Below are 57,671 nucleotides of genomic sequence, written 5' to 3'. Positions count from 1 at the left end.
CTTTCATTTGATGCTGGGCAACTGGATTGAGGACGACTTCGGTTACGTGATCAGCGAGACATTCCGGGTCGCCGGCACCGGCGCTGAGGTAATCACAAACACGCCGCGGAAGATCTTCGAAATCTGAACGGGCAATCGTGTCCGGTCGCCTATCTATTCGATCGTGTTGATGTCAGGCGCTTCTAAGTTGTCCGAATCGCCGGCGTTTTGATGTCCTCCGGAGGGTCTTGCTTCTCTCCGGATTGGCTCTTGGGATTAGAAGAATGGCGGAAAGATCTGTTCGGCGTCTGATTCAATGATGCGATCAGCACGTGGACCGTAGCGAACTCCCTCCGAAGGACTTCTGTCCGCCAGTTGGCGGATTTGAGGTGACACTAGTTGCGATGGCTTCTGGAGCGATTGCGGTCAAGCTTGTTAGTGCTTCATGTCCTATTCGATTGTTCGATCGGTTGGCGACCATCTCCTCGTCCTGACTTGGCTTCGGCTGTGCCGCGGGGGACTGGCCGGTCGTGTTGGCCGGCAGGTCATCGCGTGCGCGACGTGGCTTTGATGGAGCTACGAGCCCGATGGCTGCGATCGCGGCTGGTCTCGCGGCGCACCGCGACGATTTCCAGATCCGTGCCTTCCTCATCGAACAGGCGCATGGCTTGGCCTCGTGCCACGGCAATACAGTACCGGAGGGAAGCCGACTGTCCGCCGCATCTCAAAACCAGGAAGCCGCTTATCTGCGAATTCTGTTAATCCAGGCGGCCAGCTTCGGCGCATGGCTGCAGAATGCCGCGCCGCGGCTTCATCGCAGCAAGCTCGCCACGGCACTGGCTATCGCTGAAGCGCCAAAGTCCCGACAGCGATCGAAGGCTTCGCTGTGCCGATCGCCGCGACCAGGAGATCATCGGCGCGACGCCGGCACGCTCATCAGGCGACGGCAGTTCGCCTCGTTCTGGCTGATCTCCTCGATCTCCTGGCTGACCGTTTCGATGAGCTCGTCGAGCCACAGCCAGTCCTCGTAGAGTCCAACGATCGGATCGCTCATGCGCGGCGATATCTCGTCGGCACGGTTCTCCAGGATTGCGAACTGCGAGTTGCGAAGTGCTCTCGCGCCGGGCAGCACGGCAATACCGTGCTGCGCAATGGCTGGACATTCGGCAGCACCGAAACGAGGTGACGGCCATCTAAACCGCCACCCCCCAGTGCGCGAGAAGCATGGAGCGAATATGAACGCACCCGGAATCTGTTTGACCCAAATGGTTGCCTGGCAACCTATCCGCTAATGAGATTAACGGTGCGTGCGAATTCCCCATCAAGGCCATGACACGCGAGCCGACCAAAAGGGCCGGATACATATGAGCGACTTCCGCTATCCTCCACGCCTCACTTGCGATCAGCAGCCGGTCCATACAATTGGGTCAGGTGGCCGCAAGCATGGTGTCTTGCCGTTTCCAGCGAAGTTCGGTGGCGTCCAGCCACGTGCGAGGCATGATCACCGCCAGTCTTCTGGCAAGCGCGACAATGGCTTTTTGCGTCCCTCGCCGATTGGCGACGTTCTTCGCCCCGGCCTTAAACCACGACCAATTTGCCAACGCGTCAGCGGGACTGGGCGGCCTCGAAGGCAACGACCTCTTCATGCCTAGGCCCGCAGGGGGACATGCATTCAACGCGCTCCCTTTCTCCCTGCTGAAATTACCCGGTCATGGCCGACTTCATTATCTCCGGAGGGACAACCCCGGTCGCCTACGAAACAAGATCGATCACGACCAAACAATTGCCCTAGCCACCTGACGGCGATCATCGATGCTGTGATTTGCGACAATGACGCTGCTTCCCGGACCCTTTTTCGATCGCAGCCTGATTATGCTCGATGTCGGAGGGAAATCCTAGCTTCCGCCGCCCCGTGACTAGTGCCATCGCCGAGGCCGCGGTCCACGCTGTCATGGATGATCTGGTCAGAGAGGGCCTCACGATCTTAATTCGGTGGGCCGGGCCGACGCGCGAGGACGCAGACATCCAAGGGTCAGTTCCGTAACCGACTTGCCCCACGGCGACCTAGCATGTGCTGGCCGGGACCGACCTCTGTGCTGAAAAGCGAGCCTCGGGTCCATCTCGTTACTAGATGTCGATGATACACAAAAGGCATTTGACGAAATCGTGCTGCGGAATGATGCTCGCTTAAATAAGGCACTAGGACAGAAAAAGCTGGGAACTAATAGATGTACAGCGTCGACACTTTCCGACATCTCCAGGAAGAAGCCACGCAATGGCGCCGCTACCTGCACCAGAATCCGGAACTGGGATACGAGGTGCACAATACGGCGAAGTTCGTTGCTGAGAAGCTGGCCTCCTTCGGTATCAATCACATCGAGACGGGCATCGCCGAGACCGGCGTGGTTGCCCTGATCCAGGGTGAGGGCGGGGAGGGGCCGACGATCGGACTGCGCGCCGATATGGATGCCCTGCCGATCCTGGAAGCGTCGAACAAGGCCTGGTCCTCGCGGATACCCGGCAAGATGCACGCGTGCGGCCATGACGGCCACACCGCGATGCTATTGGCGGCTGCAAAACACCTCGCCGCGACGCGCAACTTCAAAGGCTCAGCGGCTTTGATCTTCCAGCCCGCCGAGGAAGATGGACGAGGTGCTTTGAAGATGGTCCAGGAAGGAATCATGGAGCGCTTCAACATCTCCCAGGTCTACGGCCTGCACAACTCACCCGGCACTGACATTGGCCAGTTCGCCATCCGGGAGGGCGGTATGATGGCGGCGCTTGACGAGTTTGACATCATCGTCAAGGGGAGGGGCGGGCATGCAGCTTCGCCCCACAGGACTGTCGACCCTGTGGTCACCGCCGCACAAATCATCGTTGCCCTCCAGACCGTGGTGTCCCGCAACACCGACCCCACTGACGCCCTCGTCGTTTCTGTCACGAAGTTCACGGCGAGCCAAGCCTACAACGTCATCGCGGACCAGGTCGAAATGGGTGGGACTGTCAGGAGTCTGACCTCCGCCGTGCGCGATCTGGCGCAGCGGCAGATCAGGTTATGCGCCGAGGGCGTGGCCCACGGGATGGGCGCGGAAATTGAGTTCAGGCATCGGCGGCTCGAACCCCTTACATTCAATCACACGGCCGGAACACATTTCGCGATCACCGCAGCCCGCGGCCTCGTGGGCCATGACGCCGTAAACGACAACGTCAAGCCTTCGATGGGATCCGAAGACTTTGCCTACATGCTGGAAGCGCGGCCGGGCGCGATCATCCTCTTGGGGAACGGCTCGACGCCGGGCTTGCACAATCCCGCTTACGATTTCGACGACGAGGCGATCCCGTATGGCGTGGGCTATTGGGTAACCCTCGTCGAGAAGATTCTGGCGGCCTGACTTGTCGGGTTACGGCTCGTGAACCGGGCTGAACGGCGAGAGATGCTTCAGTTGACCGTGAAACGCGCAGGACAGGACCGCGTCGGCACCGCCACGTAGATCACTTCGCGAAGTCTCGATTGCGGCCGTCCGCTGGGTCGGCGAAAATTGCATATTCAATTATGCTCAACATTAAAAAAGGGGAATGGCCATGAGCTTCTCTATTATCATTAACCGCAGGCGTTTCCTGCAGGCAGCATCAACCGCCTTGGCTGCCGGCGCACTTCCTTCCATTGCCAGTAACAAGGCATCGGCGCAGACTCCTGGCGAACTGCGCGTCCTTGTCTACGGTGGCGATACCGGAAAGGCGATGATTGAGGCCTATGTAAAACCATTTGAAGCCGAAACAGGCATTAAGATGACCCCGATTACCGATCAGGGCGACCGGGCATCGATCGAGATGATGGTTGCGCAGAATAACGTCACCGTCGATGTTGTCACCGCTAACCAGGGATCTTCGTTCGAGTTGTCCCAAAAGGGTCTTTTTGAGCCGATCGATTATTCTATTTACAGGAATGAAGACCTAGACGGGCTCGCCGACTTCGCAAAGCAGCCGTTTGGCGTAGCTAACGTAGTTTATGCGTTCGTCATGGTCTACAATACCGAAAAATTCCCAGCGGGTAAGCTGCGGCCGACCACATGGGCGGAATTCTGGGACGTGAACAGTTTCCCGGGTGTCCGCAGTCTTGTCAGCGGCCAATATGGTTCAGAAGGCCCTTGGGAGGAAGCCCTTCTCGCCGATGGCGTAAATCCAAAGGATATATATCCTATGGACCTAGATCGTGTTTTCAAAAGTTTGGACAGAATAAAGCCCGATATTCGCAAATGGTGGGGAACAGGGTCCGAAATCCAGCAGATGATGCATGACAAGGCAGTAGATCTTGTAAATGCCTATGATGGTAGGGCCGGCACGTTGATCAAGCAGGGAGCACCGCTTGAAATTAATCGTAACCAGGCGAAAATAACTTGGGACTACTGGCAGATTGTGAAGGGGTCTCCTAACGCGCACGCTGCGCAACAGTTTGTCGCATTTACCGCGCGCGCCGACCGTCAGGCAGCATTTTCACAACTCATGCCGTTCGGCCCGAGCAACCTCAACGCGTTCAAGGTTCTACCGGAAGATATTGGGCGCTCGCTGGCCAGCCACCCCGACTACCTGAGGTCAAGTGTGCTAATCGACTCGAAATGGTACGCCGAGAAGGGATCGGACGGGCTCACGAACACCGAAAAGCTGGTCCAGCGCTGGAACGAGTGGATCCTGCTTTAAGCCCCTGTCGGCCTTTTGCGACGGCATTTACCGATGACGTGCCGCACCGAACCAGCACGTCATCGTTCGGCTTGGAGTGACGAACATGAATGCACCAGTCAGAACGCTGCATCCGCTAGCTAAGGATAGACCATTGGAGAAACTCGCTCTTTCCGAGCAAATCGAATTTCGGAACGTCACCAAATTATACGGTCAGGTCATTGCGGTCAGGAGCCTGTCGTTGACCGTTGGGCGCGGCGAGTTCCTCACGATCCTTGGTCCGAGCGGTTCTGGCAAGACGACGACACTCATGCTGCTGGCGGGGTTCGAGGCGCCTACCGAAGGTGATATCCGCATCGCTGGGAAGTCCGTCGCCTCGGTACCTTCCTATCGGCGCGATCAGGGCGTCGTCTTCCAAAGCTATGCGCTCTTCCCGCACCTCACCGTTCGCCGCAACCTTGAATTTCCGCTCGAGATGCGCGGCATCAGGTCGGCTGAGCGGGCCGCGAGAGCCGAACGCATCCTGTCACGTGTCCATTTGGACGGCTTGGGTGACCGCATGCCATCACAGCTCAGCGGTGGGCAGCAGCAGCGCGTGGCGCTCGCCCGGGCCCTCATAGCCGACCCTCCAATCTTGTTGCTAGACGAGCCGTTGGGAGCACTAGACCGTAACTTGCGTGAGCAAATGCAGGGTGAGATCAAGGGGCTTCACAAAGAGTTCGGAATCACTACGGTGTGTGTCACACACGACCAGGAGGAGGCGCTCACGCTTTCCGATCGGATCGTGGTGATGAACGCTGGACGAATTGAGCAAACTGACACGCCTGAGGCGCTATATGACCGTCCTGTCTCCCGGTTTGTCGCGAATTTCCTTGGGGACGCCAACATCCTCGATGATCCGTCATTCGCTGTTGAGTCGGATACGCCGCAACCGGACGGCACCGTCGCGATGATCCGGCCGGAACGTATACGGATCTCCGCCCCTGGCGCCACGAAGAGTGCCGACGCCGATCAGCGCCAGCATGTCGCCGGCACCGTGACCGATATGATCTATGCCGGCCCGCTGCGAAGATACCATGTGGCTGTCGGCGATAACGACGTGGTCATACGCGAACACGTCGCCGCGGGGCGTCAGATCTTCCAGATCGGGGACACCATTCAGCTCGACTGGTTGAGATCGGACATCCGCTTCGTCACGACGTGATCTCAGGGGACTCGCAGATGTTGACTTTACAAAAGCTTACGCGGGCCTCTGTTGTGCTGACCTTTCCGGCGCTCTGCCTCCTGCTACTCGTCTTTGCCATACCGATCGTCCAGCTCTTCTTAAACAGCATCAACGCCCCCGCGCTCTCCCTCGTCAATTACGTGACGTTCTTCGTGCATCCTGCGAACGTTCGCGTCCTCATCCAGACCATCGAGGTAAGCATCGTAGCCACGGTCATCTGCGCTATCATCGGCTACCCGACGGCCTACCTGATCACGGCTGCTTCGAAGCAGGTCCGGTCTGTCTTGGTCATCCTCGTCCTGATCCCGTATCTCACGAGTTCGCTGGCCCGAACCTACGCCTGGGTCATGATCCTAGGTGACCGCGGCCTTATCAATAACCTGCTGCTCGATCTGCGCGTCATCACCAGTCCTCTGCCTCTGATTTACAACCGTATGGCCATGTATATCGGCATGGTCCACATCATGTTGCCGATCATGATCCTGCCGCTAGTGAGCGTGATGCTCGGCATCGATAAGTCGCAAGTGGCAGCCGCGCGCAGCATGGGCGCGCGTCCGTTCTCGGCCTTCTGGCGCGTGTTCTTACCGCTCAGTCTGCCCGGCTTACGCAGTGGTGCGTTGCTCGTCTTCATCCTGAGCCTCGGATTCTACATCACGCCCGCAGCCCTTGGTGGCCTGCGCGATGCCATGCTCTCGACTTTCATCGCGGCTGAGGTGCAAAGCTCATTCAATCTCGGCCGGATAGGGGCAGCGTCATTTATTCTCCTCGCGATCGCGATGACGGTGCTCGCCGTCCTCAGACTCAATCCGGCCGGCCCCAAAGGCAATGCTGCGTCGGATCGGCGAAACCGTTTTCCCGCAGCGGGGGCCTTGGTGCGACATCTCACTGAGCTCGGCACGCTTCGGCGGGCGCGTCGCTGGAACATGCATCTTTACCGCGCTGGCGACGCCACCCATGTGTGGAGGTTCATAGGGATCACGGTAGTCATATTCACCCTACTCTTTCTCCTCTTCCCGGGCGTGGTGGTGATCATCGTGTCTTTTAGCGCCGGAACGCAGTTGGAATTCCCTCCATCCGGCTTTTCCGTGCAATGGTATCGTTCGTTTTTTGCCGATCCGTCGTGGAACGGGGCCGCGCTGAGCAGTTTCGAAATTGCAATCTCGGTAACCATAATCTCGACCATACTCGGCACGCTGGCCGCCTATGGACTCAGTCGCAGCGCGCCAATGCTGCGCAACGTGCTCACGTTGGTCCTCCTAGCACCGATCACCTTTCCGGTGATCGTGGTCGGCATCGCAGCCTACCTTGGTCTGGTATCCTTCGGCCTAGTCGGATCGAAGACAGGCATCGTCTTGGCGCACAGCATTGGCGCTATGAGCTATGTCGTAGTTGTCGTCGCGGCAACGCTGGCCAACTTTGACATTAGTCTTGAGCAAGCCGCTAAGAGCATGCGGGCCGGGCCGTTCCGGACATTCATGAGGGTGACTCTGCCTTTGATCCGGCCAGGCATCCTCGGCGGGGCGGTTTTTGCGTTCCTCCATTCGTTCGACGAAGTGGTCATATCCTTGCTCGTCAGCGGTCTATCCATACGCACGCTTCCCTTAAAGATGTGGGAAAACATCCGGCATGAAATCGACCCCACCGTCGCCGCGGTGGCGTCGCTGCTGATGCTTCTGCCCGTGCTCTGGCTCGTCGCCATGTACTTCATCTGGTGGCGGTCAAGATCCAGAATGCAAGCTGCCTCAGCCCGCATGCTCGCCGCGGTCTGAATCCGCACTACTCGTTAGGGCTCCCGGGCAGTGCCAGCGTGTCAACCGCACGGCATGTTACGCGCCTTGGGGCCGCGGTCACTCTGCGCCTGACCATTCAGAACTCTATAGGAAGAAACACGATGACAGAAATCGAACCTACCGTTGCCGTAACAATCGCTCGTGCGTTGTCGCGCCACGGCGTGAAGTTCATATTCGGTCAGAGCCTTCCTTCCGCCGTGATCCTCGCTGCGGAGGAAATCGGAATCCGTCAAATCGCCTACCGCCAGGAGAATATGGGTGGTGCGATGGCCGATGGTTTCGCGAGGGCCTCGGGACAGGTCGCGGTGGTCACCGCCCAGAACGGTCCAGCAGCGGCACTGCTCGTTGCACCGCTGGCCGAGGCCCTGAAGGCCAGCATCCCCGTGGTGGCTCTCATTCAGGAGGTAGAGCGACTGCAGGTGGATAAGAATGCCTTTCAGGAACTCGATCACCTGGCGCTTTTCGCATCCTGCGCCAAGTGGACGCGCCGTATTGGCACCGCGGATCGGGTTGACGACTACGTGGACGCCGCGTTCGTGGCTGCGGCGAGTGGCCGGCCGGGGCCTGCCGTCCTTTTACTGCCGGCTGACCTGCTCCGCGAGACAGCCCAGCCCAGCGCCCACAAGCGCGAGGCATGCCTCAGCGCCTGGCCCCTCGACCGGACCCGGCCGTCGGATGCCAGCATTGCCGAAGCGGCTTTCCTAATCGCGAAAGCCCATTGCCCGGTGGTCATGGCGGGTGGGGGCGCCCTTTCCACCGGCGCGCCATCGGCTCTGGCGAACCTTCAGGAATTTGCCTCGCTCCCTGTATTCACGACGAACATGGGGAAGGGTGCCGTCAATGAATTCCACCCCCTTTCATTCGGCGTGCTCGGATCCCTCGTAGGGCCAACATCGCTTGGCCGCTTCACGCGGAGCTTGGTCGAGGATGCCGACCTGATCCTGCAAGTTGGAACACGAAACAACCAGAACGGCACCGACAGCTGGCGCCTCATTCGTCCGGGTACAAGGATCATCCAGATCGACCTTGACCCGCAGGAGATCGGGCGCAACTACGAGGCAGTCCGCCTCGTCGGGGATGCAGCAGAAACCCTCAAAGCACTCACGCAGGCCCTCAAGACCCAAGATCTCAAGGCAAGGTCACAGGCGCGCCCCGGTCTGGCCGAGCGGATTGCCGATGCCTGGCGCCAGTTCGAGACGGTCAGGGCACCCCTTCTAAAGCAGGCAACCGCAGGGATCAGGCCAGAACGCGTGATGGCGGAACTGCAGAATCTGCTCCAGCCAGAGATGATCATCACTGCTGATGCAAGCTACTCATCGATGTGGGTCGTCGGTCATCTGCGAGCGCCACGGGAAGGGACGCGCTTCCTCACACCCCGTGGGCTCGCCGGGCTCGGATGGGGCCTTCCGCTCGCCATTGGAGCAAAAGTCGCGCGGCCTTCGGCACCTGTTGTGGCGCTTGTCGGGGACGGCGGCTTTGCCCATTCCTGGGCCGAATTGGAGACGATGGTCCGCATGGGAATTCCGGTGACGGTCGTCGTCCTGAACAACGGCATCCTCGGCTTCCAGAAGGACGCAGAAACCGTGAAGTTTGGGGCCTATACCACAGCCTGCCATTTTGCAGCGGTTGATCACGCGGCGATTGCGCGCGCCTGTGGCTGCGAAGGGATAAGAGTCGAGGACGCTGCGGCTCTGCCGGAGGTCCTCAAGCGAGCCCTCGTCGCCGAGCGGCCGACACTCATCGAGGTGATGACGGATCCCGATGCGCATCCTCCGATTTCGCTGTTTGCCGGGACCCTGGATCACTGAGCGGAATGGCGTTACGTGGGCAACCGATGGAACAATAAGCCGGAAGGCGCAAACCGGGGCCTGTTCGGCGCCGACGACGAAGTCGGGCGCCTCAACCTGATCACGGATGACATCCGACTGAAAGCGGCCGCCGAGATCAGGACCGGCCGGGCTTTCTGCCTCAGCTTGCCACTGGATCTCCCCGGCGGGACTGCGCTCAATCCGAACCGCAAGCCGCCGCGTCGTCATGTGGCGATACGCAAGCAGGGACTGCCGGCGGTGAACTATCCCCTATATCTGGAGAACACTCATTACATTGACGCGTCCTGCGATGACAGCGTGACACTATTCACACAATATTCGACGCAGTGGGACGCCCTTAGCCACATCGGGCAGCATTTCAACACCGACGATGACGGCACCGCTGAGATCGTCTATTATAATGGCTTCAGGGGCGGCACGGATGTTCTTGGACCCGATGCCGAAGGCGGAGCTCGCGCGCGCCGATTAGGCATCGACAAGTTCGCCGAGACCTGCGTCCAAGGTTGGGGCGTGCTGCTTGACCTAGGCAGGATCTATGGACGGGACCGAACCCTGGTCGGCTACGATGCCCTAGTGCGTGCTATGCAGACTCAGTCCGTTAAAGTCGAGGCGGGCGACATACTGTGCGTTCACACCGGATTCGCCAAACTTGTTGTCGACATGGACGGCAGCCCGGATCCGCGTGTTCTGCACAATGCCTGCGCCGTACTAGAGGGGCGGGACGACAGGCTGCTCCGGTGGATCGACGACTGCGGTATCGCCGCGCTGGTTGCCGACAACTTCGCGGTGGAGGCGTATCCGAATCGCGTACCGGACGGCTGCGACCACTGCGCCGGCCTGCCGCTGCACCAGCATTGTCTATTCAAGCTTGGCCTTGACGAGCTCTGGTATCTATCGGACTTGGCTGCGTGGCTAAGAGATCATAACCTTAGCCGGTTTTTCCTTACCGCTCCGCCTCTGCGCCTGCCCGGCTCGTTCGGCTTGCCGCTGACACCCGTCGCCACAGTGTAGGAGAAGTAGGTCGTGGACCAGGTTTCGCACGCGACCGCATTCGCCGGCAAGGTGGCTCTGGTGACAGGCGCCGCGCGGGGCATCGGACTTTCGATCGCCACCCGGTTTCTCAACGCCGGCGCCAATGTTGTGCTGGCGGACCTCTCCGAGAGTGACCTGAACGCCAGCATTTCGACCCTGTCTTCGGACTGTACTGGGCGGGCCTTGGCGGTGCGCGTTGATGTGTCCACAGACGCTGATGTCACGCGAATGGTCCAGGCTACATCGGCTCGATTCGGGCGGGTCGACATCCTGGTCAACAACGCGGGAATCTCTCCGAAACACGGCGGACGGAAGGCAACGGTTGAGGAGATGCTCGCCGTGGAGTGGCGTCAGGTTCTCGAAGTAAATCTGACAGGCGCCTTCCTCTGCTGCCGGGCTTGTCTTCCCCACATGCGGGCGGCGAAATGGGGCCGGATCATCAACATCGCATCGGTGGCCGGCCGAACGAAAACCGAGATTGCAGGAGCACACTATGCCGCGTCAAAGGCCGGCATGATGGCCCTTGCCCGCACCCTTGCGGTTGAAGTCGGCTCAGCGAACATCACGGTGAATTCCATTGCGCCGGGTCGCATCGAAACTCCGATGGCTGCCGCGGCTGGTGCCGAACTTAACCAGGCCTACGTCGCCAGCATTCCTGTCGGCCGACTGGGCACCGGTGACGACATCGCCGCTGCGGTCGCCTACCTGGCATCTGAAGACGCTGCCTTCCTCACGGGTGTCACGCTCGACGTTAACGGCGGCTCATTCATGATCTGATCCGCCTGGCGGCTGAATACTTACAAGACTTGAAAGTGGAGCTCTGGGTATGGGTGTACTTACCATGATGCCGGAGGGACTGGCCGTTCCTTCTCTTCTGATCGAACGCGCCTATGTCGCCGGCGAATGGATTTCGGGCGGACGTCGCTTTGACATGACCAATCCCCTCGACCGGCGCGGTCGTTTCGTCGGTCCCCGATGTCGGAAGGGATACGGTGGAGCAGGCCATCGACCCCGCGCACCGCGCGTAACGGGAATGGACCCGACGCACAGGCAAGGAGAGAGCTGGGGTCCTGCGCGCCCTCCATGACCTCATGGTCGCGAATGCCAACGATCTCGCGGCCGTCCTCACCGCCGAGATGGGCAAACCGTTCGCCGAAGCGCGCAGCGAGATCCTGTACGGCGCGTCCTACGTCGAGTGGTTCGCCGAGGAAGCAAGCGTCCTACGGCGACGTCATTCCCGGACATCAGGACGACAAGCGCATTATGGTAATACGCCAGCCGGTCGGCGTGGTCGGTGCGATCACCCCGTGGAACTCCCCGGATGAGATGCTAGCGAGGAAGGTGGCGCCAGCGCTTGCTGCGGCTGCGCCATCGTCTCCAAGCCCGCCGCCCAGACACCGCTCTCGGCGCTGGCACTGGCGCTGCTCGCCGAGCGCGCGGGACTGCCGGGCGGACTGTTCTCGGTGATCACTTCGAAGGACGCGGTCATGGTGGGCAAGGCGTTCTGCGAGAACACCAAGGTTCGCAAGATCACGTTCACAGGCTCTATGCAGGTTGGCCGCACGCTGATGCGGCAGGCTTCCGGCCGGATCAAGAACCTTGGCCTCGAACTCGGCGGCAACGCCCCTTTCATCGTCTTCAACGACGCGGACCTGGATGCTGCCGTCGAAGGCGCGATCCTGTCGAAACTCCGCAATGCCGGGCAGACCTGTGTGTGCGCCAACCGCCTCTACGTGCAGTCCGGGATCAATGATGCCGCCGCGGCGGCGTTGACGAAGCGCGTCAGGAGCCTCAAGGTCGGCGACGGCTTCGAGAAAGGCGTGGCGATCGGACCGCTCATCGAGGAGAAGGCCGCCGCCAAGTGAAGGAGCACATTGCCGACGCATGTGCAATGGGTGCTCAAGTCGTCGCCGGCGGCGAACCGCACGAAAGAGGTGGGCTGTTCTTCACGCCGACGATCCTGACCGATGTAACGCAGGAGATGAAGGTCGCGCGCGAAGAGACATTTGGGCCGGTCGCGCCTCTCTTCCGATTTGATACGGAAGAAGAGGTCATCAAGCGCGCAAACGCTACCGAGTTCGGTCTCGCGTCCTACATCTACACCCGCGATGCATCCCGGATCTTCCGTGTCTCCGAGGCGCTGGAATAGGGCATGGTCGTCATCAACACGGGGCTCATCTCCACCGAGGTTGCGCCGTTCGGTGGCATCAAGCAGTCCGGCATCGGCCGCGAAGGTTCGAGTACGGCCTCGAGGACTACACCGAGTTGAAGTATCTATGCCTGTCCCTCCAGGATCCCGGGCAGAGAGTTATCTCCTGCACTAAGCCGGGTAGGGACCGCGTTGCTGCAGGTCATGAGCGGTCTGGATGATCCCAAGCTGTCGACCTCGAGCGCGGGACGCTTGTTGCCGGTCCGGCCGGATTGCGTCTCCTCGAAGATCTACTCGCAGCCGGCGCGCATCAGAGCATCAGAGCATTGCAGGTCCAAGTTCTGGCCGTCGAAACGTGCGCGTAGCCGATCTGCATGTCCGGATTGAATCACAGAATTACAGAATCGATTCCGTAAGAGCTCACGTCCGGACATACAGACGTTATTTCGGCCGGATGCCGCCAACGCGCATGACGCTCCGCAGATGCCGGGAAACGGTCGCTATGCAGATATGCGGCTGGTTTGCTGCGGGGAGACAGCCGCGACGTCGCCGGGAAAGCCATCTGGCCTCACGATGGTGCCGCCTGCATTCGATATTTGACCGGCCGGCACAAGTGCGATCACATGGGCACGTGACCACCCGCAAGGGCGGCGCTGCCTCCGATGATGATGATATAGAATACTGCTCGAGGTTCCCCGCGTGACATCACATAGACCTCCTGCCTCCTTAGGCTTTCTCGAGCTTGAGCGCGGGCTCGCGCCGGGCGAGAAACCTCCGCAAACGTATCCCGGTTCCCTGCTCAATCCAGATACTTACGACTTTCCGATCATCATCGAGACAGTGGAGGGTGCTTGGGCGGATCGCGTCATCCGAGGCGATCCGTCGCTTGAACCGGCCTACGTCACGTCAGCGCAACGCTTGGTCGAACGGGGCGCCGTTGCCGTGATCGCCAACTGTGGGTTCGCCATCCGACATCAGGCAGCGGTGGCCGCGTCGGTGAACGTACCCGTGGCGCTGTCAAGTCTCCTGCTTATACCGACCCTGCTACGTCAGCTTCCACCCGGCGCCAAGCTCGCGGTACTGACTGCCGATTCCACGCATTGCAGCGAAGGCCTATTCGGGATCGACGACCCGGCCGAGCGTGCGCGGATAGTGGTCGGCGGTATCGAAGGTGGAAAGCTCCTGGATAACGAAATGCAGCGCCCGCCGCGGCGCACGCTAGTGTCTGAAATCGAGGACGATGTCACGGCGTGCGTCACGCGACTGAGAAGGAGATATCCGCACATCGCGGCTTTTCTGTGTGAATGTACCGCATTCCCTCTGGTGTCCCCGATCATACGCCGGTTGACTGGGCTGCCTGTTTTCGACACGGTGATGCTGAGCCGAATGTTATTCACCAGCGCGGCGTGGACCGAATCATTCGAAACCAATCAGCGGACCCTCGCAGAAATAGTGAAGGACCGGGATGAAGGCGCTTATCTGGATAGGCGAGTGAAAGTCTTCACGGCGTCGCGATGGGCACCAGCGGCCGGGTCGCCAGCTCCCTCAAGCGACGCCTGTCAGTCGACGTCGACCATGAGCGATGGCAAGACATCGTAGTTATAGCGTCACCTTTAAGCGTTGGCCGTGCAGGAAAATCTGTCGGGCGAGACGCTGCACATTTGGGGGAACGGCATGACATCACCCGCACCCTGATCCTTGTCTGGATTGGCAGAGGCAGGTGGAGTGGTTCGATGAACATACGGCTTCGGCCGCTCTGATCACGGAAATGAGGCGCGAATCGCCGCAGCTGATCGGCAAGCAGGCTCAGGAGCTGGAATTTCTAGGGCGATCACGGCCTGCAACCGAAGGTCAGACGCCGGTTCGTCGCCGCGACCGACAGCATTCATAGCAGTCCGATCTACTCCAATCTGGCAAAAGGACATTGTCCCGACCTGCCAACCAACTCTAGGTCGGCGATATCACCTATGCCGCGCTACCGGCCCGCTTCGTCTACGTCGCCGTCATTCTCGACGTCTGGTCGCGCATGATCGTCGGCTACGCCATCGCCCGCGCGATCGATGCCCCCCGACGGTCGCCGTTGCGCCGCAATCGAGCGCAGAAAGCCGCCGCCAGGCCGCGTCCAGCGGCTCCCGGCCCGCAACGATCGAGGATTAACACATCCGGCAGACGAGCAAAACCGCAGCCCGATCGGTGTAACCCTAGAGCGCACTCCAGATCGCGGTCAGTTTCTGCAGTCGAGCATTGCGACCAACATCTCATGTCGACCGCCGTCATCACCGCCGCCTCGCACTCGGCGCAGCACCGAAATCGGTTGGCGACGTCTCGGCTGCCACGCTGATGGGGCACCGAGTGGGCGCCGACTCGACGCGTGACCGGCTACGGGATGCCGATCCCGAAATACCGCTTGTGGGCCACATCAAGGATGCGATTGATCAAGCTCGAATAGCTGTGCCCAGCGGCGATTGCGGCTAGGACATATTCGGATTGCATACTGAGCCCAGGCATCGTGTTGATCTCCAGCACAAAGGGTTGGCCGGAGCGGTCGATCCGGACGTCGAGGCGTGCATAGTCCCGGCACTCGCAGGCACGGAAGGTTGCAATCGAAATATCCCGCAGCAAAGTCGCAAGACTGCTCCCGACTCGCGCCGGGCAAATCGTCGACGCCTGCTCGGCAGGCAGGTACTTCGCTTCCCAAGTCAAAAGGCCAATTTCGCGTTCGCCGAAGTCGATCTCTGCGAAGGGCAACACCTCGGGTTTTCCGTTTCCCAGCAGCGCGACATGGATTTCCCGCCCATCGATGTATTCTTCCACTAGCGCATCCTGCCCATATTGCCCAATGATCATTTCGACGGCTTGCGCCAGCTGAGAGGGCTCATGCACGAGTTGCAAACCGAAGCTGTTGTCTTCACGGCGCGGCTTCACCACAAGTGGGAATCGCAAATCGCCGGTGCTGTCGGTGCCGCAGCGCATGATGCGAAAGTTCGGCGTCGGCACGCCGCAACTGCGCATGAGCGTCTTGCTGATAACTTTGTCGTCCGTCAGTCCATGCCCGAGTGGGCTCGATCCGGTGTATGGAACGCCGGCCATCTCAAGCATGCCCGGAACGTGCGTGAAACGGTAATCTCCTTGAATCCCCTCCGCCAGGTTGAAAACAAATCCTGAAGGGCGGGCTTGCGGATCGGGTGGCATGAAGCGCTCGAGCGTATTGAGCAGTCCTTTGTCGCCTTCACACAAAAGCGTTTCATGGCCGCCATCTTGCAGTGCCGCCACCGCCCTTTCGACTGTCTCGCCGGGCGGCCAAGGCTGCGGGGGCTGTGGATAAGGCTGACCGAATCGGTTGATCACGCCTGTAAAATCACGATTCCGGACGACGGCTACTCGCATGACGTACTCCTTGATGGTTCGGTTCTGCACTTCATTCGCTCGGATTTGTTTTCTCGAGGGAACAGCCCGCTTTATCCGCGCTCGCCTTCACGGAGTCCTATGCAATCCGCGTGCCACCAAGAGACGGTGCGAATAAAGGGGCAAGCGCTATGTGTCTCGCGGCGCGCCCGCGCGGGACACTTGTGCCTATGCCGCCGCTTGACTTCTGCCGAGGGACCCAGCCCGAGCCAGGCGGCGAAATCGCGACCGCACTTGAAGGGTTCCATCGGTGGCGAAAATGCCAAGGGCAGCAATAGGGCCGACACCGGGCATGGTTTGCAAGCGCCGAGATGTTGCAGCTTGCTTGGACAGCATGTCGATCGTCTTCTTCAATGCCGCGAAACGGCTGCTCAACTGTTTGATTTGGTCAAGAGCGCTGCAGATGTCGCGGACCAGATCCGGCAGGTCTGCACTCTCGTCCTCGACGATCTCTGCCAGACGTGGCAGGTGGCCGATGCCTTGCGGAACAACATAACCGAACTCCTAGAGGTGCGCGCGCAACGCATTCACCCATTCGGTTCTCTGATTCACGAACTGCTCTCTGGTGCGAAACACGATAGCCCGGGACTGCTACTCCTTGGTCTTCGGTTCGACAAAGCGCGTTGTCGGTCGTTGCGCTGCTTCGACGATCGCCTCCGCTTCGGCGACGTCGTTCTTCTGCCGCTTGACGGACGGTTTGGGACATAGGCCGGGACAATCAGTCTTGGCTCATGGCCAAGCCGAGCCATCTGACAGGTCTGTAGTGGGAGCTGCCGCACGCTTCCATTGCCACGACACATGCCGGTTGACTCGCCATGAACTTGCAAAACTGCAGGCGCGACAGCTTCTTGCGGAATACAACCGATCCATCAGCTGCCGCCCCCTGCAGCTGAATGCCGTTCTTTCCCAGATCGACCCCAATGATAGTAACTTTTCCATCGATGCCTGCCTCTCCTTTGCGTGGCGCTAACACCACCAAGTTGGCACATTGCGATGCCGTCGGAGAAGGCTGGCATCCACCCCATCAGTAAAATGGGACAGCCATGGTGCTGGTCGCGCGGCTTGGCGCAGAGCATGTTTCTTGTGCTCACGCAGATCGTCCATGTTGATCTAGCGGTTGGCGCCATCCGTTTTCGTTGGTTTCGACAGCCAATGTCCTGACGGGGGCGGCATCTCTATGTTTTGGAAAGATGAGCACGACACAGGTGCGCCGGCGGATTTCCTCGTTGAGGCCGCCCTCGTCCATCTCGGCCTCGAGCACCTCCTGCATCCGCACGGATCACTTCGTGCGGACCTGCGGGGCTGGAAGCAGAATGTCTTTGGCGGCAGCGCTGGTCGATTACCGGGGAATCAACAGGTGCGATTTTCAGAGCTGCACCGTCGACAGAAAGCGTCCATCTGGGCGGGGAGAGTCGTTAGCCATCTACTTATTAGATGGCGATTATATCGAGTCTCTATTTGCCAATTCAGCAGCTGTCGAAGAAATCTAACTTAAGACTATAAAGGGGAACCGCCACACCAATTACCTTGTGCACGCGCTGGCCATCAGTTCCAAATGGGCGCGACGAGGTGCGGGAATGCGGCGTGGCGAGGCTTAAAGGAGGACCAGAATGAATGATTGGTCTATGAATCGCCGTGCGGTCGTCAAAGCAATGCTGGTGGGATCGGTTGCCCCGTGGGTCATTAACTCAAGGGCGTTCGCTTCGTCTTGTAGCGACCATATTGTGCGTGTCGGCTCGATGGGTGCTCCCGATTCCATGAATCCATTCGCCACCTGGAGTTCGTTCTGGCCGCTTGTCTTGTCCTACGATTCGCTGGTCGGCGTTGACGCCCAGCGACACCCTGACCGGAGGGGGTTTGCGAAGGCGTGGGCCGTTGCTGATGACGGGCTCACTTGGACAATCAAGGTATGGCCCGGCATGAAGTGGTCGGACGGCCAACCCGCCACCGCCAGAGACGCCGCGTTCACCTATAATTATCTGCTTGGCTCCGTGGGCAAGCCAGACGAGCTGAATATTGGCCAAAACAGCACAGACGGCATGGAACAAGTCGCATCCGTTACGGCCATTGATGACGAAACTCTGCGGATCGTGACCAAGGCTCCTACGCGCTGGCCAATTGACAACTTCGTTCTAATGGTCCCTGAGCACGTTTGGAAGGACATCGGCTACGCGGATGCGCGCAGCACTTTTCGCAACGACCCGCCGCTGGTGGGAACTGGGCCTATGATCGTTGCGGAGTTTCAGCAAGGCCAATTTGTGCGCCTTACGCCAAACGCGTATTTTCGCACTGAGCAGCCGAAGACGGCCGGGATGATTATCCACTTCTTCACCACGCAGGATCCAATTGCCCAGGGTCTGAAGAGTGGGAGCTTCGATTGTGGGGGCGTGACAACCGCACAGTGGGCTGCCTTCTCGAAGGAGAGCGATATCGGGGTCTATGAATCTCGCGTGGAGCAGCGGGACTATCTGGCATTTAATACGGCCTCCGGGAAGGGGGCGGGCAGCACCAAGGCCCTGCAGGATCCAGCGTTTCGCGACGCGATCGGCTATGCGATCGATCAGAAAGCGATCGTGGATCGCGCCTACCGCGGGCACGCAGACCCTGGTGTCGGAATTGTGATGCCGGTAGCCGCCGACTATTACTCAGACCTAAGCGACATCAGGCGCCGCTTCGATCTAGCCGAGGCGGGTCGTCGGCTAGACGCGGCCGGATATCGGGACACGAACGGCGATGGTGTCCGGGAGGACAAGGAGGGAAAGAGCTTACAGCTTGAGCTAATCACAGGAAAGGCTTCGGGTGTGAGCGAGATTCCGATTGCAGCCGTGCAGCTTGTTGCGGGCTGGCTGGGACAAATTGGCATTCCCGTGTCGGTGACCCAGCTCGATTCCGGTGCGCTCACAGCCCGCACGACAGCGCCGACGGACGGCGGCGGAAGCTGGGATCTGCTAATCGCCAGCAACTGGCTGTCTTCCTCGCCTCACGACCTGCTCGTCTTGGGCAGTAGCAAGTCCATCGGCCTCACTAACAGATCGTACTGGACAAATGAGAAGTTCGACGCGCTCCTGACTGAGGTCGACCGTACCGTCGACCTGAAGAGGAGCCAGGAGCTGGTCGATCAGGCAGCGCGCCTCATCTATGCTGAGGCGCCGTATATCATTCTGAGTCACCCCTTAACGCTCGGTGCCTATCGTAAGGACTGCTTCCAGGGCTGGGGACCGGAGGACGCGATATCGGATTGGAGCTATTTCCCGTTCGATCGGTTGAGGCCGATCTAACGTGGCTGGCAACGCACAGGAAGGGCGAACAAGCCGCATTGGGAATGTCCTGATCAGGGCGGCCATAACTCTTTCGATGGTGGCCACACTGAACTTCGTCCTGTTCAGGGTCATTCCCGGTGACCCTGCAGCGCTTCTGCTTGGCGGTGCTCGGATGAGCGTGTCCGCTGAACGGATCGAGGCGCAGCGCCAGAACTGGGGACTCGACCGGCCGCTTTTCCCGGACCAGATACTTGACTACCTGTCGGCAACTCTACATGGCGATCTCGGCTACAGCTTCAAGTTCAGGGGTAGACTTGTCTCTGACCTTATTTGGGAGCGCTTGCCGGCCACCATCGCCCTGGTTGGCTTGGCCCAATTAATCGCCATGCTATGCGGTGTCATGCTTGGGCTCTATGCGGGTTGGCGCAGAGGAGGAGCTGTCGACCGTATCGCCATGGGAGCATCTCTAGCGCTCTATTCTACGCCGTCTTTCTGGCTTGCTATGGTACTAGTAGTCATTTTTAGCACGGCATTGGGGTGGTTTCCGGGTTATGGCATCTATTCACCCGGCGCTAGCATAGGTTCAACTGATAAGATCCTAGACTACTTGCGACATCTCGCACTTCCGGTCGCCGCGGTAGCCCTTGGGCTGATCGGGCAATACGTTGTGGTCGCGCGTGCAGCGATGAGTGACGTCGTTACTGAGGACTACATGGTGACCGCACGCGCCAAGGGACTTACCAACGGTCAGATGCTGATGCGCCATGCATTTCGTAACGCAATGCTGCCGCTCGTGACCTTGATTACTCTCAATCTTGGCTACGTGGTCGCTGGTGCGATCACCGTCGAAGCCGTCTTCGCCTGGCCGGGAATTGGTGGTCTCACGGTCGAAGCGCTCAACGCGCGGGACTACCCAGTTCTTCAAGGGATATTCCTGTTGCTTGGTGTATCGATCGTTGTCGCGAACCTCCTAGCCGATCTTGCCTACGGCATTCTTGATCCGCGAATCCGGCAATGAGTGAAAGTATCGTGCGATATTCCTCGCGTAGCCGGGCGAGAGCGATCAAGAGCTTTCTATCCAATCTTCTTGGTCACGCCGGGGCTCAGCTCGGCCTGTTGTGTCTGGTGTTTTTCCTTGTCCTCTCTGCTGTGCCCAATATCCTCGTAGGTCCACTTGAGACCGTAGCCACCGCAACTGGTGATTTCCTCGTTCCACCATCAAGCCAGCATCTGCTGGGGACCGATGAGGTGGGGCGTGACGTGCTCAATCTGGTCGTCCATGGTGCCCGGATATCGCTCACGATCGCGCTGCTGGCGACCGTCATCAGCCTCGTCGTCGGCACTACGGTTGGTATCATTGCTGGCTACTACGGTGGCAGAGTTGACGTCTGGCTGATGCGGCTGACGGATTTCTTTTTCGTCATGCCGTCCTTCGTCCTTGCGCTGGTCATCACACCCGTGGTGCTCGAAGTAATGGGGCGGGGCAGAGAAATCCTCGGCTTCCGTCCTTCCCTCTTCGTGATCCTTGTCGTCATCGGCATAACAAGCTGGGCGTTTGTCGCCCGTATCGTTCGCAGTCAGACACTATCGCTTAAGGAGCGAACATTCATTGATCGCGCACGAGTTGTGGGCAGCAGCAATTTGAGCATCATGGTGCGGCATATCCTCCCCAATCTCGTTCCGCAAATCGCAGCGAATGGTGCGCTGGTCGTCGCTGGCGCAATCTATGTCGAGACGTCGCTCTCGTTCCTCGGGCTTGGCGACCCATTGCAGCCTTCATGGGGCACTTTGCTTTCGCTCGCTCAGCGCGCCGGTGCGGCCAGTACCGGAGCTTGGTGGTACCTCGGCGCCCCCGGGCTGTGCGCCCTCGCGGTTTCCCTTAGCTTCGTCCTGGTCGGCAATGCCCTCGACGACACGTTCAATCCACGGCAGAGGGTGATCCCATGACAAACCTCTCCCAAGACAAGGCATCGCTTTTGGAAGTCGACGGGCTTTCTGTTGAGTATCGGCTCAAGGGCGTTTCATTGCGAGCGATCGACCGCGTGAGCTTCGCGCTCCAGGCTGGAGAGGCCGTTGGCCTCGTCGGTGAATCGGGCAGTGGCAAGACTACCACCGCCATGGCGATCGCTGGTCTACTATCGCCCAATGCACGGGTCAGCGGCGGCCAAGTGCGCTATCGTGGTAACCTGCTGTCGATCGACAATGATGCGGCGATGCGGCCACATCGCTGGACCGAGACGTCCGTCGTTTTCCAGGGCGCGATGAATGCGCTCAATCCCGTTCACCGCATTATCAAGCAAATCGCCGAGCCATGCATCCTGAAGCTCGGCATGTCGCGTGCCGAGGCGACCGCGCGGGCACGGGAGGTTCTAGAACTCGTCGGCATTCCGACGGATCGCGGCACTGCCTATCCCCACGAGTTGTCGGGCGGTATGCGTCAAAGAGTGATGATTGCCATGGCGCTCGCATGTCGCCCCTCGATCATCATCGGTGACGAGCCGACCACGGCGCTCGACGTCATCACACAGGCTCAGATCCTCAAGCTGTTGGGGAAGTTGCGATCGCAGCTTAACCTAGCGCTCATTTTAATCACCCACGACCTGTCTGTCGTCGCTGAGTCGTGTGATCGCGTGATGATCATGTACGCCGGCCGGATAGTCGAGGATGGAACCGTCGCGGAGATCTTCGCTAAGCCCAAACATCCCTACACTCGCCTGCTGATCGAATCGATCCCCAACCCGGCGAGCGGCATACGGATAATTCGCCCTATCCCCGGTGATCCTCCCAACTTAATGAATCGACCGTCAGGCTGCGCCTTCCATCCACGTTGCCCGTCAGCAACGGGGGTCTGCACGACCGAAGTTCCCAGCCTCGAAAAGTTCGGGTGGGGACGCGTCGCCTGTCACCTTCACCGTTCCTCGCAAGAAGGCAGGGTTGCAGTTCATGCCTGACACCTCCGACATCCTGAGTCTCGAGAGCCTGAAGGTCCATTTTCCTATCCAGGGCGGACTGTTCGACCGGGTCCTGGGGCGATCTGCCGGGGCGGTGCGTGCGGCGGATGGAGTCGACCTCAACATTGGACGAGGTGAAATCGTCGCCCTGGTTGGAGAATCCGGAAGCGGCAAGACGACAGTGGGCCGCGTCATCACCAAGCTAGCCCAGCCCACAGGAGGCAGGTTGCTGTTTGAGGGCCGCGATATGACGTCTGCAAAGGGCTTCTCGGCTCTGCGTCCCTACCGGCGACGCGTGCAAATGATCTTTCAGGATGCTTATCAGGCGCTCAACCCGCGACACACCGTGTTCGACAGTGTGGCAGAGCCGTTGCGCTCCCTGCGGCTGGTCAAGAACCATGCTCAACTCACAGAAAGGGTCAGCGAAGCGCTTTCGGCGGCCGGGCTCAATCCTCCCGGTGATTTCTTCGCCCGCTTCCCACACGAACTCTCCGGCGGCCAGCGCCAGCGCGTCGTGATTGCCGGAGCGCTTGCCGTGAAGCCGGAGCTCATCGTTGCCGACGAGCCCGTGTCGATGCTCGATGTATCGATACGCGCACAAATTCTTCAGGTCCTGGTTGACCTGCGCGCCAAGCACAACATGGCGCTACTGTTCATCACCCACGACCTGCCGCTCGCCTGGCTGATCGCCGACCGGATTGCAGTCTTATATCTTGGGAGATTGGTCGAGATCGGCAGCGCCGATGACATCACATTCAACCCCCGGCATCCCTATACGGTCGCGTTGCGCAACGCCACGCCGCAGATTCGCAGCGACGCAAGTCGCTTCGAGCTGCCGGCGTTGCAAGGAGAGGTTCCAAGCGCCGCACGCGTGCCGAAGGGCTGTCGTTTCCATCCTCGCTGCCCGCTTGCTTTCGACCGGTGCAAGGAGGAGGAGCCGCCGGCCATCGAAGTCGGGCCGCAGCATATGTCCGCATGCTGGCTGCCGACGTCAGGTGCGAAAGCAGAATTGTCGACACCCAACCTGAAAAGTGCCGACCATGGTTCCGTCTGACAGTAAGTAATAATAGGGCACTCGAAGCGCTATTCTGCCAGAACGGAATTAACGGATGTTGGTAATAACGCACCGTGGCTCGTTAAACGGTTTACACTATATCGCCTAGGAGCAACATTGATGCACAAACTGTCTGCTCGCGGACTGCCGCGCCAATTCCTTGCTCTTTTTTCCTGAGGGCCTTGTGATGGTAGACAAGCACCTGCAGCCACCGCTTCCTCGTTCCGAGGCACGGATCCGGGTCCTTCATGGCGACGTCACGATAGACTCGTATGGCTGGCTCAGGGACTGGGAGAATCCCGACGTCCGCGCGTATCTTGAAGCCGAGAACAGCTACGCGGAGCAAGCGACAGCCCACCTGGAAGGGCTCAAGGCGGAACTTATCGCCGAGATCGAAGGGCGTCACACCTGCGAGGGCGCCCCACCAACCTTCCAGGTTGGGCCTTTCGAGTACTTCGAAAGACACGGGCGGGGCCTGTCTCATCCTGCGTGGTGGCGCCGGCCGGTGACCGGAGGCTCGGCCGAGCTTGTTCTCGACCCGAACGCGATCCCGGGGGCCGAGATCTTCTATTCGCTCGGTGTCTTCGAGCCGAGTGACGACGGGCGTTACGTGGCGTTCAGCTTCGATGTCATCGGGGACGAGAACTTCGAGCTTAGGGTGCGGGACATAGAGACCGGCCATGACGTCTGGACGGGCTCGAGGCGGGCTGGGATGGTTACTTGGACCGCGGACGGCAACACGCTCTTTTTCACGCGGGAGCGGGCGGACCGGCGGCGGCAACGCCATGAGCTTATACGCCTGGACGTCAACGATTCGCACTCTGAGGTAGTGTTCGAGGAGGCGGACGAGCGACTGAACTTGCGGATTTGGCGCTCTGATAGCGGCGCCTGGCTGCTTTTGGACGTTATGGACAACGCCGGGGCGGTGGAGGTGTGGTGCCTTCCTGCCGACCAGCCGGGCGTTGGGTGGCGCCGGATTGTGGCGCGTGATCTTGGCCACCATGTCTTTGCCGAGCACTGGGGCGACAGGTTCTTGTTTCGGGTAAACGACGCTGGACCCTACTGGCGGCTCGTGTGTGCGCCGATAGGTGACCCGTCACCATCGTGCTGGGAGGAGGTCATCCCGCATCGAGCGGGCGTGACGCTTGAGGAGGTCCACGTGCTCGACCAGCACCTGGTTGTCCTGGAACGAGAGGGCCTTCGTCCTCGCCTCGTCTCGCATAACCGAAGCGGGGGGGTCGCCGCCACGATCGTTCCCGACGAGCCGAGCTGCACTCTTAAGGTCGGCTTGTCTGCAGGGGGTAGCTATTCGGTCGCACGGCATCCGTTCCGAAGCTCGAAGTTGGTCTACTCGGTTAGCTCATTCGTGACGCCCGACACGTTTGTAGAGCATGATCTCGCCGACGACCGATCGGCAGTCCTGTACCAGGCCCGCGTTCCCGGATATGACCCGGCTCAATACGTGGCGACGGTCGTCATGGCGCAGGCGGAAGACGGGGTGGATATACCAATTTCGCTCGTCGCGCGGCGCGATCGAACCACCCCAGGGCCGGTGTTATTGAATGTCTACGGCTGTTATGGAAAACCGAGATGGCCCTCGTTTTTCACTTGGCCCTCATCCATGACCAAACGTTTGAGCCTGCTCGATCGCGGAGTTGCTTTCGGCATCGTGCACGTACGGGGAGGCGGGGAGCTTGGACGTCCGTGGCACGAGGCGGCTACCCGCGATCGAAAACGTATCACCCACACAGATCTGATCGTCGCTGTCGAGGCGCTTGTTAGGCAGGGGGTCGCCACCGGCGACGGCATCGTCATTGAGGGAGCGAGCGCTGGCGGGGGTACCGTGCTTGCCACGGCCGACTTGCGGCCCGACTTGTTCCGCGCCGTACTCGCCGAGGTTCCGCTCGCCGACATCATAGATACCGAGCTGGACTTCACGATGCCGTACGCGCTGCCGGAAATAGCGGAGTACGGCGATCCCCACATAGCCGACGAATATCGGCACCTGCGCAGCTACGATCCTTACTACAACCTCAGTGCCGATCGCCCGCGCCCGCCAACTTACGTCGACGCCGCGCTCGACGACAGCCAGGTGCTCTACTACCAGCCTGCTCGGTACGTTGCCCAGCGACGTTCCTTTACGGCCGGTCGAGACCCAGGTCTTGTTTTCCACATGCGTATGGTCGGTGGCCACGGCGGCGCTTCACATGGGCCTAGTGTAGCCGAAGAAGCAGCACTTCGTATGGCTTGGATTCTAGACCAGGTCCGATGCTCGGGCAATTAGGCATTTCTATGTTACAATCGGAATCAAAGCTAGGGTCAGGACCCATAATCTATTGAGTTGATATCTGTTTGGTGATTCAGGGTGGCAGGAGGTGCTGCCTTGAGTGATTTGCTGATGTTGACGCCGGAGCAGATGCGCCGGATCGAGTCCTATTTTCCTTTGTCGCATGGTGTTCCGCGTGTGGATGACCGCCGGGTGCTGAGCGGCATCCTGTTCGTGATCCGAAATGGCCTTCGCTGGCGAGATGTCCCTTCCGACTACGGTCCGTACAAGACCATCTACAACCGCTTCATCCGCTGGAGTCGGCTGGGTGTGTTCAACCGCATCCTAGCGGAACTGGCCGCGCAGGGCGGCGAAACGGACAATCTGATGATCGATGCCACCCATCTCAAAGCGCACCGCACTGCCGCCAGCCTCCTTAAAAAACTCTATCCCGATGTATCGGACGCAGCCGAGGCGGACTGACCACCAAGGGACGTCCGCGGCTGCTGCATCTGAGCGAAGGGCAGACCAATGATCACAAGACTGCTGCGGCCGTGATCGAGGATTTGCCCGCCGCCAACGCCCTGCTGGCCGATCGGGCCTACAGTTCAGCGGCCTTCCGCCAGGCGCTCGTCGAGCGCGGTATCAGGCCATGCATCCCACCCCATGCCAAGCATCGTGTTCAGCACAGCTATGATCCTGTCCGATACCGGCAACGTCACAGGATCGAGAACATGTTCGCACGCCTCAAAGACTGGCGACGCATCCACACCAGATACGACCGATGTGCTCACACCTTCCTGTCGGCTATCGCCTTCGCTGCAGCCTTCATCTTCTGGATCAATGAGTCCTGACCTAGCTACATGTTTGATCCGGGGCTTTGATGGGGCATCCTTATCTTTCGAATCAAAGGATGCCCTATGGACCAAGTTCTCCATGGGAGCGCCATAACGAAATCAAAGGCGTGCCTTGCCATCATTCATCTCGCTGCTGCCATCAAAGTCTAACGCCTTATTCCTAGGGGTCGTAGGTAACAAGGAAGAATTCAGATACCGTCTTGTGCAACCAGCACCTAGGCGGGTTAAGACTTCGTGTGGGCTGAGGCCCACAGCTTCTGCAAGGTCATCTAAGGTAAAATCATTTCCCAGTAATTCCACAAAGTTACCTGGCCCACAAAGCGCTTCTGGAACATCTGTTATATCAATTGTCATGTTCTCCATGCATATTGTTCCGATTAGAGGGGCCGAATAACCTGCGAACCGAGCTGATATCTTGTTCGCGCAGGCCCATGGAAGGCCATGTGTGTAGCCGATCCCGACGGTCGCTACGCGGGTAGCTCGACCCGTACGAAATGTCGCACCGTAGCCAACAGCCTCCCGCCTAGCGACATTGCGCACGTCGAGTATTTTCGCTCGGAGCCTTGCAACCGCTTGCAGCGGATTTGGTCGAATGCCAGCATCGTTGAGCCCGTACAGGGCTGAGCCCACCCGTACCATGTCGAAATGATAGGATTTACCTAGCCAGATACCGGCGGACGCTGCGAGACTGCCGCAGGTGGGCTTAATCAGATCGTAGATCGCCCGGAAGCGGTTCCGTTGCAACACATTAGTTGGGTCCGCAACGGTTTCGCTGCACGCTAGATGGCTGAGTACGACCGAAGGGGGATACATGTCGAACGTACCAGAAAAATACGCGCGACGCACGTCCGCAATGGCGAGCCCAAAGCGGGAAAATCCCGTTTCCACGTTAAGAAAATATGTCTTCGTTCCTGTTGCAATAACGGCTTCCAATTCGGCGCAATTGTTCACAACCGGTATGAGGTTATTGGATTGGTAGAATCTACCAAATTTCGCGAAATCATCGCAAAAAACCGCGATTGCCTCGTCTACATGGGACGATCTTAGAAGCAGCGCTTCCTCAAGATTGCCGACGAAGAGCAGATCGCAGCCGACATGAATAAGCGCCCTTGCAATCTCTACAACACCAAGTCCATAGGCGTCGCTCTTGACGACAGCGGCGACCCTTACGCCTAACCCAACGAGGGCCGTGATGGCCCGGAAGTTCGCCTGAATAGCCCCAAGATTGATTTCAAATATAGCATTTCTGGGGCGAACTAACGGCAACATCTTTTGCTCTCCAACAGTCCCGTTTTTTATAAACCTCGCCGCCCCGCGATGCAGCCTACTATCCTAGGTAGGCGCGCGAGCTGAGATTGCCGTTTAAAAAGGGGCGCCGTCGAAGCACGGATTAGACACTGGTTAAAGCGGACTGAGACGCAAGCAGTCGCTTCGGCAGGGCACTTGCACGCAGATGACAAAGCATAGTCGTTCAACTGACTAGTAAGCTGTGTTCTGGATAGGGCAGTTGCTGCGCAGCTCTTCGTGCCAAAATCCGCCACAAGCTACTGCTGGTTTCACGCAGTCAGGGCGAAAATCTCGGCACCGGCTGCGAATACAAGGTATTGCGTAAGCTTAGATCAATCAATTTTTGTTAAGGGGTTGGCATGAGCGAACAATCTGAGATCCTTTACGTTAGTGAGCCGAACCTTGACCCGGCCGAATTCTGCCGCGTGTTGGCCGAATCCGGCTTCGGGGCGACCCATGGCGAGCTTCGGCTGCATGCGATGCTCCGCCAAGCCGACTTGGTGCTGACGGCCCGGCTCCATCGGCCGGGGCGGAAGCTGGTCGGAGTACTTCGATGCGTTACTGACTTTTCCTGGATCTGCTACGTCTCCGAGCTTGCCGTATCGGCGTCGGCGCAAGGCCTCGGCATCGGCAAGGGCCTCCTGTATGAAGCCCGCCGGCAACTCGGGCCTGCTGTGGCCATAGCTTTGATCTCTACACCCAACTCTGTCGGCTTCTATGAAGGGATTGGATTGACGCGCATTTCAGACGCATTCTGGTTAATGCGCGAATGCTAACCCAAATGAGGTGAGTACGACGTTGCAATGTCCACCTATACAATAATTCGACGTTCGTCGAATGCTTGCCGGAATACGGGGTGCATGTGTCTGACGCCGGCCATCTGAAAACGCGATGGGACCGTCCGGGACATTATGTTGGCGAACTCAAGATCAAGTGGTGCATAGTCGGCGCAGCAAATCCAACTGCCATCAACGATGTCCGAAAATCGAGCGAAGTGAAATGCAGATCAAAGACGTCCTCCTTGCGCCTGGCAATGGCGCTTTTTTCTATGACGATCAGGGTGCCATCAGGGCCGGCGCGCCCCAGGACGGTTTCGTCTATAGCGGCGAGGCGACAGCGATTGGGTTCACGTCCATCCGCGTTCCGGCATCTTCGCTCAGCATCGGGCTTGCTCTCACCGACGGGGCCGTGGTTTGGGGTGACATGATGAGCGTTCAATATTCTGGTGCTGGAGGACGAGATCCTTTGTTTGAGAGTGCTCAAATCTCGGAGTTAACCTCGCGTATAGTCGTGCCCCGGCTTCTCAATGTCGACGTATCTCGTTATCTCGATGCCTGTGCAAAGGTTTTTGAGCCTCTCCAGCACCAGCGGTTACCTCTCGCGATTGAGTATGGCGTTAGCCAGGCGCTCCTTCGCGCCTCGGCCCATCTTCAAAGTACCACGATGGCGGAAGTCGTTTGCAGTGAATTTAACCTGCCGCTGCCAATTCGCAGGGTTCCGATCTACTGCCAAAGCGGCGATGCTCGCGAAATCAACGTCGACAAAATGATCTTGAAAGCGGTAGATATACTTCCCCACGGCCTGATCAACTCACGGCAGAAATTCGGCGTCGAGGGCCAGGCCTTCATGGAGTTCGTGAAGTGGGTTGCGGCGCGGACGCGCGAAATTGGCCGCCCGGGGTATCATCCGGTGCTGCATTTCGATGTGTATGGCTGGATCGGCCAGGAAATCAGCCTGGAGCCGCAACTCATCGCCGACTTTATCTGCAGGGTCGCCGACGCTGTTCCGGGTTTCACCCTCAATGTCGAGTCCCCGGCGGATTTTGGTTCGACGCAAGCTCAAATTGAGAACTACGCCAAGATCGTATCAATTTTGGACAACCGGGGTTCCACCGCTCGCATTGTCGTGGACGAAAGGTGCAACACGCTCGAGGATATTCGGCTCTTTGCCGAAGCGAAGGCCGCGCATCTCATTCAAATCAAGACGCCTGATGTCGGCTCATTGGCTGACACGGCACGTGCAGTGCTCCTGTGTAAGGAGAACAAGGTAGGCGCGTACGTTGGAGGAAGCTGTACCGAGACAGATCTCTCTGCCCAGGCTTCCGTCCACATATCGATGGCGACCCAGGCAGACATGATGCTTGCGAAGCCTGGAATGGGAGTCGACGAGGCATTCTCGATCGTGGGCAATGAACAGAATCGGTTGCTTGCGATGCTGAATCGTCGTCGGGCTCAAAACGAAAATGTTGGATGAAGAGCGCGGTGTTGCATGCAGAACTCTCTTGAGGGGATCACTGTCGTAGCTGTGGAGCAGGCCGTTGCTGCACCGTATGCATCGTCTCGTCTTGCCGATGCAGGCGCCCGGGTGATCAAGGTTGAGAGGCCTGAGGGAGACTTTGCCCGGAAATACGATAAGTTGGTGCGGGGGCAAAGCGCCTATTTCGTTTGGCTCAACCGGGGTAAGGAGTCAGTATGCTTGGATTTGAGGTTGGAGGCGGACCGTGCTGTGCTGGACACGCTTGTTGCTGCTGCTGACGTCTTTATCCAGAATCTGAAGCCAGGCAGCATCGAAAAACTCGGCTTCGGATCTGCGGATCTGCGTCGCCGTTTTCCGCGGCTAATCACCTGCGACATTTCGGGATTTGGGGAGGGGGGGCCATTTTCTCACCTCAAGGCCTATGATCTCATCGTCCAAGCCGAAACCGGTCTGTGTGCGATCACCGGGACGCAACAGGGACCCGCCCGTGTGGGTGTGTCGGTTTGCGACATCTCGGCAGGCATGACGGCACATAGCGCCATACTTCAGGCGCTGTATCATCGCGAGGTCACTGGCGAAGGGGCTAGCATTCAGGTGTCCCTGTTCGATGCCGTCGCCGATTGGATGAACGTGCCGGTCCTGCAACACGACTACAGCAGCTACCACACGGTACGCGCGGGCGTGAAACACCCCTCGCTGGCGCCTTATGGCGCCTATCGCTGCGCCGATGGCAAGGACGTCATCTTTTCCGTGCAGAATGACCGGGAATGGGTGAATTTCTGCGAGAAATTCCTGAAGCGGCCTGAGCTCACGCGTGCACTTGGTTTCGCCGACAACATGGAGCGCCTCGGCCACCGTCCTCAACTTGATGAGATAATTGAGCTGCGGTTTTCCGAGCTGTCCTGCCACGAAGCGATGCAGGAGCTTGAGGCGGCCGGTTTGGCATATGGGCGACTGAACGAAGTGGCGGACATTTCAAAGCATCCACACGTTCGCAGGGTTGAGATTGGCACACCTGAAGGAACAGTAGAGACGATCGCCCCGGCGGCGATCTTCAACTCTGAGCGCCCCTCGCTGCGCCCAGTTCCGGGCCTTGGTGCGCATACGGAGGCTGTCCGCGAGGAGGTTCGAGCAGGTTTGCGCGCAAGAGCCGCGTCAGCATGAGCGTGCCTGTTGTCGGGAAGGAAGCGCGATCGCGATTCACAGAGTGCATGCCTAGTCCTGGCCCCTCTGGGTGCCACGGCCGCCCAGCAAACTCACTGACAGCGCCCACGCTAGAATCGACCGCAGAGGCGACTTCATGAATGACGCCGTTCAGGCCGTTGAAAGCCCGATGTCTGTTCCCCGCTGGAGATCTCTGCTCTTTGTTCCCGCTCATGTTCCGCGCTTTGTGGAGGCGGCTCATGAGCGCGGGGCAGATGGCGTCATACTCGACCTTGAGGACTCCGTTCCCCAGGATCAAAAAGGTGAGTCACGGCGCCAGCTTTCTGCATCCGTGGCAAAGGTGGGCCGCAGGGGCGCTTATGTTTTAGTTCGCGTGAATCGCGGTTTGCGTGCCTTGGCGGCCGATCTCGATGCAGCCGTAGTAGCGGGTGTTGATGCACTTGTCCTTCCGAAGACGGATTCGGCAGCGTGGGTAATAGAGATCGCAAATGCGGTATCGGAACTTGAACGAGAAAGAAATCTTGCGGTGGGTCGAATCCGGTTCCTTGCCTTGATCGAGACCCCGGCAGCATTACAAAGTCTCTCAGCCATTGCGTCGGCCCATCCCAGGATGGTTGCAATGGCGCTGGGTCCTGAAGACTTCAGTGCCTCCGTTGGCGGTGCCCCGGAACTCGACCTTCTTTTGACACCGAACCTTTCTGTTCTGTTTGCCGCTCGCGCCGCTGGCTTGCTACCGCTTGGTTTCATAGGAAGTATCAGCGAGTTCTCAGACAATGATAGACTTCGTGAGGCCGCGGCCCATGCGCGGCGGCTTGGCTTTACCGGGGCTTTGGCGATCCATCCAAATCAGGTTGCCATATTCAATGAGGCTTTCTCACCAAGCCCACAGGAACTCGAGTGGGCCCGTCGTGTCCTCGCGGCGGAAAAAGATGCGACGGCGCAAGGCAGAGGCGCGTTCGCATTGGACGGAAAGATGGTCGATCCACCGGTTATTCGAAGGGCCCGAGAAATCATCGCGACGGATCCGGGCGCCGAGTTGGCCGTTTGAGTCCTCAGCGGGTTGATCAACAAGACTGGGACGACGACAGCAAGCGTCAGCAGCTCGGCACAATTATTGCTGTCGTGCCATCACATTTTAAGATAGATTACGTCAATTGCAGTCCGCCCTCGGAAGAGTACCCGTGGAAATCAGGCAGTTAAGATACTTCGTCGGCGTGGTCGAAGCAGGCAGTTTCACGAAGGCCGCTGGCTTTCTGAATGTCGCCCAGAGTGCGCTGAGTCTGCATGTACGCCAATTGGAGGAAGGCTTCGGCACTCAGCTGCTGATACGCGACAGAACCGGCGTGAGCGTGACGGCGTCAGGAGCCAAACTGCTCGAGCGGGCGCGGGCAATTCTCAAAGAAATTCGACTTACCGAGGTGGAATTGACCAACACAGCCGCTTCCCCTGCCGGGGAGGTGACTATTGGGATTCCGTCTGGAGCTGCTCGCGTCCTGAGCGGTCCGCTGCTTGAGGCGGTGAGACACGAACTGCCCAAGGTGTCCCTCAAGATGGTCGAGGGTATGACGGGACCGCTAGAGGAATGGATGGCGGCTGGACGCTTCAATCTGGCGGTTCTGTACCGCACAGCAGACAGTGTGGGGCGAATGACGGTGCTAGCGCGCGAAGACCTTTGTCTGGTGGTTCCGTCCGGCGAGCCACCGTTTGAAGATGCGATATCGCTGGTCGACCTGCATGAATTCCCCCTGGCGGTTCCCATGCGCAACAACAATGTCAGGCGTTCGGTGGCTGATGTCGTCGCACAACACGGTTGCGCGCTGGACGTCAGGTTTGAAGTGGACTCCCTCTCAACGATCATCAACATGGTCGTAGAGGGAAAAGCGCATTCTATTCTCGCCCCGTCTGCGGTTCAGAAAGAAGCCTCCCAAGGGCTGGTCCGGACTGTCAAGATCGTCGATCCGGTGATTACTCGGTCCGTGGTGCTCGCTGTAAATCCCAAAGATGAGCGTTCTGCGGCCGTTTCTGCGGTCTGCAAGCTCATTCCGAAGGTCGCCAGAAAATTGATTGAAATCCGGGACTGGGCGGCGGTGGCGCCTGAGGCGACCTGACAAACTAACCTGTAAAGCTGGGCATGATCTTTTGCGGCCATAAGGACCAGCCCGATCTGGATTCCAGATGGATTTCGGCAATATTCGATATTTGACCCGCCGCGACCATCGCGATGAAACTGGCTCAAGCGAGTTCAGCAGTTTCGATATCGAAACTGCGCTCGTATGCAAGAATTCAGTCAAGTGGAGCCCGTGATGTCCGACGCCAAGAGCTACGAGCTCTTCATTAATGGCAAATGGCGAGCCGGTGGTAGCCGAGCCACTTTGCCGGTGATCAACCCGGCGACGGAGAAGGTATTTGCCTCAGTGGCCTCGGCTACGGTTTCAGACTTGGATGAAGCTCTTGCCTCGGCAGAACGCAGCCGCAAGGCGTGGTCCTCACGACCCGCCAAAGAGCGTGGCGAGATCCTCGTCTCTGCCGCCAGCATTCTGGCAGAGAAAGCTGGCGCCGCAGCCAGGGACCTGTCGTCCGAACAGGGAAAGACGATTGCCGAAGCGACAGGAGAATACGCGCGCGCAGTCGAAACGCTGGAATGGAATGGCCGGCATGCCGATGAGTTGTCGGCCCCGATTCCGTTGGGCTCGAACAGGATGATAGCCCCCGAGCCGCTCGGTGTCGTCGCTGCATTTACGCCATGGAACTATCCGGCCGTTCTTATCGCCCGCAAGCTCGCCCCCGCGCTGGCGGCAGGCTGCCCGGTGATCCTCAAAGGGGCCGAGGAGACGCCAAGTGTGGCTGTCCATATCGTGGAATCTTTGCGTCAAGCAGGGATACCAGAAGGCGTGGTCAACCTGGTGTTCGGTGTTCCTGTGCATATATCGCGGCATCTGCTCAGTTCGCCAATTGTGAAAGTCTTGACGTTCACGGGGTCGACGGCTGTTGGAAAACAGCTAGCCACGCTGGCCGCGAATAATCTGCAGCGTTGCATCCTTGAGCTCGGTGGACATTCCCCGGTTATTGTGTGCGAAGATGCGGATCTGGCAAGGGCGATACCGGCTATTTCGGAATACAAATTCGAGTGCGCGGGCCAGAGCTGTAATGCGCCCAGCAGGATTCTTGTCGCCCGGTCCCGCTATGAGGAACTCCTGTTCCGGATGACGGAGGCGGTCCGAAGAATCAGGATCGGACCACCGGATGACCCTGCAACGCAAATGGGGCCAATGGCAAACGCGCGGCGAATAGAGGCCATGCAGCGCCTGACCAAGGATGCGGTAGAAGGCGGCGCCCGCATCGAGACCGGTGGCATCCCCCTTGACCGACCGGGGTTTTACTGGCCGCCAACCATCCTGACGGGCGTACCGAAGCAAGCGAGAGTGCTTCATGAAGAGCCGTTCGGACCGATTCTCACCGTGGCGCCTTTCGATACGATCGAAGAGGCGATCGAGGAAGCCAACGCCACCGAGTACGGTCTGGCCGCCTACTTGTTTACTGGCGCGGCCGATACGCAACAGAAGCTTATCAATGGTCTCTCTGCGGGCGCAGTTAGTGTGAATTACCTGAAAGGGGTTTCCGCGGATGCGCCTTATGGGGGCGTCAAGCAAAGCGGCTATGGATATGAAGGCGGCGAGCAGGGGGTGCGAAGCTTCCAGATTTTGAAAATGGTCAATGGCCTCGGTTCGTTTGGATAAAATCCGGTGGGAAACAGAACACGGACCATCGCAGGTCGCGACATCACAAGGAGCGTCGCCGACGCCCTTCAGTACATCTCGTACTATCATCCTCCAGATTATATCCGGTCTCTTTCTCACGCATACACGCGAGAACAGAGCCCGTCGGCGAAGAATGCCATAGGTCAGATTCTGCTGAACTCCCGCATGGCGGCCTTTGGGCGGCGCCCGATCTGTCAGGACACCGGACTTGTGGTTGTCTTCGCAAAGGTCGGCATGGATGCCCGCATTAAGTCAACAGCCAGTTTCGCTGATCTTGTGAATGAGGGCGTACGTCAAGCCTATCTCGATCCGGACAATCCCCTTCGGGCATCGATCGTTGCGGATCCCCTCGCTAGACGGGTCAACACCCGCGACAACACGCCGGCAGTTGTCCATGTCAACTTGGTGCAAGGTGACCAGATTGAGATCACTATCGCCGCAAAAGGCGGCGGGTCCGAGAACAAGGCACGTTTTACCACCCTTAATCCCAGCGCCTCCGTTTCCGACTGGGTGGTCAATACCGTTTCGACCCTGGGCAGCGGATGGTGTCCGCCTGGGCTGATCTCTGTTGGTATCGGTGGTAGCGCTGAAAAGGCGATGCTGCTGGCCAAGGAAGCCATGAACGAGCCCATCGATATGGCGGAACTAATCGCAAGGGGGGCGTCAAGCCCGGAAGAGGGACTGCGGATTGAGCTTTATGAGCGGATCAACGCGCTTGGCATCGGCGCCCAAGGGCTTGGTGGTCTGACGACAGTCGTTGACGTCAAGGTTGCGACCTATCCTACTCATGCGGCGTCCAAGCCTGTGGCGCTCATCCCGCAATGCGCCGCCAACCGGCACCTGAAGTTTACTTTGGACGGCTCTGGACCCATCAGGCTCCAGCCGCCCGATTTGCGCGAATGGCCCGACATCGGAGCCGACGAATTGAACCCAGCCGGCGTCCGGCGGGTCAATTTAGATACGCTGACGAAGGAAGAGACGGCATCGTGGCGCTGCGGTGAAACGCTCCTGCTGTCTGGAAAGATGCTGACGGGCCGTGACGCTGCCCACAAACGAATGGTCGAGCTGATCGATGCCGGCAAGCCGCTTCCGGTCGATCTGACGGGACGCGTGATCTACTATGTCGGTCCCGTCCGGGCAGTGAGGAATGAGGTCGTTGGACCCGCCGGTCCAACAACCTCCAGCCGCTTGGACGATTTTACGGACAAGGTGCTCGCCGAAACCGGCCTTTTTGCGATGATCGGCAAAGCGGAAAGGGGACCGGCGGCCATCGAGTCGATTATAAGACACAAAACGCCCTATCTTGCTGCAGTGGGTGGCGCTGCGTACCTGATTTCAAAATCGATTAAGAAGGCGCGGATCGTTGCCTTTGAAGACCTGGGCATGGAAGCCATCTATGAATTCGATGTGCAGGACATGCCTGTTATCATGGCCGTCGATGTTGAGGGAAACTCCATTCACAATTCCGGGCCTCTCGAGTGGCGTAGGCGTATGGCGGCCGACAGCATCGCACGCAACATCGGCGTTTGAATCTTCCCAGTTAGGCGATTTCGGCCAGACACCAGCGTCAAATTGTTGGGCACGCCGTACGACGAGCGGCATTTGCGGTGCCTTGCGCCTCGGCGAGCCGGACGAGCAAGGCCTTCAATTCACCCCAATAGCTGAATGTGCCACTGAATACTGCATTGAGTATGCCGTCCACGCGATCGAGGCTCGAATGCAGTCGCGCGTCTATCAAGTACGGTAGCGGGGATTCAAGAAAATGGGTTATCTATTTTATTTATCAGAAGGTCTCTGCCGCCGCCGACTTCCTCTCCAGCTGCACCATTGCCCGTTAGGCGCTGGGGCGATAGCCAAATTACTTCTGCAGCTTTTCTCAGCGGATCGCTCTCCTTAGCTGATTTTCATACCCATTCTAGCACATCTCGGGCCTGGAACGGATGCCTTCCACTGCTACATTCGGTCGTTTCAATGATAATAGAATTGATCGGCACACGGCGCGCTGTCGATCGCTGCTTGAGAGCAACAGGTTATGAAGTCGAAACCCGATCCCGTGCAACTCGACAGTTGGGACGTCCGGATTCTCTCCGAGATTCAGGCAGACGGTCGGATTTCAAAAAGTGAGCTTGCAAAACGAGTTCATCTTTCGGCGTCGGCCTGTTCGGAGCGGCTCCGAGCACTCAAGGCCGCAGGAATTATTGAGGGATTTTATGCGCGACTGAGTCCTGCACTCGTCGGCGGCATGATCTTTGTGATGGTAGAAGTCGTGCTGGATCGCCATCGTCTTGAGGACCAACGAGTCTTCGAAACTGCAATCCAAGAGATTCCGGAAATCCTGGACTGCTGGGCAATTGGGGGGCGCGTGGATTATTTGATGCGGGTCGCATCTCGTTCTATGGCCGCCTATCAGGATTTCATGGAGGGACTGCTGCAGGCAGGCTTGGGGATTGATCAATACTATAGCCTTGTCGTCACGAAACCAGTGAAGTCCAATTCACCGATACCTTTGTCCGCCCTGAGGCAACGGTGAAAGCGAAAGTTTAAGTTTCAACGGCGTTTGGCACGGATCCCGTAGATTCGTCGGCAAAAGGCGCCCATTCCGACGAAACTCAAGGGACATTTGCGGTATACTAATTGCTGGAAAAAGGTGGCCGAGCGCTATCCGCCAGTTGATGGCGAGGAAGGACGATGCGCTTGAGCAATCTGGAACCGATCATTCCAGGAGACGGATCGAAGCAGCCATCGGACGCACTTGGCCAGCACGGTTACGGCGAGAAGCCAAACCGGATCGTGCCTGGTTGAGGAGGCGTCCATATCTAAGATGCGAAGTGCCGAAAAAATGCCTCTACCGCTACTTCAAGGGGGGAACTTTCGCCCTGGATTGGCGATCAGTGGCGATTGAGCTTAGTCGCGGTCAGCGCATCCGTGTGGGGGGGCGAAATCTACAGCGAGGGTTTGGCAAGCCGACGGGTAGCGGGAGTGCAAGCTGGCCCGCTCGGCCCTGGCGACCAACCCGGCCCTCGACGCCTGCGGACATTCGGAGATCGCTCCATCGCGTTTTTACGTCGTAAGTTCGTTGCTGATCGAGATTAGGAGATCGTCTGTCCTGTTTGACATCGCTGGTCTCGCAGCCTTCTAAGCGAGGAGCATGGCTGTGCCGGGGTCGCGTAGGTGGGTGACAAGGCCGGTCACTCCTGCCAGCCGACGTGGTCTTTGAGAAGGTGGAGGTTGCGCTACCGGCTGGAGAGCATGGTGCCAGTTTTCACAAGACAAGGGTCGCTTAATCGAATGGGCGTCAAGTTCATAGATTGCGAACAGATCATGGGGGATTTGAATAGTGCTACTGACCGAGGCAGAGCTGAAAAGAGTTGCGAATGCCAGTCGAGGACATAGAGCCGCATCGATCGTTCTAAAGGAAGAGACGGCCGCAGCTACAGCCAGATCTTCATTCGACGTTTTTCTGTCACATTCTTTCAAGGACGCAGAGATCATTCTCGGTGTGAAGCGAATTTTCGAGGAGCTTGGGTTCACTGCTTACGTAGATTGGGTCGAAGATTCACAACTGGACCGCACAAAGGTCTCCTCGGCCACCGCCGAGTTGCTGCGGACCCGTATGAGGCAGTCAAAGACGCTAATCTATGTGCATTCAAACAATTCTCCAGAATCCAGATGGATGCCTTGGGAGCTTGGCTTTTTCGATGGGTTTCGGACCGCGGTAGCGGTTCTGCCCGTGGCAAAAAATTCTTCGGAAACATTCTCCGGGCAAGAATTTTTGGGCCTATACCCTTACATTGATGGGACAGGACCTGCATTCCTGTTTATGAACAGAGGGACCGCGCCTCGCTCAAGAATAGGCTCTGTAAGCTCGACTGCTAACCTCACGTTTGCCAAATCCTGGCTTAAAGAATTTACCGCCACAAAATAGACTGGTGTGCTTCAAAAATGAAATATCCTGGACTCTATAATAGCGCCGACGTGGCATCCAACGAGCAGCAGGCGACGTTTCTCCGCCTGATCCGGGCAGAGTACGTTCTTCTTTTTTTAGCGTCGGTGCTCTCTTTGGACTTGTCGCCATCAAAAGCCTATTTCGGTGTCTATGCTGCGGTATTTCTTTGCTCAATGGGAGTCCTCATTTTCCGGTCGGTCACAAAGCCCGAGCAGGTCTGGTATCAGGCTCGAGCTCTTGCAGAGTCGGTGAAGACATTGACTTGGCGCTTCGCGATGCGAGCACAGCCGTTCGATGACGCGCGCGCCGCTGACGCCAGAGCTGATTTTCGAAAGCTCATGGAAGGTATCCTTGATAGCAATCGTCACCTTGGTAGCGCGTTGAGCGGCACCGATTCAGCATCCCCCCAAACAACCGACCAGATGATGTCGATAAGGGACTCCCCGCTAAAAGAAAGAAAAGACCTATATCTGCAGAGACGAATCTGCGACCAACGGAAGTGGTACGAGAAGAAGGCGCGCTCGAACAAGAGGTCCGCGAAAGTCTGGATGGGCCTTGGTATTTTTGCATACGCTCTGGGATTCTCGTTCATCGTAGTACGCATCGCTGACCCCGCGATGCCTGGCTGGCCGACCGAGCCGCTAATTGTCATCGCCGCCTCGCTTATCGGGTGGACCCAGATCAAGAAATTTAACGAATTGGCATCGGCTTACACGTTGACAGCTCACGAGATCGGCTTGACTGCCGACCTTATTACGGACGCCAACTCGGATGAGGCATTCTCCGCCGCGGTGAACGAAGCCGAACTGGCTTTCTCACGGGAGCACACCCAGTGGGTTGCTCGTCAAAACAACTAAGAGACAACAATGGCATACAGCGATCCGACCTATGTAATATTTGACGGCGATGAAGACGCTTGGGCATACCGCTTTATGAAAGGGTGGAATGCCAGCGAGAATGTGAGTTTTGAATTCGCGAACGCTCACGATCTGGACAATATGACGAGCCGAGCACAGGACGAAGATTATGTTAAACGCAATCTTCGCAACAGAATGAATGGATCGAGCCAGGTACTTGTCCTGATCGGTGAGAAAACGAAAAACCTTTTTCGCTTCGTGCGCTGGGAAATGGAATTGGCCCTTGATCTAGGTCTGCCGATAATCGCAGCAAACCTTAACGGCTCGCGGCAACAAGATGCGAGCTGTCCGCCTATCATCAGGGACAAATGTGTTGTGCACGTGCCGTTCAAGATGAAGGCCATCAAGCACGCGCTAGCCAATTGGCCCAGCGAATTTCATCGGCTTTCAAACGCTCAGCGTGGCGATGGCGCCAGGAGCTATGGCGAAAGCACCTATCGCGATCTCGGCTTATAATCGCCCACCTAAAAGCACTTAGCCGCCAAAACATCCTCGCCATCCGCTGGCGGCGACTAGCCTTAGCAACGTCCCCCAGCGTGTTCCGAGCTTGCCGAGCGATGATAAGAAGAGACGTCCGATTTGCTGAGTTTGGCTGAAAGCTGCAGGTCATGTGCAACCTATTAGAGGAGCCCCGCTCGAAGCGTCGGATCGTCAGACAAGATCATGTCGCGCGAGGGCGCTGGTTTCGCGAGGAAAAGGAGCGGCTGTTCGATGTTTGAGGCTTGATCCAGCGTTTCGAGACTGCACGAGCGGCCAGCATTGATGGAGGCAGCTTTTCAGGCCGCGCAATTCTGTCGGCTCGCCCCCTCCTGCGAGCCGCAGCTCGGCTCGCCCTGCGCAGCAACCACGAATTTGCGATCGCAAGAAAGGCAACACGCTGACGATAGAACTTGGCGGCGCTGGTCGGCTGCGAATCAAGATGTCAATGGCAAGGAGCTCTCGCCGCGCGTCTTTGCCGGGCCGAACCTTCTGGCTATGCTCCTTCGAGAAGTCTGCCGAGCACCAGCCGCCGCACCGCCAAAGCGATCAATATGCGCGAGGGCACGACCTCAGCCTCTCAGCGCTGGCCAACCAGGTTGGAGCCTGTGCCGCGGCACGGAACCCGCTGCCTGCTGATCGAGGCGAATGTGCTTTGCCCCTGATCACCTGCATTACCACCCTTGGGAACGGCAAGACCGATCCGGACCGTCAGAATGTAAGGGATGACCGGCAGTTCGGCGGAACATGGCCGCCGGCGCTCTATCGTGCCTCGCGCGGCCGGCGGGAACAGCGTCCCGAGCGCTATTCATCCGTCAATATCGCCCGCTAATCGGGCACTATGCTGGGCGCATGCGCGTCGTAAGCTGTTCGTGTTTGCATGACGCGCCCCCGACCCTCGGCTAAGGCGAACGTGACGCCTTAGTTTTCACGGCAATTCGGGCCGATCCCGCGAATTTCACGGCGAATAACCTGCATTCCCGAGAAACTCAAGGGACGTTTCCGGTATGCTATTTGCTAAACAGGTGGCTGGCCGAGTGCCCTCCGCCAATTTATCGCGAGGAGAGGGACATGCGCTTGAGCAATCTGGGAACCGAGCAACTCCGGGAGAAGGATAGAAGCTTCGTCTTCCATCCTTCTACGCATTTGGCCAAGCACAGCCGAGGCGAAACGCCAAATAGGATTATGGCCGGTGCGGAAGGCGTCTATATCTGGGACACCGAAGGCCGAAGGAGCCTCGACGGTTTCGGAGGACTCTACTGCGTCAACATGGGATATGGATGCACGGAGATCGCCGAGGCCATTGCCAGGCAAGCACACGAATTGCCGTTCGCACACGTCTATGCCAGCCAAGGTACGGAGCCGGTCGCCCTGTTGGCAGAGGCCGTGGTCGAGTATTTCGGTCAGAACATGCGAAGGGTCTATTTCGGCCTCTCCGGTTCCGATGCCAACGAAACCAACATCAAGCTGGTCTGGTACTATAATAACATTCTTGGCCGGCCCGAAAAGAAAAAGATCATCTCGCGAAATCGCGGCTATCACGGGTCTGGATTGGTCACGGGTAGCCTAACTGGCCTTCCCTTCTTTCACAATTTCTTCGACCTGCCTCTGGATTTGGTGCGCCATACAACCACGCCGCACTATTACCGCCAGGCGCGTGTCGAGGAGAGCGAGGAAGCGTTCTCCCGGCGCTGTGCCGATGAGCTTGAAGCCTTGATCCTGGCCGAAGGACCGGAAACGGTTGCAGCTTTTATCGGAGAGCCGGTACTTGGGACAGGAGGTATTGTGCCGCCCCCCAAAGGGTACTGGACGTCCATTCAAGCGGTGCTCGACAAATACGATATCCTTCTAATCGCGGATGAAGTGGTCTGTGGCTTCGCGCGAACCGGCGAGAAGTTCGGTTCCCACCTGTATAACATGCGTCCGGATTTCGTGACCATCGCAAAGGGTTTGAGTTCCGCCTACCTCCCCATCTCCGGGTCAATCATTGGCGACCGTGTCTGGTCGGTTTTGGAACAAGGAACTGAGAAGCACGGCGCACTCGGCCACGGCTGGACATATTCGGGGCACACGCTTTGTGCCGCAGCCGCGCTCGCCAATATTCGACTGCTTAAAGAAAAAAATATTCTGGAGCATGTCCGCGATGTTGGACCGTATTGGCAAGACCGGATGAAGGCCGAGCTGGCGGGACATCCCATCGTTGGTGAAGTTCGCGGAGTGGGTATCCTGTCGGCCGTGGAGATGATGCGGGACCCAAAACAAAGGATACCATTCGAACCCGACCTTCAGGTCGGGGTGCGCACTGCAGCTGCTCTGTTTGAGAATGGCGTCATCGGACGGGCCATGCCGCATGGCGACATCCTCGGTTATGCCCCCCCCCTGATCATTACCCGAAAAGAGATCGACATCATTGTCGACGCGACGGTAAAGTCGGTCGATACCACCTACCGCGCGCTGAAGGCCGAGGGTGCCGTATGATTTTGCGATCGCGAAGGAGCGAGTCCGGAGGCAGGCATGTCCCTGCGCGCTACTGCGCCGAGCAGACCCAAAACTGTTGAATTCCAGATATCTGATCTTGAGCATGCTCCGGGCTATTTCAGTCACGATTTGTAACCGAATCAGTTCTGCCGCCGCTGTCCTGTTGCCCAACGACCAGGACCTCTGTGCGGCGCGCCCTGCGGGTGTACCTCCCCGCCGGCAGGGCGCCCTTTTTGACCCACGTACTCAGTATCATTATGGCCCGTGCGGAATCGAGGGTCTGGTAAAGGTCATCTGCACGTTCCGATGCAGATTGAGCTTAGACGTGCCCTTTACATCATTGCAGCGGGCCACGGTCGCCGGTTCCAAAGTGCGGCAATGCCGAAGATTATCTTCCTTCACATCACAAAGAGCAGAATAATCATTGCGGTGAATTTTATCACGTCAGGTATATAAAAGGACGATACTCACACGCTACCCCGTTCACAAGGAAAGGCATTTTAATATTGTTGAGACGATTTCCTATCAAAGAAAAGAAAGCATCGTAACACTTCTTTGCGGATCACGGCGCCCCGGGTGGGGGATGAGCGGCTATCCGAATTGTTATGCTAATGCCGACCCAAATTCCTGCAAAAGCTGGGGTCAATGATGGCTTTTGGTCAGCGCAGGATGATTTCTCCTGATTTGGTCGGTGCAGGGGCGGTCATGACTTAATGCATGGCAGCATTCTGGAGCCCGGTCAGCCCAGCGACGCCCGCGAATTCAATCGCGTTTGTCGGACATACACGACGCAGCCGGAAGGCGTGCAGAAAGAGGAAGAATCGAGCGCGACGATGACGAGGGACATGCCACTTGTTTTCGAGACATTCCTTGAAAGACTGTCACAGAGTATCGATGAGGCAGATTTCCGGGATGCCATGGCTGAGGCGGCCGGACGACTTGACCTAATCTTCTTTGCCTACCTCTCCTTGCCAGCACGGCCTTCCGGCAAACCGAGGTTAATTTCGAACTATCCAACCCGCTGGACCAGACAGTATCTGGAAAATCAGTATGAGAAACTCGATCCTGTGGTCTTGCGTGCTCGAAATGGCGGCTGCCCGTTTCACTGGGGATCGAATTTGGGAGGCGATAAAATGTCGCCGGCTCAACAGCAGCTATTCGATGAGGCGGCTCAATTCAGCATCTGCTGCGGTTTGACGATCCCAATTGTCGATCTCCGCGGCCGCATCGCTGCGGTTACTTTTGCCGCCGATGAGCCTCGTCCAGTATTTCTTCGGGTCGCTGAGCGGTACGAACAAGCTCTTCAACTGATGGCGGCCTGCTTTCATCGTTGCGTTCGCCGCAAATTGCCGAGCGATCGAACAGTGGATGGGATTTCGCTGACATCCCGCGAATATGAGTGCCTGAGGTGGGCAGCGCGGGGTAATTCAGCCTGGGTGACCGGCCGCATCTTGGGTATCAAGCCACGCACGATCGCTTTTCATTTGGACAATGCCAAGAAGAAGCTAGGCGTGCGAACCCAAAATCAGGCTATAGCCCTTTTGGGGTCCGAAGGGTCCTCAATTCTCTGAGAAGCTTTTTGATCCCCTTGTGCTCGGGCCATTCGATCGCGCGCTTTGTATCGAGCGTTGACTGGATGCCGAGATCTTCTGTTCCGCCGGCTCGGGCGATGCAGCCGTATTCTTCCAGTCCGCGCCGGTGATCATAGTCTATGGGTGCTCGAGCGGGTGTTTCGTCGCTGACGAGCTAGTCGTGCGGTTATATAGTTTCCGAGGATGGCCCGCTTGCATACCTGCCTGCCGGTAATCTCTAACCCTTGACTTAGGGCGATGGCTATCGGTTATGCGGCTTGAAAGCGAAGAGGTGGACCCTTCGTCGAGCGCCGGTACGATATGGAGTGCTGCTCCGGGCTAATACCCATCCAGACAGAGCGGAACCTTCTATCACGTCAGACGCTCGGACAATTGCCAAAACCCGATTTCCTGGGAACTGAATTGTGCTCGCCACCGGGTCCATTTTGCCGGCGCGTCTATGGTGCAGGCCCCGATCAGCCTGACCAATGGCACAGGAACTGCCTGCTTCTATGACCGAGCACTGCGAATTTGTCAGCTGGCGAACAATTCCTTGTAGCCGCTCGTCACCATCCAGTTCGCACGGTCGAGATGACTACGAAGCGCCTTCCTGGCGCGCTCCGGTTCAAGTGCCGGATCAATGCCGAGGATCAGTTGGGCCATTTCCTCTTCGGGCGCCTCATCGGCTGAGGCGTCCAGGAGCCTCATATAGATGGTAAAGTGCGCCCTGTCGTAGGCGGTAAGACGGTCAGACCAAGGGACTTCGTCGAGCAGTGTTGAGCTTTGAGTCCTATCTGTTCCCGTTGATCGATTCATGTCTGCCGCGAACCTCGCATGTTGATCGCTGGATCCAAGGCAGAATATCCCAAAATGGGATAATCCGAAACGGGGATTAGTCGCTGAGCCGGTCTCTACCTGACCGGTTCACCTAAATGCCCAAATCTCTTCGATCTCCCCGCCACCAGCGGTTTCTGGCCCAGTTGATCTCACTGCGCAATGTCAAAGGGCTGACGCAGGCGCAGGTGGCTGAGAAGCTTGGTCGTCCGCAATCTTTCGTGGCGAAATATGAGGGTGGCGAGCGGCGTCTCGATATCATTGAGTTTCTCGACGTAACTGCGGCCCTCGATGCTGATCCGTGTGAGATTCTATTGAGCCTGCGCACGTAGTGGGCGCCCGCGCCCATCACCGCGCGTGCCGTGTGCCGGTGGGTCGAGCCCCGCTTTTCTTGGCTCTGGCGTCTCGACCATTCCGCTGCGCCTCCTAGCGCGTCGTTAGACTCTCGCAATTCGCTCTATTTGTGCCTTTCCCAGCAGGTGGCGCCGCATCCTTCTAGGCCCGCCGCGGCGTCCCGCAACCCTTAGCCAGCTGTGAGCTTTCAGTAGGTTGTCCATCCGGCCCTTCGGATGCGGTGCGGCTCAGACGGCGGACCCGTTCCTGTCATGATTCGCCGACGCACCCATTCCTGGGAAGCAGCCATTGGCGAGCGGAGGACAAAATGATGAGACAGCGAAGTGCTGGGCATCCGCGCTGTGGTGATACGTCGATGCATGGTGTTACGCGACTTCGTTGCTTGAAGCGAAGCGACCGCACGGCCCATTTCGTCAACTGGCGAACAAATCCTTGTAGCCGCTCGTCACCACCCAGTTTGCACGGTCGAGATGACTGCGAAGAACGTTGCGTGCGCGCTCAGGTTCGCGTGCCGGATCAATGCCGAGGATCACTTTGGCCATTTCCTCTTCAGTGGCGTTGTCTGCCGAGGCGTCCAGGAGCCTCATATAGGTTGTAAAGTGGTCCTTGTCGTAGGCTGTAATGCGGTCCGACCAGGGGACCTCGTCGGCGAACGGCGTGTTCGATCTGGGCTGCAACATCGCTAATTCTATCTCCGGCCAATGGACCCGCGAAGCCCTGTGCCTGCTAAATGTGGATTACATATTATAGTTGATAAACTCAAGCCGCCTGATCCGCTGGCTTGCGTGCATGGATATGCGCAAGTTGGTCGGACGGAATGTGCAGAGGATCAGGCAAAGGAAGCGCCTGACGCAGGAGCAGCTTGCGGAGATTTCCGGGTTCAGTCAGCAGTACATCAGCGGCTTGGAGAAAGGCCGAAGAAATCCGACAATTATCACGATCTATGAACTGGCATTGGCCCTCGGCGTCAGCCACATGGATCTGGTTCGGCCCGACAAACAGGGCTGATGCACCCGCCCTCCAAGTAGCTGGCGGCCTGATGGCGCGCGCCGGATGCTTGTGAACCCACGCTTTTCTTAGGTCCCCCGGCAGCCCCTGCCATTTAGCTCGCCCTCGCGCGGGCGCATCCTATTGGACAGTCGGACGCTGCGTTTTTGTCAGCTTTTCCTGGGACGTGGGGTGGTCGGCATTCCCTTTTAGGCCCGCCGGCCTGCCGCAACCTTCGCTCTCGCTTCAGGGTCCTTCTCTTGTTTACGGTCCTTCGGATGCGGTCCGCCTCTTTCAGCGGGCCTAATCGCTTTCTGTTGCCCGCCCCACGGGGACAGGCACGCGAGACTAGTATGGAGCGTTGCGGTTAGCGCGCGAACAGCAAAGGAACCGAAAAAACAGGCAACTGTCGCAGTATGGCTGAACCAGCCATCGTGTCGGCATCTAGGAGCCGCGTGTTCGCCTTGCGCTGACACGAAGCTCAGACATGACGTCCGGGAGACGATGCTGGCAAATAGTCTGGCTGAAGCATTCCACCCACAATACCAAAGCCCGTCCCGATTCAAAGCGCTTCTGAGCACTCCATCTCAGGCGCGGGGCCAGCTGGCCAGTTCACCTTCTTGGTCCGCCGGAAGAGAGCCCCGCCCTCTCGACAATCGGCTTCATGAGGTCTCGCCCTGCAGTGTCGACCGTAAAAAAGGGCGCGCGAGGCGCCCTTCATTTAAACCGGCAGTCGGGAAGCAGACTTCACTCTGATATTCAAAAGCGGTAGGTGACACCTGCGCCTATCAGCCAGGGATCGAGCTCCGCCTTCCCCGTCAGCTTCGCGCCGGCCACCGTGACGTCGAAGTCCGGCTTCAGGAAAAGCTTCTTCACGTCGAAGTTGAGGCCCCAGTGCTGGTCCACCATGTAGTCGAATCCGACCTGCAGCGCCGTGCCGAACGTGTTCTTCACCTTGAGAGCATCAGCGCTGCCAGTGTCCTGGTTGTAGAAGATCGTGTAGTTCACGCCGGCGCCGACATAAGGCTTGAACGCGCCGAGATCGGTAAAATGGTACTGCAACGTGAGCGTCGGCGGCAGCAGCCAAACTTTGCCGATGTTGCCCAACCCTCCGATCGTCCCTTGGCCCGCGATGTTGGCATAAGTGGTACCGAGTATGAGTTCGGCGGCGATGTTGTCGGTGAAGAAATACGAGATATCGAGTTCCGGCGTCACCGTGTCCGAATACGAAAGACCGGAGCCGGGAAGCGTATCAACGTAGCCCAGATCTTTCGTAACGACGCCCAACGCCCGCAGGCGGACCTGCCAAGGGATTGGCGCTTCGGTGACCGAGGCTCCCGTCTCCGCCAGGACGGTCTCTGCTTGCGCAGGCTCCGCGGCGACGGCCTGCTGTCCCACCATGATCAGGGCCACCGCCGCTGCTGTTGCCCGCGCTACGCCCATTCGCGTTCTCGCCATGAGATTCACTCCTTGATGTTCAGAAAGGATGCACTGCACTATTTCGTCTCCTGCTCGAATGAATTGTTGATGGACCTCAAATGCCCCTCTTGCGTTGCAACGCGTTCCGCCGTCTCCGGAAGGTGATCGTTGAAGCCGATTGCGCTGCGGAGAAAATTGGTGCCTAGACTGATGAATGCGGCTTGCTCCCGATTGTCCTCGCCGCAGCCGTGCCCGCCTGCGCTGGCCTCGTAGAAGTAAGCGGGATAGCCAAGAGCCTGCAGTTTTGCGGCCATCTTGCGCGCATGGCCCGGATGGACGCGGTCGTCGCGTTTCGTGGTGGCGATCAGGATAGGCGGATAGGGCTGTCCCGGCGCTGCGGCGTGATAGGCGGAGATTTCCTTCAGGAAAGCCCAATCGTGAACCTTGTCCGGATCGCCATATTCGTCGATCCAGCTCGCGCCCGCCAAGAGCTTGGTGTAGCGACGCATGTCGATAAGCGGTGCTGTGCAGAACAGAGCCCCGAAATGCTCAGGATAGCGGGTCAGCATGTTTGCGATCAGCAGGCCGCCATTTGAGCCACCCTCGGCGGCAATCCGCCTCGGCAGGGTGATGCCCCTTCGCACGAGGTCGGCGGCAACGGCGGCGAAATCGTCATGGGCGAGACGCTTGCCCTCCCTGCGCCCGGCTTCGTGCCAGCGGGTGCCGAACTCGCCGCCGCCGCGGATGTTCGCCTCGACACACGTGCCGCCGCGCTCGAGCCACAGCTTGCCCAGCGGGGAGTTGTAGTAGGGCAGGAGTGATACGCCGAACCCGCCATAAGCGGAAAGGTGAATCGGAGCATCTCCGTTCCCGTTCGCCGGACCAACCTGCGTATAGGGGATCAGCTCATGATCGATAGAGACTGCCTCGTGGCGCGTGACCACCAGTCCGGATGCATCGAAATTCTCCGGGCTGCGCTTCAGGATTGCTGAAGCGCTGAGAGACGGCGCGGCATTCAGATCGAACAGCAAGAGCTGCGGCGGCGTGATCGGATCCTGAGCACAGATCAGGACCTCTCCATTGGTCTCGTGAACTGCCGCATCGAATGACCAGACGTCGACAGTACCTTCGGCGGGCAGGGTGTTCAGGACTCGGCGCGTCCATTCCTGGTGGCCGGGAGTGAACATCTCGAAACGCGGTGCGAGATTGACGAGGTAAGAGATAATGAGCTTCCCGTCATTCCAGAAGAATGACTGCATGGAGCGCCTTTCCCCTGGTTGAAACAGGGTCTCAAAACGGCGTCCGCCAGCGAGGAAAGAGGAAAGCGAGATGACGATCAGCGCGTCGGCGGGATGGGTGGTGCCTCCCACCGTCCAGGGCTTGCGCGGCCTTACCGCCAGCCAGTCGCCGAAGACCCGCCACGACGCGTCGCGAGGAAGATCGATCTGCCTCCTCGGCCCGCTCCTATCGCCGATCCAGCTGATCTTCTCGAAGAAGGCCGGCTGCTCGATGAACCAAAGGCGCTCGCTGCGGCCGGTGCGGTCCGAATGACCAGAGACTTGGAAGCTTTCGAACCCGGCCTCGAAGATTGCCGGCGTGGTGAGGGGATCCGCGTCACGCTTCCACAGTCGAACGGTGCGCGCATAGCCGGAGCGGGTGGCCATGCCATTACCAAGCGCACTGGAAAGCAGAAGCGTGTCAGGGTCCAGCCAATTAACGTAGCCTTTGGCCTCGGGGAGGTTGAAGCCGTCGGCGACAAAGCTCAGAGAGATCAGGTCGAATTCGCGATGCACGACCGCGTCGCTGCCGCCGCGCGACAGGCGCAGAACGGCTCTTTCCCGTCTCTCCGGCTCGATGGACGCGCCGTCCCAGATCCAGTCCTCTCCGTCGCTAGCCGCGAGAGCATCCAGATCGAGCAGTAGCTCCCATTGGGGATCCGCCTTCATGTAGGCGGCAAGGGTGGTCCGGCGCCACAGTCCGCGTGGATTACCGTCATCTCGCCAGTAATTGTAGAGGTACTGACTACGGCGCGCGATCAGGGGAAGATTGTCGCGATTGTCGAAAATGGCTGTCAGAGCCGCGCGGTCGCGCTCGAACTGCGTTCCACCGAAGTGCTTGAGAGTCCTTGCCGATTGGCCGGCGGCCCAGGCAAGTGCCCGCTCGCCCTCTACATCTTCAAGCCAGACATAGGGATCGTCGTCGGGAGCATCCAGCGTTGGACGGACATCAAATGCGTTCATGTCCGGACAGCCTTCAGAAAGAAGGGATAGAGGCTTCCGTCGGCTCGGGAACGCTCAGTGCTGGTAGCGGCGCCCACATGTTCGAAAAGCGTGATCATTGATGAGTTCTTTCAGTCGGTGCGGCATCGCAGTGCTTTTGCGCATAGGACCGCAACCGTCGTGCCAACTGGGAAAATCGTTTCGGAACAATGCGATCGCTCTGGAAGCGTTGTGTCACATGTCCGACATCGTCGAGAATCCGACAACGAGTGCTCCTCCTAATCACCGATCAACCTCCGGCGCCAGGCGGTGACACCGTGCAGAACTCGAGCAGTGAAGCTCATTGGTGAACCTGGTTGACGCCCAACATCTTCGCTCTGGAGCGCTTCACGCACACGGATTCATCGCAGACACCATGATGCGATCGATGCGGTTAGAGACCAAGCTGGCTGCGCCTGTGAGTTTCAGCCGCCAGCTGGAAGCAGCTGAGTTCTGAGGAGAAGGGTGGGGCACCCCTTGGGCGACCTGATGGTTGCCCAAGCCCTGCCGCAATCTTGGCCTGCACCGTCGCCTGGATTGCTGTCGATCAAGCCAGGAAGCTGCATTCGGGCGAACGCATGGGGCTGGTCCCCATGGCAACTTGGGCTGATGTGGGGCCGTCCGATATGCGATACGAGGGTCTAGGATAGGGGAGCTCGGGCTCGGTAGTATCTCAGCGAGACGGCTAATGGTCGACGAAGTCTTCCTGACGCCACGCATTGGTATGCCGCAGCAACAGGGGCAGTGCGGACGCAAGTCTGGTTGTGAAATCGGCTGCTACAGGGGCATGCCGCGCTTCATCTCCATACCGTCAGCGAAGAAAGCGCGGCGCGAGCATCACCAAAGAGAAGCGGCGCGCCTTTCGTTTTGCGGTCCACTGACCAGTCGGCTTCACCTGTACAACTACGGGCTGGCATAGCGTGAAACTTGGCCCCCAATGGCGGAAATTTCCCCCAGGAGACCTAGATGACTAAGCTTATTGCACCCGGGCTACGACAACCTGCCCACCACCAGCGTCGAAGCCACCGCCACGCCACCAAGTCTTCAGGGAACGTCCTGAACGGAACCCAGCCGGGTACTCCTATCAAAGCGACTCCCTTCGCATGCTCAGGCCGCGCTTGCTGTCGCTGCGCGGGACCGACAGCCTGCTTCTGCCCTGCACAGTGCCGACGACACATGCTTCGACGAAATGGCGTCATCGAGGTCGGGTGGCTTCGGCGCCGGTGCTTTGCCAAATTGCATGTTTGGACGTCCGTGGGGGCGGGCAAGGGGGCACAGTCGTGCCTGCAGTTCTCGTGACTGGCCCAGCAAGTCGAGTTCGCAACCGCGCACCACATTCGGTCGACGAGATGAAGGCTTTTGCCGCCAAGTTCTCTGCCTGGTCCGGCGAAAGCTATACGCTCGCCGCGTAATGGCTGGACATGATAGCCGACGCCCGTCCGAATGGCGGCGGCTTTTTCGTATTATATCGACCTGATCGGCCAGCTTCGCGGGAATGCCGGGGCTACGACTTTGAATGGTCATTTGGCGGCGGAACGGCTATGATGATCCAGATCGGCCATCGTGAAAGCCACGACATCGATATTTTCCTCGACGACCCTCAATTGCTCGGTCATCGACCATCCCAAAAGCCACCTGCACTTTGAAACGATGCCGTCCGACTATTTGGGGGACGGGCTTCGGTTCCAGAAATTCGCCTTCGAAGACGTTGGCGAAATCGACTTCATCGTTGCCGGAGCGCTAACAACGAAGCCGTTCTAGACCCGCGTGGTGGAAGGCAGGACCGTGCGGCTCGAGACCATCCCGGAAATCATCGCCAAGAAGGTCTATTACCGGGGATTTCGGAAGCCAACCCGCGCGACATCTTCGACATCGCCGCCGCAGCCCGGTCGCAATTGGACGAGGTCGTCAACGCTCTGCGTGCGCTCCCAGAACAGGTCGCTCGAACCAGACAGCGGATGGAAAAACTCACCAATGAATTCGTCGGCCGCGCCATTGCACAGCTGATGATCATGCCCTGACTACGAAGCGTCGGCCGCCGACAGTCTGGACGCAGCGTTCGCTGTGCTCGACGAGGTGTTGTCATCACTCAAAGAACCTGACCCCCACGACCTAGCGACCAACCGAGGGAGGGGAGGGGTTTCTCAGAGCCCGGACGCCTTGGTGAGGTTGGTCCGGAATCTGCCGCGCCTCCGCTGATATTTGCGGGTCATCTCGGCCGAGGCATGGCCGAGCTGCTTCTGCACGTAACGCTCCTCGACGTCGGCCGACGAGGCAAGTCCGGCGCGCAGCGACTGGCCCGAGAACAGCAGCGCCCGTTACCCTTCCGGGAGATCGGAGGGGAGGCCGGCGGCGATCGTCACCTGCTTGACCAGGCGGGCGACGTGCTTGTCGGAGAGCCGTTCGACGTCGACGGTCTTGTTGTCCTTGAAAATGCGGCGGAACAGGGGTCCACGTGCGATGCGGCCAAAGCGGATCCAGCTCTCGAGCGCGACTACGGGGTAGGTGTGGTCGCTGGAGCCGCGGCCGACCTCGACCTCGCGCCAGCCGGTCTTGCCGCGCAGGGTGACCAGCAGCCCTTGCCGTCAAAAATCTCGATCCAGCCGGCGCCATCGCTGTTGTCGTCGCGCATGACGTCGAGACCGACGATCTCGGAGCGCCGCAGGCCGCCGCCACAGCCCAGGAGCAAAATAGCGCGGTCGCGTAGGCACCTGAGGTCGTGGCCGAGCGTGGCGATCATCGCCAGGACCGCCTCTTTCTGCCGCGGTGGCTTTTGCGTGCTTGCGCGGCGAATGCCGGCAAGAACCGTATAGATATGCCGCTCCGCGTGGTCCAACGGCCGGCCGCGCTGGGTAAAGTTCCAGGCGAGGCCGGAAAGCCGCCGCTCGATGGTCGCAACCGAAAGGGCAGGGGCGCCACGCTTCGGATCGCCGGCGGCGGTGCCCAAGGCACAGGCGCTGATATTGAGCCTGATCACCTTCGAGCCCGGAGGCAGGGGATCGAAGCCAGCGCGCCGGCACCAGGAGGAAAAATGCCGCCAATCCTTGGGGTAGGCGTCGCGCGTGTTCTCCGAGGTGGCGTTGTAGCCCCTCGCGGTCTCGACCAGTTCCTGGACATGCGCCGGGACTCTTTGAGCCGGGTCTCCATCTCCTTGTAGAGCTTGTCAAGCTCGCCATCGACTGGCTTCAGGTCGTCGATTGAACATTGCGTCATCATAGGCTTTGTGCCTTGTTGTAGCAGGCATCGTCCGTTCGCGCGGCGGACACAGACATCACCGTCGCTGAGCCGAGAACGACGGTAAAAGAAAATGCACTCACTGACTTCATAACCAATCTCTTTTGCGGGTGATTTAGAAACGGACGCCGAGCTTGGCGCTGAACCCGTGTGTCTGGGCATCCGAGGCGATCTGTCCCTGATAGGCGATGCCGAACGTCGCGTTCTCGGTGATGTTTACGTCCAGCCCAGCTTCGAGCAGAGCTGCGTTCTTTGCGATCGGCACGCCCTTGATGGCGAAGGAGGAACCGCCAGCAAAGGCAAGAGCGGTATCCGGCCGAGGGTCAGTACCGTCGACGCACGCAGACCTAGCGTGGTAAACGCCGTGTCGCTCGAGCGATCCCCGCTCGACAAGGCGGCTGCGCCGCCCTTCTCGGTGAAGCCATCGGCGTCAAAATTCACATAAGCGAGATTAGCGTAGGGCTCGAAGGAAGCCGAAGCCGTATTGATACGGTAGCCGAGCTCGCCAAAGGCCTGGAACGTGCCGGCGTCGTAATCGGCCGAAAGGCTGTCGGCGAAGCCTGGAAAGACCACGGACCTGCCGGTCTCGATGCTGTGCCAGGTATAGGCAAGGCCGGAACGAAAACCGAGATTGCCGTTTTGCGTGCCGGCAACAAGACCGAGATGGTAATTCTCGCTCGAGCCCGACGACGCGCGATCGTCCGCCTCCAAGGAGGTATGGCTGTAGCCGCTGATGAGGCCGAGCCGCCAGCTTTCGCCGACAGCCGCGTCACCGCCAGCCAGAAAGCCGCCTGTCGAGTGATCGAGACCGGCGGCATTGCCGTCGCTGTCGAGATGACCCCAGGCGCCGAAGCCACGGCCCCATACGGCGAAATTCTCACTCGTTGCCGGGGCCAGTTCCAGACCACCCAGCCCATAAGTCATCACCGGAACGCTGGAGGCACCGACGCCGTCGAACGCCGCACGGATCCGTTCGCTCGCGGCATCGCGTACAGAATGACTGTCCTCGATGAGGCCGCTATGAATGGAAGCATGAACCTCGCCTGATAGCATATCGAAAGCGTTGCGGGCTTCCGGCGCCGTCAGGAACAGGATGTTGTCCTGGATCGGATTACCGCTTCCAAGCGCCTGAGCCGCTGCGGCGACCGAGCGTTGATTGAAGGTGCTGGCTACATCGGCAAATGCCGTCGATGTGCGGCTGATATCGAGATAGACATTGTTGGCATCGTAGACGAGCTGGAAATCGACGAAGGGCGTCGCGTCTGTCGCCAGAGCCCCCGTCAGCCCGCCATAGGTGCCGCTTACGCCGCCTGCTGCGGAGAGCAGAGTATATCGGGCATCGACCGATAGCGTTCCCTGCCGCAGCAGCTCGATCTGCGCGCCGCTGTCGATCGCCGCTGCTCCGCCAACATCGATGAGATCGGACGACCTTGCGAGGTCGACCTGATAGATCGATCCGGACTGCTGCGCGAAATCGCCCGTGACAGTCAGTGTGGTGACGATCCTGCTCGGATCGGTCGCACTGCCAGGAGCGACCGTGCCGCCCTCGGAAATGGTGACCGCACCGTAGGTGCCGCCGCCTGCGACGACACCGCCGCTGTTTGCGATAGCCGTGCCCCCGATCTGCCCGTCATTCCCGAGAAAGCCGGACGTGGTCGCATCATGGGAAAGCACACCTGTATCGGCAAGCAGCAATCCCGCGCCGGAACCGACCGTCGTCATGCCGGAAAAATTGTTCTTTCCGCTCAGCGTTTGCACGCCACCGGCAACGAATAGTTTGCCGCCCATATTATTGTTATCAACGTCGAGGTCGTTGATGCTGCCGGCGAAAGTGTCGTTCGAAGCCGTTAGCACCAGGGTACGCTTGCCCAGTTCGACCGTTCCGCTGCCACTCAGGCTACGAATACGGGCATCGTTGTAGGCGTCGGAGATTCCCCAATAGTCGCTGCCATTTCCATGTTCGGAGATATCGAACGTGCCGTCTGCAACGACTTTCGCTGACCGTTGGATGTTGCCGAGCCCCGCAAGCGAGAGATAGGCATCCTGAGCAATATTCGTCTCGCCGGTGTAGGTGTTGACATTCGTCATCCGGACCACCGTCTTTGTATCAAGCGTCAGCGATCCGGAGCCGGAGACGACACCCGCTATGCCGAACCCGCCCTCATTCCCCATGCTCGTCGTGATCCTGCTCAGACCGGTCCCTTCGGGTGCGGATGAATCGGTAGAGAAGTTGCTGGCAGTGACGAAATGTGACGTATAAGCGGTATACTTCTTCTCCAGATCGAAAATGACCGATCTGTTTTTGAAGAAGTCAAAACCGGCAACAAAACTGGTCTGGTCATTGGGTTGTTCCGTCGTGCCGCTGGTGTAGGTGAAGTCGATATTGTCCAGCCTTACCGGATCGCCATCCGTTCCTGCGATTGTAACGCTCGGGATGTTGCCCGATGCGCTTACGATCTCGCGTTGCTCATTTCTCCGAACATTTTTAAGTTTGACGCCCGCATCCTGAAATTGCTTCAGCATCGCATCACTGATCTCCAGACTGCCACCGCCCGGTGTGCCGGTGTCGAGCAATACCGCGGTCTTGTTGGGGTCGGTGATTGGTGGGGCTCCATCCTTAACCGTGTACTGCAGATTGTAGCTGCCTTCGTATTCGGTCGAGGCATTGGCGCCAGAGCCAGGAAAATTCTGATAAGAATCCTGATCTTTTTCCTCGGGTTCTCCCCATGGCATGGCATTAGTATATTGGGCCCGGAGGCTTGGATTGAGGTTGACAATCGTGCAGGGGGAACAGCCAGGCGTTTGGTCGCTCTCGGAATCCGGATTCACATTGGCGGAGACCACGTAGCCAGACCTGGTGACACTGCCCATCATGCCCCAGACACTTGTCTTGCCAAGAAAATCGCCGGCCCCGAATGTACCTGCGAAATCGCCGCCTTCGTCTGCCATCTTGCCAGCGGTCATTTTCGCCCGCTGCTCCTTATCGGCGTGATAAGGTTCTTGGAGATCCTGACCATACATATCTTTAAGTCCATCCGTCACGGATCCCGGCGTGCACTTAAGATTGTTGTCCTTGCAATACGCATGGGTATAGACAAAATCGAGAATGCGAGCAGCCCGGTATTTCTTATCGCTTACAGACGGCCCGTCGATTGTTATCTTTTGATCTGGATCGACATATGTAAATTTATCAATTTCCACGTTCTGAAGCTTATTACCATACGTTCCGTCCCCGTACGTATATACGTAAGGCGTGTCGGCAATCGGGCGGACCCCGGTCACCTCTGACCCGATCTGCGTGTTGAGCTGGTCCGAGCCCGTGTCGAATACGTATCGCTGCGCGTTGCCATTGTTGATCTTGGCCCAGATGCCCAGGCGGTCATGGCCTTCCCCGACATACTCCAGCGGGATCGAAATCGGGTCGTCGGCCAACGCTTCTCCAGTTGGAAATGCTACCAGACCCACCCCGAGAGACACAGCCGGCAGGAATACCGTCGTCATCGCGGTGGTTGCCGCCAGAAAGTTCTTTGTCCTGAAACAAGCCTGCATACCTGGTCCTCGAAAAAGTCTCGCAAACTGATTGATCATTGGAACGGCCTCCTGAATTGTTTAACGAGACCCTTTATGGCGGCCCTGGCTGACAACAGCCTGAAAGCTGCAAGCGGCCTGCGAGAATGGGGCGATCCTGAATGACGACAGATGCTGTCAACAATGGATGAGTGCTCGGCCTGAAAGCTGAGCACGCGTTATGCTCAGGCTGCTGACAAGGCCAAAGCAGCGTAAGTGCGGAGTGAAATCCAAGGTCCACATGGGTCGTCGCTCTTCCCGTGCGCCTGGGAAGGCGCCGGCCCGGCCAAGCTTTCCCAGATCGTCCGGATGGCGCACAAGATACCGGTTCAGGTCGATCGAGATGGAGGCCGAGGCGTATGCCAAGGCGGTCGACTGCCTGACGAAAGATCAGAATGCGTCGCTGGCGCTCTACGATTTCCGCCGGCAGCGAGCTCAGTCTCCTGCCGGGCATCCGTGTTTACTGGCGACGAGACACAAGATGTGCCCAAATTGCCACCAGACCGTCACCTGCGATGAGTTTCGGCAACTGATTTTGTCCTTTCAATCATCGCCACTTCCTGGCCGCGGCCAACATGGGCCACTCGAAGGCAGCAGACTGGCGGCTATATGGACGGGCTGTGAGCCCGAACCGGAGACATTGGCGAAATTTACGATCTCTATAGCAACGTCAAGGAGAAGCGCGAGGTG

General features: G+C 58.6%; 39 protein-coding genes and 5 pseudogenes (1 of these 44 running past the window's edge). 35 read left to right on the top strand and 9 right to left on the bottom strand.

Features of this window, described 5'->3' with window-relative positions; translation table 11 throughout:
* The 11 genes and pseudogenes from EOB80_RS26900 to EOB80_RS34870 form a co-directional block, all read left to right on the top strand.
* Positions 1–127, top strand: partial view of a Xaa-Pro peptidase family protein gene (locus EOB80_RS26900; protein ID WP_126080651.1) — the 3' portion only. It extends 1,043 nt beyond the left edge of the window; 127 of the gene's 1,170 nt are visible here — the last part of the coding sequence; the start codon falls outside the window, past its left edge; its stop codon occupies positions 125–127.
* 513 nt (positions 128–640) lie between these two features.
* A pseudogene (locus EOB80_RS35565) lies at positions 641–1,010 on the top strand (transposase); the annotation flags it as partial.
* Between the two features lie 1,197 nt (positions 1,011–2,207).
* Positions 2,208–3,371: a M20 aminoacylase family protein gene (locus EOB80_RS26890; RefSeq protein ID WP_126080652.1), complete on the top strand. Its 1,164-nt coding sequence runs from the start codon at positions 2,208–2,210 to the stop codon at positions 3,369–3,371.
* A 190-nt stretch (positions 3,372–3,561) separates the two neighbouring features.
* Complete coding sequence (locus tag EOB80_RS26885; RefSeq protein WP_126080653.1) at positions 3,562–4,677, top strand: ABC transporter substrate-binding protein; 1,116 nt, start codon at positions 3,562–3,564, stop codon at positions 4,675–4,677.
* An 85-nt stretch (positions 4,678–4,762) separates the two neighbouring features.
* Positions 4,763–5,860: an ABC transporter ATP-binding protein gene (locus EOB80_RS26880; protein ID WP_126080654.1), complete on the top strand. Its 1,098-nt coding sequence runs from the start codon at positions 4,763–4,765 to the stop codon at positions 5,858–5,860.
* 17 nt (positions 5,861–5,877) lie between these two features.
* A complete protein-coding gene (locus EOB80_RS26875) occupies positions 5,878–7,650 on the top strand; it encodes an ABC transporter permease subunit (protein WP_126080655.1) in 1,773 nt (590 codons plus the stop codon).
* A gap of 122 nt (positions 7,651–7,772) precedes the next feature.
* Positions 7,773–9,479 (top strand): acetolactate synthase catalytic subunit, encoded by a 1,707-nt coding sequence (locus tag EOB80_RS26870; protein WP_126080656.1) that lies wholly within the window; start codon positions 7,773–7,775, stop codon positions 9,477–9,479.
* Positions 9,480–9,494: 15 nt separating this feature from the next.
* Positions 9,495–10,511, top strand: a complete 1,017-nt coding sequence (locus EOB80_RS26865; protein WP_126080657.1) for a cyclase family protein — start codon at positions 9,495–9,497, stop codon at positions 10,509–10,511.
* Between the two features lie 12 nt (positions 10,512–10,523).
* On the top strand, positions 10,524–11,309 hold the full coding sequence (locus tag EOB80_RS26860) for an SDR family NAD(P)-dependent oxidoreductase (protein WP_126080658.1): 786 nt from the start codon (positions 10,524–10,526) through the stop codon (positions 11,307–11,309).
* Positions 11,310–11,373: 64 nt separating this feature from the next.
* Positions 11,374–12,815, top strand: a pseudogene (locus EOB80_RS26855) (NAD-dependent succinate-semialdehyde dehydrogenase); the annotation flags it as partial.
* Between the two features lie 565 nt (positions 12,816–13,380).
* Positions 13,381–14,280: a hypothetical protein gene (locus tag EOB80_RS34870; RefSeq protein WP_245466449.1), complete on the top strand. Its 900-nt coding sequence runs from the start codon at positions 13,381–13,383 to the stop codon at positions 14,278–14,280.
* A 780-nt stretch (positions 14,281–15,060) separates the two neighbouring features.
* Here EOB80_RS34870 and EOB80_RS26845 read toward each other — a convergent pair.
* Positions 15,061–16,068 (bottom strand): hypothetical protein, encoded by a 1,008-nt coding sequence (locus EOB80_RS26845; protein ID WP_126080659.1) that lies wholly within the window; start codon positions 16,066–16,068, stop codon positions 15,061–15,063.
* A gap of 252 nt (positions 16,069–16,320) precedes the next feature.
* Between EOB80_RS26845 and EOB80_RS26840 the strand changes: the two genes are divergently transcribed.
* A complete protein-coding gene (locus EOB80_RS26840) occupies positions 16,321–16,794 on the top strand; it encodes a hypothetical protein (RefSeq protein ID WP_126080660.1) in 474 nt (157 codons plus the stop codon).
* 402 nt (positions 16,795–17,196) lie between these two features.
* Here the strand turns inward: EOB80_RS26840 and EOB80_RS35560 are convergent.
* Positions 17,197–17,317, bottom strand: a pseudogene (locus EOB80_RS35560) (IS256 family transposase); the annotation flags it as partial.
* A gap of 379 nt (positions 17,318–17,696) precedes the next feature.
* On the opposite strand from EOB80_RS35560, the gene EOB80_RS26835 reads away from it, so the two are divergent.
* From EOB80_RS26835 to EOB80_RS26805, 7 genes and pseudogenes are all read left to right on the top strand, one after another.
* Complete coding sequence (locus EOB80_RS26835; RefSeq protein ID WP_127330822.1) at positions 17,697–19,364, top strand: ABC transporter substrate-binding protein; 1,668 nt, start codon at positions 17,697–17,699, stop codon at positions 19,362–19,364.
* 1 nt (position 19,365) lies between these two features.
* A complete protein-coding gene (locus tag EOB80_RS26830; RefSeq protein ID WP_281013029.1) occupies positions 19,366–20,364 on the top strand; it encodes an ABC transporter permease in 999 nt (332 codons plus the stop codon).
* Positions 20,361–21,293: an ABC transporter permease gene (locus EOB80_RS26825; protein WP_126080661.1), complete on the top strand. Its 933-nt coding sequence runs from the start codon at positions 20,361–20,363 to the stop codon at positions 21,291–21,293. Before EOB80_RS26830 ends, EOB80_RS26825 begins: the two co-directional genes overlap by 4 nt.
* The gene (locus EOB80_RS26820; RefSeq protein WP_126080662.1) at positions 21,290–22,297 is read left to right on the top strand and encodes an ABC transporter ATP-binding protein; all 1,008 of its coding nucleotides are present in this window, start codon (positions 21,290–21,292) and stop codon (positions 22,295–22,297) included. Before EOB80_RS26825 ends, EOB80_RS26820 begins: the two co-directional genes overlap by 4 nt.
* Positions 22,290–23,351, top strand: a complete 1,062-nt coding sequence (locus tag EOB80_RS26815; protein WP_126080663.1) for an ABC transporter ATP-binding protein — start codon at positions 22,290–22,292, stop codon at positions 23,349–23,351. Before EOB80_RS26820 ends, EOB80_RS26815 begins: the two co-directional genes overlap by 8 nt.
* A 187-nt stretch (positions 23,352–23,538) precedes the next feature.
* Positions 23,539–25,635 (top strand): S9 family peptidase, encoded by a 2,097-nt coding sequence (locus tag EOB80_RS26810; RefSeq protein ID WP_127330820.1) that lies wholly within the window; start codon positions 23,539–23,541, stop codon positions 25,633–25,635.
* Positions 25,636–25,734: 99 nt separating this feature from the next.
* Positions 25,735–26,471, top strand: a pseudogene (locus EOB80_RS26805) (IS5 family transposase).
* Positions 26,472–26,573: 102 nt separating this feature from the next.
* Here EOB80_RS26805 and alr read toward each other — a convergent pair.
* The gene (gene alr, locus EOB80_RS26800; protein WP_126080665.1) at positions 26,574–27,743 is read right to left on the bottom strand and encodes an alanine racemase; all 1,170 of its coding nucleotides are present in this window, start codon (positions 27,741–27,743) and stop codon (positions 26,574–26,576) included.
* 377 nt (positions 27,744–28,120) lie between these two features.
* On the opposite strand from alr, the gene EOB80_RS26795 reads away from it, so the two are divergent.
* The 13 genes from EOB80_RS26795 (at position 28,121) to EOB80_RS26735 (ending at position 44,328) form a co-directional block, all read left to right on the top strand.
* Positions 28,121–28,537, top strand: a complete 417-nt coding sequence (locus tag EOB80_RS26795) for a GNAT family N-acetyltransferase (RefSeq protein WP_126080666.1) — start codon at positions 28,121–28,123, stop codon at positions 28,535–28,537.
* Positions 28,538–28,760: 223 nt separating this feature from the next.
* Positions 28,761–30,014, top strand: a complete 1,254-nt coding sequence (locus tag EOB80_RS26790; RefSeq protein WP_126080667.1) for a methylaspartate ammonia-lyase — start codon at positions 28,761–28,763, stop codon at positions 30,012–30,014.
* A gap of 15 nt (positions 30,015–30,029) precedes the next feature.
* Complete coding sequence (locus tag EOB80_RS26785) at positions 30,030–31,181, top strand: CaiB/BaiF CoA-transferase family protein (protein WP_126080668.1); 1,152 nt, start codon at positions 30,030–30,032, stop codon at positions 31,179–31,181.
* 136 nt (positions 31,182–31,317) lie between these two features.
* On the top strand, positions 31,318–32,229 hold the full coding sequence (locus EOB80_RS26780; RefSeq protein WP_126080669.1) for a CoA ester lyase: 912 nt from the start codon (positions 31,318–31,320) through the stop codon (positions 32,227–32,229).
* A 133-nt stretch (positions 32,230–32,362) separates the two neighbouring features.
* Positions 32,363–33,289: a LysR family transcriptional regulator gene (locus EOB80_RS26775; protein ID WP_126080670.1), complete on the top strand. Its 927-nt coding sequence runs from the start codon at positions 32,363–32,365 to the stop codon at positions 33,287–33,289.
* A 195-nt stretch (positions 33,290–33,484) separates the two neighbouring features.
* Positions 33,485–34,918 (top strand): NAD-dependent succinate-semialdehyde dehydrogenase, encoded by a 1,434-nt coding sequence (locus EOB80_RS26770; RefSeq protein ID WP_126087044.1) that lies wholly within the window; start codon positions 33,485–33,487, stop codon positions 34,916–34,918.
* Positions 34,919–34,924: 6 nt separating this feature from the next.
* Positions 34,925–36,469 carry a fumarate hydratase gene (locus EOB80_RS26765; protein WP_126080671.1) on the top strand — a complete coding sequence of 515 codons (1,545 nt, stop codon included), beginning with the start codon at positions 34,925–34,927 and terminating at the stop codon, positions 36,467–36,469.
* 502 nt (positions 36,470–36,971) lie between these two features.
* A complete protein-coding gene (locus EOB80_RS26760; RefSeq protein WP_126080672.1) occupies positions 36,972–37,469 on the top strand; it encodes an Lrp/AsnC family transcriptional regulator in 498 nt (165 codons plus the stop codon).
* Positions 37,470–38,881: 1,412 nt separating this feature from the next.
* Positions 38,882–39,742 carry a DUF4231 domain-containing protein gene (locus EOB80_RS26750; RefSeq protein ID WP_063169305.1) on the top strand — a complete coding sequence of 287 codons (861 nt, stop codon included), beginning with the start codon at positions 38,882–38,884 and terminating at the stop codon, positions 39,740–39,742.
* A gap of 9 nt (positions 39,743–39,751) precedes the next feature.
* On the top strand, positions 39,752–40,258 hold the full coding sequence (locus tag EOB80_RS26745; RefSeq protein ID WP_126080675.1) for a TIR domain-containing protein: 507 nt from the start codon (positions 39,752–39,754) through the stop codon (positions 40,256–40,258).
* Positions 40,259–40,934: 676 nt separating this feature from the next.
* A complete protein-coding gene (locus EOB80_RS34865) occupies positions 40,935–41,111 on the top strand; it encodes a hypothetical protein (RefSeq protein ID WP_164781893.1) in 177 nt (58 codons plus the stop codon).
* Positions 41,112–41,350: 239 nt separating this feature from the next.
* Entirely contained in the window at positions 41,351–42,757 is a 1,407-nt protein-coding gene (locus tag EOB80_RS26740) for an aminotransferase (RefSeq protein ID WP_063169303.1), read from the top strand.
* 833 nt (positions 42,758–43,590) lie between these two features.
* Entirely contained in the window at positions 43,591–44,328 is a 738-nt protein-coding gene (locus EOB80_RS26735; protein ID WP_127330824.1) for a LuxR family transcriptional regulator, read from the top strand.
* 534 nt (positions 44,329–44,862) lie between these two features.
* Here the strand turns inward: EOB80_RS26735 and EOB80_RS26730 are convergent.
* A complete protein-coding gene (locus EOB80_RS26730) occupies positions 44,863–45,144 on the bottom strand; it encodes a DUF2285 domain-containing protein (RefSeq protein WP_126105024.1) in 282 nt (93 codons plus the stop codon).
* 116 nt (positions 45,145–45,260) lie between these two features.
* Here EOB80_RS26730 and EOB80_RS26725 point away from each other — a divergent pair, with 116 nt between their 5' ends.
* Entirely contained in the window at positions 45,261–45,494 is a 234-nt protein-coding gene (locus EOB80_RS26725) for a helix-turn-helix transcriptional regulator (RefSeq protein ID WP_126097360.1), read from the top strand.
* A 435-nt stretch (positions 45,495–45,929) separates the two neighbouring features.
* On the opposite strand, the gene EOB80_RS26720 is transcribed toward EOB80_RS26725, so the two are convergent.
* The gene (locus EOB80_RS26720; RefSeq protein ID WP_063169299.1) at positions 45,930–46,196 is read right to left on the bottom strand and encodes a DUF2285 domain-containing protein; all 267 of its coding nucleotides are present in this window, start codon (positions 46,194–46,196) and stop codon (positions 45,930–45,932) included.
* Positions 46,197–46,305: 109 nt separating this feature from the next.
* Here EOB80_RS26720 and EOB80_RS26715 point away from each other — a divergent pair, with 109 nt between their 5' ends.
* Complete coding sequence (locus tag EOB80_RS26715; RefSeq protein WP_126105025.1) at positions 46,306–46,524, top strand: helix-turn-helix transcriptional regulator; 219 nt, start codon at positions 46,306–46,308, stop codon at positions 46,522–46,524.
* 738 nt (positions 46,525–47,262) lie between these two features.
* Here EOB80_RS26715 and EOB80_RS26710 read toward each other — a convergent pair.
* On the bottom strand, positions 47,263–47,961 hold the full coding sequence (locus EOB80_RS26710) for an OmpW family protein (protein WP_024505687.1): 699 nt from the start codon (positions 47,959–47,961) through the stop codon (positions 47,263–47,265).
* A gap of 38 nt (positions 47,962–47,999) precedes the next feature.
* Positions 48,000–50,162 carry a prolyl oligopeptidase family serine peptidase gene (locus EOB80_RS26705; RefSeq protein WP_127310559.1) on the bottom strand — a complete coding sequence of 721 codons (2,163 nt, stop codon included), beginning with the start codon at positions 50,160–50,162 and terminating at the stop codon, positions 48,000–48,002.
* 706 nt (positions 50,163–50,868) lie between these two features.
* Here EOB80_RS26705 and EOB80_RS26700 point away from each other — a divergent pair.
* Positions 50,869–51,099: a hypothetical protein gene (locus EOB80_RS26700; RefSeq protein WP_127295339.1), complete on the top strand. Its 231-nt coding sequence runs from the start codon at positions 50,869–50,871 to the stop codon at positions 51,097–51,099.
* 1,225 nt (positions 51,100–52,324) lie between these two features.
* Here the strand turns inward: EOB80_RS26700 and EOB80_RS26690 are convergent.
* Positions 52,325–53,310: pseudogene (locus tag EOB80_RS26690) on the bottom strand (tyrosine-type recombinase/integrase); the annotation flags it as partial.
* Positions 53,311–53,630: 320 nt separating this feature from the next.
* Positions 53,631–57,002 carry an autotransporter domain-containing protein gene (locus tag EOB80_RS26680; protein ID WP_127330818.1) on the bottom strand — a complete coding sequence of 1,124 codons (3,372 nt, stop codon included), beginning with the start codon at positions 57,000–57,002 and terminating at the stop codon, positions 53,631–53,633.
* Positions 57,003–57,671: the final 669 nt, after the last annotated feature.

Origin of the sequence: Mesorhizobium sp. M7A.F.Ca.MR.245.00.0.0, from assembly GCF_003997415.1 — a bacterium.
In the GTDB taxonomy this organism is placed as follows: domain Bacteria; phylum Pseudomonadota; class Alphaproteobacteria; order Rhizobiales; family Rhizobiaceae; genus Mesorhizobium.
Note: the sequence above shows the minus strand (reverse complement) of the source record. Positions and strands in the feature narration are given on the sequence as shown.

What these genes read in the sequence shown, in the direction of transcription:
- EOB80_RS26890 (WP_126080652.1), top strand. Translation starts at nt 2,208, where the DNA reads ATGTACAGCGTCGACACTTTCCGACATCTCCAGGAAGAAGCCACGCAA.
- EOB80_RS26885 (WP_126080653.1), top strand. Translation starts at nt 3,562, where the DNA reads ATGAGCTTCTCTATTATCATTAACCGCAGGCGTTTCCTGCAGGCAGCA.
- EOB80_RS26880 (WP_126080654.1), top strand. Translation starts at nt 4,763, where the DNA reads ATGAATGCACCAGTCAGAACGCTGCATCCGCTAGCTAAGGATAGACCA.
- EOB80_RS26875 (WP_126080655.1), top strand. Translation starts at nt 5,878, where the DNA reads ATGTTGACTTTACAAAAGCTTACGCGGGCCTCTGTTGTGCTGACCTTT.
- EOB80_RS26870 (WP_126080656.1), top strand. Translation starts at nt 7,773, where the DNA reads ATGACAGAAATCGAACCTACCGTTGCCGTAACAATCGCTCGTGCGTTG.
- EOB80_RS26845 (WP_126080659.1), bottom strand. Translation starts at nt 16,068, where the DNA reads ATGCGAGTAGCCGTCGTCCGGAATCGTGATTTTACAGGCGTGATCAAC.
- EOB80_RS26835 (WP_127330822.1), top strand. Translation starts at nt 17,697, where the DNA reads ATGAATGATTGGTCTATGAATCGCCGTGCGGTCGTCAAAGCAATGCTG.
- EOB80_RS26825 (WP_126080661.1), top strand. Translation starts at nt 20,361, where the DNA reads ATGAGTGAAAGTATCGTGCGATATTCCTCGCGTAGCCGGGCGAGAGCG.
- EOB80_RS26820 (WP_126080662.1), top strand. Translation starts at nt 21,290, where the DNA reads ATGACAAACCTCTCCCAAGACAAGGCATCGCTTTTGGAAGTCGACGGG.
- EOB80_RS26815 (WP_126080663.1), top strand. Translation starts at nt 22,290, where the DNA reads ATGCCTGACACCTCCGACATCCTGAGTCTCGAGAGCCTGAAGGTCCAT.
- EOB80_RS26810 (WP_127330820.1), top strand. Translation starts at nt 23,539, where the DNA reads ATGGTAGACAAGCACCTGCAGCCACCGCTTCCTCGTTCCGAGGCACGG.
- alr (WP_126080665.1), bottom strand. Translation starts at nt 27,743, where the DNA reads ATGTTGCCGTTAGTTCGCCCCAGAAATGCTATATTTGAAATCAATCTT.
- EOB80_RS26795 (WP_126080666.1), top strand. Translation starts at nt 28,121, where the DNA reads ATGAGCGAACAATCTGAGATCCTTTACGTTAGTGAGCCGAACCTTGAC.
- EOB80_RS26790 (WP_126080667.1), top strand. Translation starts at nt 28,761, where the DNA reads ATGCAGATCAAAGACGTCCTCCTTGCGCCTGGCAATGGCGCTTTTTTC.
- EOB80_RS26785 (WP_126080668.1), top strand. Translation starts at nt 30,030, where the DNA reads ATGCAGAACTCTCTTGAGGGGATCACTGTCGTAGCTGTGGAGCAGGCC.
- EOB80_RS26780 (WP_126080669.1), top strand. Translation starts at nt 31,318, where the DNA reads ATGAATGACGCCGTTCAGGCCGTTGAAAGCCCGATGTCTGTTCCCCGC.
- EOB80_RS26770 (WP_126087044.1), top strand. Translation starts at nt 33,485, where the DNA reads ATGTCCGACGCCAAGAGCTACGAGCTCTTCATTAATGGCAAATGGCGA.
- EOB80_RS26760 (WP_126080672.1), top strand. Translation starts at nt 36,972, where the DNA reads ATGAAGTCGAAACCCGATCCCGTGCAACTCGACAGTTGGGACGTCCGG.
- EOB80_RS26750 (WP_063169305.1), top strand. Translation starts at nt 38,882, where the DNA reads ATGAAATATCCTGGACTCTATAATAGCGCCGACGTGGCATCCAACGAG.
- EOB80_RS26745 (WP_126080675.1), top strand. Translation starts at nt 39,752, where the DNA reads ATGGCATACAGCGATCCGACCTATGTAATATTTGACGGCGATGAAGAC.
- EOB80_RS26740 (WP_063169303.1), top strand. Translation starts at nt 41,351, where the DNA reads ATGCGCTTGAGCAATCTGGGAACCGAGCAACTCCGGGAGAAGGATAGA.
- EOB80_RS26735 (WP_127330824.1), top strand. Translation starts at nt 43,591, where the DNA reads ATGACGAGGGACATGCCACTTGTTTTCGAGACATTCCTTGAAAGACTG.
- EOB80_RS26730 (WP_126105024.1), bottom strand. Translation starts at nt 45,144, where the DNA reads ATGAATCGATCAACGGGAACAGATAGGACTCAAAGCTCAACACTGCTC.
- EOB80_RS26725 (WP_126097360.1), top strand. Translation starts at nt 45,261, where the DNA reads ATGCCCAAATCTCTTCGATCTCCCCGCCACCAGCGGTTTCTGGCCCAG.
- EOB80_RS26720 (WP_063169299.1), bottom strand. Translation starts at nt 46,196, where the DNA reads ATGTTGCAGCCCAGATCGAACACGCCGTTCGCCGACGAGGTCCCCTGG.
- EOB80_RS26715 (WP_126105025.1), top strand. Translation starts at nt 46,306, where the DNA reads ATGGATATGCGCAAGTTGGTCGGACGGAATGTGCAGAGGATCAGGCAA.
- EOB80_RS26710 (WP_024505687.1), bottom strand. Translation starts at nt 47,961, where the DNA reads ATGGCGAGAACGCGAATGGGCGTAGCGCGGGCAACAGCAGCGGCGGTG.
- EOB80_RS26705 (WP_127310559.1), bottom strand. Translation starts at nt 50,162, where the DNA reads ATGAACGCATTTGATGTCCGTCCAACGCTGGATGCTCCCGACGACGAT.
- EOB80_RS26700 (WP_127295339.1), top strand. Translation starts at nt 50,869, where the DNA reads ATGGTCGACGAAGTCTTCCTGACGCCACGCATTGGTATGCCGCAGCAA.
- EOB80_RS26680 (WP_127330818.1), bottom strand. Translation starts at nt 57,002, where the DNA reads ATGATCAATCAGTTTGCGAGACTTTTTCGAGGACCAGGTATGCAGGCT.